We start from the raw sequence: 55,691 nt of genomic DNA, 5'->3' as shown, positions 1-55,691 counted from the left end.
TGAGCACTACAACATCCGCCTGTCGGACATGATCGGCCCGAAGCGCCTGCGCAACATCGCGCGGCCCCGGCAGGTGGCGATGTATCTCTCCAAGCAGCTGACCCCGCGCAGCCTGCCGGAGATCGGTCGCCGCTTCGGGGGCCGGGATCACACCACGATCATGCACGGTGTGCGCAAGATCGAAGAGCTGATGACCATCGACAGTCAGCTTGCCGATGATCTGCAGCTTCTGCGTCGCCTTCTGCAGGGATAAGGCAGGGGCCGGACTTGACGGCCCCCGCAAAGCCTTCCACAGTCCCAACAAATGCTTGTGAACCGGTGTAAACCGGATAAATTCGTCGTCCCTTCAACGGGTCGGCAGGGGGAAGCCAGATGAAACTCTCGATCGAACGCGCCACGCTTCTGAAGGCGCTCGCTCAGGCGCAATCGGTGGTGGAACGCCGAAATACGATCCCGATCCTGGCCAATGTCCTGATCGAGGCCGAGGGTGCGCAGGTCAGCTTCCGTGCCACCGACCTGGATATCGAGGTGGTCGACCGCGCCCCCGCGATGGTGGAACGCGCCGGGTCCACCACCGTTTCGGCCGTCATGCTGCACGAGATCACCCGGAAGCTGCCCGATGGATCGCTGGTGAACCTGACCGAAGACGCTGCTTCGGGCCGCCTGACCATTGCGGCAGGCCGCTCGACCTTCAGCCTGGCGACGCTGCCGAAGGAAGACTTCCCGGTCATGGCCACGTCCGAGTATTCCTCGAACTTTTCCGCCCCCGCGCCGGTGCTGCGGCGGCTTTTCGACAAGGCGAAGTTCGCGATCTCGACCGAGGAAACCCGTTACTATCTGAACGGCGTCTACATGCACGTCTCGACGGGTGAAGGCGGCAAGGTGCTGCGCTGCGTTGCGACCGATGGCCACCGTCTCGCCCGCATCGATGCGCCTCTGCCCGACGACGCCGACGGGATGCCCGGCGTCATCGTCCCCCGCAAGACCGTGGGCGAGCTGCGCAAGCTTCTGGACGATGACGACGCAACAATTGCCGTCTCGGTGTCCGAGACGAAAGTCCGCTTTGCCACGCCGATGATCACCCTGACCTCGAAAGTCATCGACGGCACCTTCCCGGACTACACCCGCGTCATCCCGACCGGCAACACCCGCAAGCTTGAAGTTGACGCCTCGGAATTCGCCAAGGCCGTGGATCGCGTGGCCACCGTCTCGTCGGAACGCTCCCGCGCGGTGAAGCTGTCGCTGGAAGAGGACCGGCTGATCCTGTCGGTCAACTCGCCCGACAGCGGCGCCGCCGAGGAAGAACTGGCCGTGGCCTATGGCGACGAGCGGCTGGAGATCGGCTTCAACGCCAAGTACCTTCTGGAAATCGCCAGCCAGGTGGACCGGGAGAACGCCGTGTTCCTGTTCAACTCTGCCGCTGACCCGACCTTGATGCGTGAAGGCAACGACCTTTCGGCGGTTTACGTCGTTATGCCGATGCGGGTCTGACCGGCCTTAAACACCAGGACTGAAAGGGAATTTCGGTGGGCGGTCTGGCGATCGAAACCCTCGCGCTCACGCATTTCCGCAGCCATCGGGCGACGCGGCTGGCCTTCGATGGCCGCCCGGTCGCCCTTGTCGGACCCAACGGCGCCGGCAAGACCAATATCCTCGAAGCGGTATCCCTGCTGTCTCCCGGTCGCGGCCTGCGACGTGCTGCCGCCGAGGATCTGGCCCGCAAGCCCGAGGCCCTTGGCTGGAAGGTCACCGCCACCGTCCAGGGCCTGTCCGCGGCACATGACCTGGAGACCTGGGCCGAACCCGGCGAGGCGCGGCAGGTCCGCATCGACGGCAAGGCCGCAACGCAGGCCAGCCTGGGCCGCATCCTGCGCGTCCTCTGGCTGGTTCCGGCGATGGACCGCCTCTGGATCGAGGCCGCCGAGGGCCGCCGTCGATTCCTTGATCGCATGACCCTGAGCTTCTTCCCGGAACATGCCGAACACTCGCTCACATACGAAAAGTCGATGCGCGACCGGAACCGGCTGATCAAGGATCAGGTCACCGACGCGCACTGGTATGCGGCCCTGGAATCCCAGATGGCCGAGGCCGGTGGGGCCATAACCCACCACCGCCGTTCGACCATCGCCCGCATCAGTGCCGCCGCCGATCCAAGCAGCGCCTTCCCCTCTGCCGACCTGACGCTGACCGGCCCCGACGGCACCGACGAACCGCTTGACCTCGCCCAGGCCCTTGCCGAGGGCCGCCGTCGCGACATTGCTGCGGGTCGGACCTTGGTCGGCCCGCACCGCGCCGACCTCCTGGCCCGCTATGCCGCCAAGGACGTCCCCGCCGACCAGTGCTCGACCGGCGAGCAGAAGGCCCTTCTCATCAGCCTGATCCTTGCCAACGCCCGCGCGCTGGCGCAGGACCTTGGCCGCGCCCCGATCCTGCTGCTGGACGAGGTCGCCGCGCACCTCGATGAACACCGCCGCGCTGCCCTTTACGACGAAATCTGCGCGCTACAGGCCCAGGCCCTGATGACAGGCACCGAGCCAGAACTTTTCACTGCCCTCGGACCCCGCGGGCGGACCCTTCGCATCCTGGAACAAGACGGTACATCGCAGGTGGAGCAATGACAGTCGAGACAATATCTGAACATATGCTCACAAACGCTGACGAGGCTGCAATTGCCGCCCTGCTGGCGCGCTGCTTCCTCACGGACTTCGGCGGCCGCAGCTTCTTTCAGACCCGCCATAGCTGGCGTCACGTGATCCGGCAGGGCCACGTCACCGCCCACCTCGGCGTGCAGTTGCGCGCCGTCCGGCTGGGCGAACACCTTCGTACCATCGCCGGGATCGCCGATGTCGCCACCGACCCGGACCACCGCGGCAAGGGCCAGGCCGCGACGCTTCTGCAGGCCGCGCTTGCCGCCGCGCGGCAGTCCCCGGCGCAGCATGTTCTCTTGTTCGGCACCGCAAAGCTTTACCCGGCCGCAGGCTTTCGCCCCATCGCGAACCCGCTTACCTACCTTGACCTGACCGGCGCGCGCAGCGGCGGCCTTTACCGCGACCGGCCAGAAGAGCATCTGCAAGTCCTTGATATCGGACCGGAACCCTGGGATGGCACCAAGCCGCTCGACCTTCTCGGCGGTCTGTTCTAAAGCTGCATCATGACCGTTTCGCTTTGGCAGCTGTGGCTTTACGCGCTTGGCATGGCTGCGCTCTGGGCCGTGCCCGGCCCGGTCTGGGTTGCGCTGACCGCCCGCGCGCTGGCCTTTGGTATGCGCGGGGCCTGGCCCTTGGCGATCGGCGTCGCGCTGGGTGACCTGATCTGGCCATTGGCGGCCATCTTCGGTCTTAGCTGGATACTGTCGATGTATGGCGGCTTTCTTGCCGCCCTGCGCTGGGTCGCGGCGGCCGTCTTCCTGATCATGGGCATCCTGCTGATCCGCAAACCCGCCGCCGCCATCGACGCCGACAGCCGTCTGACCCGCCCGGGGGCCTGGGCCGGGTTCGCTGTCGGAGTCGCCGCTGTTGTCGGCAACCCCAAAGCGATCCTGTTCTACATGGGCGTGCTGCCCGGTTTCTTCGACCTGTCGCGCGTGACGGCCCCCGATATCGCCGCGATCCTGCTGATCTCGGCCCTGATTCCGATGCTTGGGAACCTCGCGCTCGCGTGGTTCCTTGACCGCGCCCGCAGACTGCTGTCCAGCCCGCAGGCGATGCGCAGGCTTAACGTCGGGTCAGGCATCCTGCTTATCGGTGTGGGGCTGGTTATCCCCTTTACCTGACCACCAAATCTTGTGGCCAAGGGGTGACATTCCCGGCCCGAAACGCTATAAATCGCGCGTAACGATCAGGGTTCCCCACGCATGGCTGACCAGCCCAAGAACACCGCCGTATACGGCGCCGATTCCATCAAGGTTCTCAAAGGGTTGGAGGCGGTTCGCAAACGCCCCGGCATGTATATCGGCGACACCGACGATGGCTCGGGCCTTCACCACATGGTGTACGAGGTCGTGGACAACGGCATCGACGAGGCGCTGGCCGGTCACGCGACCGAAGTCGCGGTGATCATCCACGCCGACGACAGCGTTTCGGTGCGCGACAATGGCCGAGGCATCCCGGTCGACATCCACCAGGAGGAAGGCGTGTCCGCGGCCGAGGTCATCATGACCCAGCTGCACGCGGGCGGAAAATTCAACAACACGGACGAGGGCGGGAACGCCTACAAGGTCTCGGGCGGGTTGCACGGCGTGGGTGTATCGGTCGTCAACGCGCTGTCGGAATGGCTGGAATTGACGGTCTGGCGCAACGACATGGAATACCGCGCCCGGTTCGAGGATGGCGATTGCACGGTCCACGTGCATGAGGCCGGCCCGGCCCCCGGCAAGAAGGGGACGATGGTCCGCTTCCTGGCCAGCGCCAAGAGCAACCGGCCGGAAGGCACGTTCTCGGACCTGGAATACAGCTTCAAGACGCTGGAACATCGCCTGCGGGAACTGGCCTTCCTGAACTCGGGCGTGCGGATCGTGCTTGAAGACGAACGCCACGCCGAACCGCAGAAGGTCGAGCTGTTCTACGAAGGCGGCGTCCGCGAATTCGTCAAGTACATCGACCGGTCCAAGTCCAGTGTCATGGCCGAACCGATCTATATAGTCGGTGAAAAGAACGGTATCGGCGTCGAAGTCGCAATGTGGTGGAACGACAGCTACCATGAAACCGTACTTCCGTTCACAAACAACATTCCGCAGCGCGACGGCGGCACGCACATGGCCGGCTTCCGCGGTGCTTTGACCCGGACGATCACCGGCTACGCGCAGTCCTCGGGGATCGCCAAGCGTGAAAAGGTGGATTTCACCGGCGACGATGCTCGGGAAGGGCTGACCTGCGTCCTTTCGGTCAAGGTGCCGGACCCAAAGTTCTCATCCCAGACCAAGGACAAGCTTGTCTCGTCCGAGGTTCGCCCGGCAGTCGAGAACCTGGTGAACGAAAAGCTGTCCGAATGGTTCGAGGAAAACCCAGGCCCGGCGCGCATCATCGTCGGCAAGATCATCGAGGCCGCCCTGGCCCGTGAAGCCGCCCGCAAGGCCCGCGAACTGACCCGCCGCAAGACGGCGCTGGACGTGGCCAGCCTTCCCGGAAAGCTCGCCGACTGCCAGGAACGCGATCCCGCCAAGTCCGAGCTTTTCCTGGTCGAGGGCGACTCGGCCGGCGGCTCGGCCAAGCAGGGCCGCTCGCGTTCCAACCAGGCCGTGCTGCCGCTACGGGGCAAGATCTTGAACGTGGAACGCGCCCGTTTCGACCGCATGCTCGGTAGCCAGGAGATCGGCACCCTGATCACCGCGCTTGGCACCGGGATCGGTCGTGACGAATTCGACATCGGCAAGCTGCGCTACCACAAGGTCATCATCATGACCGACGCCGACGTCGACGGCGCGCATATCCGCACGCTGCTGCTGACCTTCTTCTTCCGCCAGATGCCGCAACTGATCGAGGGTGGCTATCTCTACATTGCCCAGCCGCCGCTCTACAAAGTCGCGCGTGGCAAGTCCGAGGTCTACCTCAAGGATCAGGCCGCGCTGGAGGATTACCTGATCGACATGGGCACCGAGGGCGCCGTCCTGCGCCTGACCGACGGCCAGGAAATCGCCGGTAACGACCTCGCCCGCGTGGTCGAAGGTGCCCGTCAGTTCCGCCGCGTTCTGGATGCTTTTCCAACGCACTACCCGCGTCCGATCCTGGAGCAGGCGGCCCTTGCCGGGGCCTTTGATCCGGGCAAGGCGGACGCCGACCTGCAGGCCGTGGCCGACACCGTCGCCCGCCGCCTGAACATGATCGCGCAAGAGTTCGAGCGTGGCTGGTCCGGTCGCATAACCCAGGACCACGGCATCCGGTTAAGCCGCATCCTGCGCGGTGTGGAAGAATTGCGCACGCTTGACGGCGCCGTGCTGCGGTCGGGCGAGGCGCGGCGTCTTAGCCAGGTTGCCGGGCAGACCCGCGACATCTACCGCGACCCGGCCCGCCTTGTCCGCAAGGATCGCGAGCAGGCGATCCACGGCCCCATTGACCTGTTGAAATCCATCCTGGCCGAGGGCGAGAAGGGCCTGACCCTGCAACGCTACAAGGGCTTGGGCGAAATGAACCCCAGCCAGTTGTGGGAGACCACCCTCGACCCCGAGGCGCGGACGCTCCTCCAGGTCAAGGTCGACGACCTGGCCGACGCGGACGACATCTTCTCCAAGCTGATGGGCGATGTCGTCGAACCGCGGCGCGAGTTCATCCAGCAAAACGCCCTTAGCGTCGAGCACCTGGACTTCTAAAGCCAACCCAGCGGATGCGCCGAAAAGCCGTGGCACGCCGACCCGTCGGGAAAGTCGATCGACCAGTTCTCGGGCGTGGTCGGTCGGCCTTCGTCCACCCAGCGGCCCCAGCGGGCTGCGATGATCTGATGGATCGCGGCGCGGCGCCCAAGTCCTTGAAGCGCAAGGAAAACGTAGTGGTGCATGAAGGGGCTGGCAAGCGTCGGCTGGCCCAGGATCGGCCCATCCTCCGCGTTCAACGAGCGGGCGACGATCTGGTCCGCCAAGGCCTCTGCGTCCGGGGCGTCGATGACTTCGGTCAGGATCAGCAAAGCCAGTGCCAGTTGGCTGGCAGGCTCCCCGCCCGGGCTTTCGTGCCAGCCGTCCCGCGCGCGGTGCCCTTGCAACGCCTGCGTCACCTGCTCGGCCTGCTGTGCCCAGTCCACCGTCCGTCCGACCACTTCCGCCATCCCTGCTGCCAGCCGCAGTGCGTGCAGATACCGCAAGTTCAAGGTCAGATTCGGCTCTACCCGGCTTGTCGGTGACCAGTCCAGGAACAGCCGCCGCCCTGTCGGATTGCGCAGCAACCCGTCCGGCCCCCGAAAGGTCGCCATGCGATCCAGCATCCGGGTCAGAGTCGCCCAGTGCCGCTCCCACACCGCCGCCGGCGTCATGATGCCGGGATGCGTCTCGCACCCCGCCAGCAGTTCCACCCAACTGAAGTTGTAGTCTGTCACAGCATAGGCCGGAATTTCTCCGGGCAGGACGCTGGGCAGAAGCCCCTCCACATCCGCCCCTTCTGCCGCCATGTCGATAGCGAACAGCAGCGGGCGCGGATCATCCGAGATTGCCCGAAGCGCCCAGTCCTGCGCCACGGCATCGCCAAGCCAAAGGCTACTCTCTCGCCAGACCCCGTCGACGAACCCGTCCTGCAGGCAGGCCAAGGTGGTGCGGCGACACATCTCTGCCACGCCTTGCAGGACGCCTTCAGCTTTCGGCAATGGCCTCTCCATCACCGGCGTCCTCGGCAGCCGGACGTGAAACCTGGGCGCATGAGATACCCCGCCGCCCTCCAACGAAAAGACCAGAAAGCGCGCGCCCCGCGGGGTGAAGCCTTCCACACGCTGTCGACCGGGACGCAAGGTGAAACGATCGGTCGGGCGCATCCGGCAATACGTCTCGGGGTCGGGAAGCAACAGTTCCCCGTCCCGCAGCTTTTCGGCATAGGAGACCAGCAACCGCTCTCCCCCCGCCGCAGTGAGGTCCACGCCGCCCAGACAGGCCCTGCTTTCACCCAGGTCGAATATCCAGATGGCCAGAGTTCCATGCGGCAGAAGGGCAGGGACGGCGCCTGGCCCGGCCAATGAAAATGCCTTTCGCAGATCGGCATGCGGATCGCCTGTTGCGGCAACCGAGGGCCCGACCCGCACCTGCCAAGGCGCACCAAGTGTCCGCACCTCGTCTACTGCAAGCGCGGTTGCCCTTGGTCGCAGTCGCTGCCAGATCGGCCCCTCGGCACCCTGGACCACCCGCGCCGCATCCCAGCCCGAGGCATCGGCCTCAACCCATGGTTCGCCGCCCCGCAGGTCACGATCCTCGACCCCAGTGCCGTAGATCGAGACCCGCTCAACTCTGTCCGACCAGGACCTGTCCCGTCTCGCGGTCCAGCCCGGTCCGGTGGTCAGCACTATGTCGCCGTCCACCTCCAGCCAGCCGATCAGGCCGCAGGCCCCACGATGGACATAGGCGAAGTGTGAGTGGCCGGGGGAATGGACCTGTATCGCGATCCGGTTCACACCGGGCCGCAGCAGGCTTGTGACAAGCCGTTCATCTACCGCCATCGAGGAAGGCCATGACCGCTCCGGGCCGCGTCCGACGAACTCTCCATTGATCCAGACCCGATAGCGGCTGTCGGCGCTAAGTCGCAAGGTGGCTTCGGACGGCGGGGTCACAAGTGAAATATCCGCACGGAAGTTCACATAGGCATCGCTCAGATCGAACGGATGTGCCGGGCCGATCCAGACCGTACCATCCGGTGCTTTCACTGCAGTGTCCCGTATTGCGCCGCCAGCTTGTTTACCAGACGGTAAGCCCGGACCAGCCGCAGCGGGGGAATGTCCGGCTGGATGAAGTGCCCGCCGTTGAAGATGAACCCCCCACCGGGCGCATAGATGCCGAACCGCTCGGTGATGTACTCGTCCAACTCCTCACCGTCGTACTTCAGAAGCCCGTCGATCACGTCCAAAGACCCGTAGATGGTGATCTTGTCGCCCCACTTTTCCTTGACCTCGCGCGGATTGATCCCCGCGCTTTCCTGTACCGGATGCCACGAGGTATAGCCCATCTCGATGATGTCATCCACCACCTGTAGAATGTAGCCGTCAGAGTGAAGGTTGACCGGCATGCCCCGCGACCGCGCATGCTGCACGACCCGCATCGCATAGGGCTTGATCAGCGCCCGCCAGGATTTGGGCGAAAACAGCATCGTCCCGTTCGACCCCCAGTCGTCCGAGAGGGTCATCATGTCCACCCCCGCCTCGATCATCTGGTCGACCTGGACGCACATCCAGTCGGCGTAACGGTCGAAGAAATTCGCCATCAGCTGCGGATTGCCGCCCAGGTTCATCCAGCAATTCTCGATCCCGAGAAAGCTTGAGGTCCCCTCCACCATCCCCCAGCAATGCGCCAGCACGCAGCGTTTGCCCTTGTGGTCGCGGATCGCGGTGGCAATGTTGGTGCCGCCGAAATCATAGTTCCAGTCGGTGAAGTTCAGCCATTTCGGATGCTTCGGGTCCTCGAGCGGCACATTGGCCAGCTCATGGATGTCGAACTTGCGGCCATGCTGGTTGGGGAAGGGCATCAGGCCGACGAAAACGTCGATCCCGAATTCCTCGATGAACTTCTCGCGCGGGCCGTAATCGGCCTCCAGCCGCTCGAGAAACTGCTTCTGGTAGAGCCAGCAGTCGATGGGCGTGCGGTCCACTGGCTGGTGGTTGATCGTCGCCATCACGCGTTCATAACCGTTCATTCGTATTCCTCCAGAAGCAGCATCCGCCGCCAGTCCTCCAGCCCCACCCCTGCGACGAATTCAGAGTGGAACCCTTCCCAATGCACCTGCTCCCACTGCGGAACGATGCCCCGGATCTCGGCCGGGCATTTGCGGATCAGCTCGGCATAGGCCGACTCCAGCAGGCGGTAGCCCGAGGTTGCCGAAACCTTGTAACGCGGATGCGGCGCGATCAGCCCGTCCTCGACCATCGCCTGATCCAGCACGTCCGACATCTGGTGCAGCAGGTCCAGCTTCCGCTCCCACGGGGTCGTAAGCTTCGGCGCTTCCTCGACAATCGACGCCAGCCGCGCGCCCATCCGGGGCAGACGGTGGAACATCACGGTCAGCCATTTGTCGTAAGGGTAGTATTGCCGGTCAAGCAGGAACGCCATCTGTACCCCCCAGCGCAAGGACCGCGCGAAGGTAGTGTTGGCGTAAAGATCGTTGTCGCGTAGCAGGGCGCGTTTCAGCGCATATACTCCCATGCCGCTGAAATACCGACACCAATGCGCCAGCCGCCGCAGCCGCACTTCCTCGGGATAGTAAGCGTCCAGGGCCGCGCGCACCGCCGAAAAGCGGCCCGACGGATCATGCCAGACCTCCCCCGCCACGACATGCATCATGTCCTCTTCGGGGATCGCCAGCCATTGTGAATGACTGTTCGGAGGCGCGTCCAGCCCGATGGTCGACCGCAGGTGATGCTCCAGTGACGCCAATGCGACGCCCTTGGTCCGGGTATAGCCCTCGCGCAGTTCCCGGCCCCGCCAGGTCGCGGGCAGACCTTCGGCCAGCGCATCCTCGATCACCGTCCCGCGCGCGGCCATCACCGCTTCCGGCAGCAGCACATTCACCCGCAGCCCGAAGTGGTGGTCGGTGGAATATTCATCATCCAGCCGCAACACTTCCGAGCCATAGCCGAAGACCCCCGCGGCCATCTGCGCGGTCTCCTGGGGGAAGCGGGCGGCCAACAGGGGCAGCACCACCTCATCCCAGAAGGCATGGCTTTCGTCGATGATCGAGTGCTTTTCCATCCAACCGGCCTCCCCTCCGGTGCGGACCTACACGATGCCGGACGACGACCCCTTCACCTCCGGCCGCTCGTTCGCCACCCGCTCGCGGTAGCCTGACGCCCGGTAGGCCGCGATGGGATCGTAAGCCCCGCCCTGCCGCATCCGCGCCTCGGCCAGAATCGGCGAGACGTCGGTCAGAAACCCCGCCTTCAGGCAACGATGCGCGGCCATCACGTCATTCGCGTCCTGCGCCTCGGCCAGGGCCTTCCGGTCCACCAGCGACGCCTGCACATAGGCCCGCGCGATCTCCACTGCGCTTCCCATCAGGCTTTCGATCGGATCAGTGACGTTGTGGCTCTGGTCGATCATGTAGCTGGGGTTGAACCCTTTGGCCCCGCGCAGCTCCGCCTCGACCAGTTCGTTGAAGACCAGAAACAGCCGGAACGGATCGACCGAGCCTGCGTCCAGATCGTCATCCCCGTACTTCGAATCGTTGAAATGGAACCCGGCCAGCCGCCCGACATGCACCAGCCGCGCGACGATCTGTTCGATGTTCACGTTGGGGGCGTGGTGACCAAGGTCCACAAGGCATTTCGCCTGTGGCCCAAGGGCTTGCGCGGCCATCAGGGACGACCCCCAGTCCGAGATCACCGTCGAGTAGAACGCCGGCTCGTACATCTTGTGCTCGATGAACATTGCCATCGACGGGGGCAGGGCCGCATAGACCTCCTCCATCGCCGACAGGTAGTTCTCGAACATCTTCGAAAGGCTTTGCTGTCCTGCAAAGTTGGTGCCGTCCCCGATCCAGACCGTCAGCGCAGGGGCCCCCAAAGCCTTACCGATCTCGATGCACTCGATGTTATGCGCCACCGCCTGCGCGCGGATATCCGAACGGGCGTTCGCCAACGATCCGTAGCGATAGGACAGCGCCTGATCCGTCTGGTCCTGGAAGGTGTTCGAATTCACCGCATCGAACCCCAGCCCGTACTGCGCCGCCTCTTGCCGCAGCGCGTTGTAGTCGGAAACCTTGTCCCACGGGATATGCGGGCTGACCGTCCGCGTCCCCCGCGTCAACTGCTGGATCACGCCGCAATCGGCCAGCTTGTCGTGGATGCCCCGAGGCTCCCCACGCCCCGGAAACCGCGCGAACCGGGTGCCCCCGGTGCCCACGCCCCAGGTCGGCACCGCGACCGACCAGGCTATCGCGCGGGCCACAACCGCCTCGATGTCCAGGCCACGCCGTTGAAGCTTCCGCCCCAAAGCGCCAAACTCATCCTCATGCGCAACCCGCGCCGCTTCGTTCAGCGACCCGACCAGATCTTCGGAAATCAGCATCCCCGCCCCCTAGCGCGTGAAGGACACGGCATTGCCCGCGTCCACGTTCAGGAAATTGCCCGTCGATTTCGCCGACAGGTCCGAGGCGAAGAAATAGACCCCCTCGGCGATGTCCTCGGGGAAGACCGACCGCTGCAACAGGCTGCGCTTGCGGTAGTGCTCCTCCAGCTCCGACACGGCGATCTTGTTCGACGCCGCGCGCTGCTCCGACCACTCGCCCTTCCAGATCTTCGACCCGCGCAGGACGGCGTCCGGGTTCACCACGTTGACCCTGATGCCCAGCGGAGCCCCCTCCAGCGCCATGCAGCGCGCAAGGTGGATTTCCGCCGCCTTGGCCGTGCAATAGGCCGACGCGCCGGGCGACGCCGCCACCCCGTTCTTCGACGAGATGAACACCATCGACCCGCCGATTCCCTGAGCCTTCAGAACGCGATAGCCCTCACGCCCCACAAGGAAATAGCCGGTGGACAGGATGTCCATCGTCTTGTTCCACATCGCAAGCGTCGTATCCTCGACCGCCGCGGCACTGGTGATCCCGGCGTTGTTCACCAGCGCATCCAGCCCGCCGTATTCGCTGACCGTGTATTCCACCGCCGCGATGACCGCCGCTTCACTGGTCACGTCCATCACCACGCCCCGCACCATGTCGCGGCCATACCGCTTGGCGAACCCCGCCACGACCTCATCCAGCGCGGTCTGGTCGATGTCGGCCAGCACGACGTTGCAGCCCTCGCGCAGCAAGCGTTCGGCGCTGGCCGACCCGATCCCGCCAGCCCCCCCGGTGATAAAGGCGACCCGGCCCTGCATCGCCTTCGGCTTCGGCATCCGCTGCAGCTTGGCCTCTTCCAGTAGCCAGTATTCGATGTCGAAGGCTTCCTGTTCGGGCAGGCCCTGATAGTGGGAAACGCCCGAAGACCCCCGCATCACGTTTATCGCATTGACGTAGAATTCAGCTGAGACGCGGGCGGTCGCCTTGTCCTTGGCAAAGGACAGCATCCCCACTCCGGGGATCAGATAGATCACCGCGTTGGGGTCCCGCATCGCAGGCGAGTTGGGCCGCTTGCAGCGGTCGTAGTAGGCCGCATAGTCCGCCCGATACCCGGCGATTAGCCCGTCCAGCGCGTCGGTGTCGGCGTCCGCAGGCACCACCAAAGGCTTGATCTTCGTCCGCAGGAAGTGGTCCGGGCAAGAGGTTCCCATCGGTGCCAGTTGCTTAAGCGAATGAGAGTTCACAAACTCCAGCACCTCTGGCGCGTCGGTGAAATGCCCCACCATATGCGCCCCGCCCGAGATGCGCCCCCGGATCAGCGGCATCAGCCGCCGTGCGGTGGCCTTGCGGTCTTCAGCGGGCAATGAGGCCACCTTCTCGCCGCCAAACACCGGCCGCTTCACGTTCGCGTCCAGCCAGACCGCCGCGCGATTGATCATCTCCAGCGTCAAGAGGTAGCAGTCCTTCGCCGTGTCCGCCCAGGTGAACAGCCCATGTTGGCCCAGCACCACGCCTTTCAGCTTCGGGTTCTCCTCGGCCATCCGGCCCAGCTTGATCCCCAGGTCGATCCCCGGCCGTTGCCAGGGCAGATAGCCAAGCTCACCGCCAAAGATCTCCTGCGTCAGCCGCACCTGATCCGCCGAGGCCGCAATCGCGATCACCGCGTCGGAGTGGACGTGATCGACATGGGCAAAGGGCACGAACCCATGCAGCCAGGTGTCAATCGACGGCGCGCGGGGGTTCAGGTTGAAGATCGTGTGCCCCAGCGCCGCGACCATCGCGTCTTCCTGATCCAGCCCCCGGTACTGCGCCCGCAGCTGCATCAGCTTGGTCATGTAAAGCGTGGCGAAGCCGTCCAGCTTCATCGACCCGATGTCCCCGCCCGACCCCTTGACCCACAGGACCTGCACGTCATCCCCCGACAGCGGGTCCTTGTGCGTGACCTTGGCGCTGGTGTTCCCGCCCCCGAAGTTGGTGATTCGAAGGTCCGATCCCAGAAGGTTCGAGCGGTAGAGCAGCTTGCCCGGCTCGTCCAAAGTGGCGGCATAAGCGTCGTCCCACAGGGACTTTAGGGTGATTTCCTGGGTCATCGGTCCGACTTTGGCTGAAAGGAGTTGCGGCCAAGGATAGGGACGAAACGCTCACAGTCAATCACGAAACACCATTCTGCGCCGCAGAGACCTTTCCGCAATGCAGCATTGCGATTGTTTGTTGACGGATATGAGCGATTCTGACAGCCTTCCGTCCATGATGCACGAACGCGAAAGATGGCAGTTGATCCTGACCCGCCTGCGGGATCGCGGCATTGTCCGCGTCGCCGATCTGGTGGGAGTGACCGGGGCTTCGGTCGCCACCCTGCGCCGCGACCTTGCAAAACTGGAAGACTCTGGCCAACTTCGCCGCGTCCACGGTGGCGCGGAATCGGTCGCCTCGGGCCAGACACCTCTGACTGCGCCGTCCTTCGACGCCAGCCAGACGTTGAACGCCGATCTGAAGCGCGCAGTCGCCTGTGGCGCGGCCGACCTCTGCCAGGACGGCGACTCGATCATCCTGAACGCGGGCTCGACCACATGGTTCATGGCGCAATGCCTGCGCCAGCACCGGATGCAGGTTCTGACCAACTCTTTCCCCATCGCGCAGGAGCTTATCAGCCATTCGATGAACCGCGTCGTCCTGCCGGGGGGTGAGCTTTACCGTGAGGCCGGGATCATCCTTTCCCCCTTCGACGAAGACGCGATCCAGCACTTCGCCGCGTCGAAGATGTTCATGTCCTGCTATTCGATCACGCCCTTGGGCATCATTGAAAGCGACCCGCTGGTGGCCCGGGCCGAAGCCAAGCTTCTGACCCGCACCGAAAACCTGATTGTCGTCGCCGACAGCTCCAAGTTCGAGGCGCGCGGCAACATGGTGGTCTGCCCCCTGACCCGCGTCACCACGCTGGTCACCGACACGGGCGCGCCGCCGCACATGCTGGATCACCTGCGACAACTGGGTGTCGAGGTGATCCTGATCGACCCTAAGGAAGCGAAGGTCCTGACCGCGGCCTGAGGAGGGCACGGCAGGCATAACAAAACGGGAGGAGACTACCAATGATGATGAAACTTTCCGGCCTTGCCCTTGCGGCGGGTCTTGCGGCCAGCCTGATGGGCTCGACCGCGTTCGCCGAAGCTGTCACCGCAACGCCGGGGCAAGAGGTCAACGCCGTCCTCCTGCCGAAATTCCTCGGCATCCTGCCCTTCGACCAGGCAAACCGCGGTGCTCAGGAAGCCGCAGCCGAGCTTGGCTCGACCGGCAAGCTGGAATTCATCGGCCCGACCCCGGAAAACTCGGCGGCCGGTCAGATCGAGATGCTCACCACGGCGACCACCCAGAAGCAGCATGTCGTGATGCTGTCGAACAACGCGGGCGACCAGATCGCCCCCGCCGCCGAAGCCGCCGCCGCTGCCGGCACCAGGGTCGTGACCTGGGACAGCCCGATCCCGAACGGCGCGGGCGAGGCCTTCTTCGTCGCCCAGGTCGACTTCGGCTCCATCGGTGTCGTGATGGCCGACATGGCCTTTGACCTGGCCGGTGGTGCGGGTGAAGTCGCGATCCTGTCGGCCTCCCCCGACGCCTCGAACCAGAACGCCTGGATCGAAGCGATGAAGGGCACGATGGCCGCCGATGCCAAGTACAAGGACCTGAAGCTGGTCGACGTCGTCTACGGCAACGACCAGTCCGAGGAATCCTACAACAAGGCCCTCGGCCTCGTGGACAAGTACCCTGACCTCAAGGTCATCATGGCCCCCACCACCGTCGGCATCGTCGCCGCCGCCAAGGCCATGCAGGACGAGGGCCTGTGCGAAAAGGTCAAGGTCTCCGGCCTCGGCCTGCCCGCCGAAATGGTCAGCTACTCTCTCAACGGCTGCGCCCCCGCCTTCGCGCTGTGGAGCTTCGTCGACCTCGGCTATCTGACCTACCAGGCGTCCTACGCCCTCGCGACCGGAGCCATCAAAGGCGAGGTTGGCGAGGAATTCACCGCCGGCCGCATGGGCAGCTTCAAGATCGAGGAAGACCCGGGCCGCGCCGGTGCCAAGCGTATCCTGATGGGGCCGTTCACGGTCTACACCAAGGACAACGTCGAAGCCGCCGCCAACTAAGGCCGCCTTTGCTCCCTGGGGGCCGCCCATGCGCGGCCCCCTTCCCCTTCTCGCATCGGAAAACCCCATGACCCAGCCGGTCCTGGAACTGCAAGGCCTGTCCAAATCCTTCGCCGCCACCCAGGCGCTGAAGGACATGTCCTTGTCGGTCATGCCGGGTGAGGTCCACGCCATCGTCGGCGAAAACGGCGCAGGCAAGTCGACCCTCATCAAGATGATGACCGGCGTCCACCAGCCTGACGCAGGCTTGATCCTGGTCGACGGCCAGCCCGTCACCCTGCGATCCACCCAGGCCGCCCAGGACGCAGGCATCGCCGCGATCTATCAGGAACCGATGGTCTTCCCCGACCTCAACGTCGCCGAGAACATCTTCATCTCGAACCGCGCCAAGGGCCGCATCATGCGCTGGTCCGAAATCTACGCCGAAGCGCAGGCCCTCATCGCCCCCCTAGGCGTCAAACTCGACGTCCGCCGCGCCGCATCGGGCCTCACCTTGGCCGAACAACAGACCGTGGAAATCGCCCGCGCCCTTTCGCTGAAGGTCAAGGTCCTGATCATGGACGAACCGACCGCATCGCTGTCCGCCCACGAAGTCGCCCGCCTCCTCGACATCGCCCGCGCGCTCAAGGCCCAGGGCGTCGCCGTCATCTACATCAGCCACCGCCTGGATGAGATCTTCCGCATCGCCGACCGCGTCACCGTGATCCGCGACGGCCAGCACATCAGCACGAAACCCATCGCCGAGGTCACCGAAGACGGCCTTGTCAAGGACATGGTCGGCCGCGCGCTGGAAAGCTTCGCCGTCAAGACCGCCGCCAACCCGCACGGGGAAACCCTCCTCTCGGTGAAAGACCTCGCCTGCGCAGGTGTCTTCAAGGGCATCACCTTCGACCTCGCAAAGGGTGAGGTCCTCTGCCTCGCCGGCCTCGTCGGCGCGCGGCGCACCGATGTCGCCCTCTCCCTCTTCGGCATCGCCCCGGCGACGACGGGCACCATCACCCTCGCCGGGACCGAAGTCCGCATCACCACACCGCAACAGGCGATGGATCTCGGGATCGCCTATGTGTCCGAAGACCGCCGCAAGCTTGGCCTCGCCATGCCGCTGCCGATCTTCGCCAACATTTCGCTCGCAAGCTTGAAGAAACTCCTCAAACCCTTCGGCCTTATCGATCGCCAGGCGGAATCCGCAATGGCCGAAACCTACCGCAAGCGCCTCGCCATCCGCTCCCCCGACACGACGACCGAGGTCGGCAAACTGTCAGGTGGCAACCAGCAAAAGGTGATGCTGGCCAAATGGCTGGAGACGAAACCCCGCGTCCTGATCTTCGACGAACCCACCCGCGGCATCGACGTCGGCGCCAAGGCCGAGGTTCACGCGATCATCCGCCAACTGGCCGCCGAAGGCGTCGCGATCCTCGTCATCTCCTCCGACCTGCCCGAAGTCCTCGCTCTCGCCGACCGCGTCCTCGTCATGCGCGAAGGCCGCCAGGCCGGCATCCTGCCGATCGAGGACGCCAGCCAGGAACGCGTCATCGCCATGGCTGCCGGGCAAGCCACAGCAGAGCGACCCGCCGCATGACCGCGCGCCACCCTGACACCCATTCATCTGTCTCCAAATATCCCCGCCGGAGGCAAACATCCGAGCCGGTTGCGCGCCCTTCGCGCGCAGAGGCGAGACAAAAGACTTGCGCGTCAGCGCTCCATTTGAAAACCGCCCTCTCCACCGGGGGCCACGCATGACCCTCCTCACCCGCGCCTCGCCGCAAACCCTGCGCCTTCTGGCGCTCGGCCTTGCCCTCATGGCCACGATCCTGTTCTTCGCGACCCAGATCGAGGGCTACCTTTCCCCCCGGATGTTCAACCGGATCAGCACCTCCGCCGCCGTGGTGCTGCCGCTGGCCGTGGGGCAGGCCATCGTCATCATGACCCGCAACATCGACCTGTCGGTCGGGTCGATCATGGGGGTCGTCGCCTACATGGCCGGCCAAAGCCTCAGCGCGATGCCCGATTTGCACCCCATCCTGACGGTCCTCCTCTGCATGGCAATAGGCGCCGGGTTCGGAGCGCTGAACGGCATCATCATCGCCTTCGGCCGCGTGCCCGCGATCATCGTGACCCTTGGCACCCTCGCGCTCTATCGCAGCTTCCTTGTCGAATGGTCCGACGCCAAGACGATCACCACCGCAAGCCTGCCGCAATGGCTGGTCAACCTGCCACAGGCCAATGCCTTCTCCATCGGCGGCCTCGACGTCCGCGTCACTGTCGTCCTCGCCCTGGCCGCCTGCCTGGTGACCGGCCTCGCGCTGACCTTCTACCGCCCGGCCCGCCGCTTCTACGCCGTCGGTTCCAACCCCGACGCCGCCGTCATGGCCGGGATCAACGCCCGCCGCGTGGTCCTGTCGGCCTTCATCATCTCCGGCGCCTTTGCCGGCCTCTCCGGCTTCCTGTTCCTTGCCAAGTTCGGCAACATCACCGTCGTCGCGGGCCTGGGGTTCGAGCTGAAATCCATCGCCGCCGTAGTGGTTGGAGGCGTCTCGATCATGGGCGGCACCGGCTCGATGATCGGCGTCCTCATGGGCGCGCTTCTGGTCGACACCATCGACAACTCCCTTACCCGCTGGGCCGTGGTCTCGGAATTCTGGCGCGACGCGCTTCTGGGCGGCCTCATCATGGCCGCGGTCACCCTCGACACCCTGGCCAGCCGCCAGTTGACCCGGATGCGCAAGGGAGGCACCGAATGACCAGGCTCCTCACCCCCTGGGAAACCGGCCTCCTCGCGGTCTTCGTGGCGACCCTCACCCTGAACGCCAGCTTCGCGCCGGAATTCCTGACGGTCCAGAACCAGATCAACCTCTTCCAGCTTTCCATCGAGAAGATCATCGTCGCCCTGATCATGACCCTCGTCATCATCAACGCCGAGATCGACCTCTCCGTCGCCTCGATCATGGGTCTTTCGGCGGCCCTTTTCGGCTATATGGTCAATGCCGGGATGCCCGGCGGCCTTGCCATCCCGATCTGCCTCGCCGCCGGGCTGCTGGCAGGCCTCGTCAACGCCGTCCTCATCGCCCGCGTCGGCATCCCGTCCCTCGTCGTGACCCTCGCCATGCTGATCGGCTTCCGCGGCCTCGCCCGGGTGCTGGTCACCGACAACTCGCTGGGCAACTTCCCGAAGTGGTTCACCGACCTTGGGCAAAAAGGCCTGATCGGCCCGATCCCGCTGGCGATCCTCCTGTTCTTCGTCCTCCTCGTCCTTCTCGGCATGACCCTCCACCGCTCCAGCTTCGGACGTCAGGTCATCGTGATCGGCACCAACGCCGAGGTCGCCCGTTTCTCCGGCCTGAACGTCGCCCGGGTCAAAACCACCCTCTTTCTCCTCTCCGCTCTGATCTCCGCCCTCTGCGGCCTCCTTTACGCCGCCCGCCTTGGCTCGGTTCGCGGCGACACCGCCTTCGGGTTCGAACTGGACATCATCACCATGGTCCTTCTGGGGGGCGTGAGCATCTTCGGCGGCAAGGGCAGCATGGTGGGCGTCCTGCTGTCGATCCTCATCATCCTGAACCTCAGGAACGGCATGGGGCTGATGAACATCACCGGCCACATGCAGACCGGCGTGATCGGCACCCTGCTGATCGCCTCGGTCCTGCTGCCGAACCTCCTTTCCGACTTCAAAGCCCGCCGCAGAAAGGACGCATGATGCAACGCCACGCCTTCAAGATGCGCCTCAACCCGGGGATGGAGACCGAATACACCCGCCGCCACGACGAGATCTGGCCCGATCTTGTCCAGCTTCTGAAGGACGCAGGCATCTCGAACTACTCGATCCACCTCGACCGCGAGACGATGACCCTCTTCGGCTACCTCGAACGCTTAGACGACCACAGAATGGACGACCTGCCCAACCACCCGGTCATGAAACGCTGGTGGGCCTACATGGGCGACATCATGGCCACGAACCCCGACGGCTCCCCCATCGCGATCCCCCTGATCGAGGCCTTCTACATGCCCTGACCGCTCGTCGTGCGCTTCGCTTCTCCTCGCTTGCGACGAGAAGCCGAAGGCGCACGAGGAGCCTACCGCAGAGCAACCGCCTCCCGCCACGCACTCACATATCCGGTCCACAACGCATCGCTCTCCGGCAATACCTCCACCGCCGAGGCCGCCTTCGCCGTGAGCGCCCCCGCCAGCAGCGCCGCCCCCAGCCCCGTCCCGGCCCCCTGGCCCGAGCCGCGCACGACCCGCCCCGTCGCCGTCGCCAGCATCCGCAGGAAGGCCGCGTTTCCGCCAAACGCCCCCTCCACGATCACCGGCCCCTCGGCCCCGGCCAGATCAAGACATTCCGCCCCCATCAGCGCCGCATAGAACGACGCCGCCGCCATCCGCGCGCCCCCCTCCGGCTCGCCACCGATCCAGCCGAACCGCTTGCCCGGATACGGCCCGGTGTCGGGATGCAACGACGGCATCGCCATCACCCGCCCCGCCAGCACCGCCGCAAGATCATCCGGCGAAGGCTCGACGATCCGCCCCCCCATGATCTCGTCCATCTCGCGCCCGCCCATGAACCGCGCCGTAGGCACCGGCTGCCCCAGCGCATTCACGTTCACCAGTACATCGCGGGCTGCGTCCAGCGTCACCGCACGACCACCCAAAGCCATCACGATCATCCAGGTCCCGGTCGACAGGACCCCACACGGAGCCTCCGCCAGATGCGGCACCAAGGACGCGTTGGAATCATGGATGCCGCACAGCACCGGCGTCCCCACAGGCAACCCCGTCGCCTCGGCCACCGAAGGCAACACCGGCCCCAGCACATCCGCCGCCTTCCGAACCTGGGGGAACAATCCCGCCCACCCCATCCGCGACACCAGCGACGAAAACCGCCCCTGCCACGGGTTCCACAGATCGGTGTGACAGCCCAGCGACGTCGCCTCGCTTGCGGTCACGCCCGACAGCCGGAACGACCAGTATTGCGCCAGCATCAGCACATGCCTGACCCGCGCAAAGGCGTCGGGAAAGGCGCGGGCCTGCCAGAAGACCTGCGCGCCGACGTTCAGGCCCAAAGGCAAACGCGGCGACCCCGTCTCGGCAAACCCCGGGCGCACCGCCTCATACTCGGCGCCAAGCTCATCCGGCCCGTCATGCTCATAATCCAGCATCGGCAGCGCAAGCGCGCCCGCCTCGTCCAACAGCACACAGGCCGCCCCATGCGTCGTGATCGATACCGCATCGACCCCCCGCGCTGCGGCAAGCCCAAGCCCGTCCAGCGCAAAGGCCCACAGCATGTCCATGTCGTGATGCGGATAAAGCCCATCGCGCCGCACCACATTCGGGGTCCGCGCCAGCACCTCCTCGGCCCCCGTTGCAAGGTCGACGACCAGCACCTTGGCATTGGTCTTGCCGATGTCCAGAACCGCAATCCGCCGCATCCACCCGCCCCCCGGAAAACCCGTGGCAAAGCCTATCCGACTGATTTTAGGGAAGGAAGCGTCACGATGGTGACCCCGGATGGATTCGAACCATCGACCTGCCGCTTAGGAGGCGGCCGCTCTATCCCCTGAGCTACGGGGCCACGGATGACGTCATGCGACGAAACGCACCACAATTCAACTGTCGGAAATGAAAAGGGGAGGCAAGTTTTGGCCCACTACCCCCCCTTTGGTCCGTCGTGTCCAGTTTGAGAGCTTGCAGGACGCGGCAGATATGGCCAGCACATGATGGCTGTTAGCGGTAACAGTAGCAGACGAAACCACCTTGGACAAGCCTTCTCTTTGGCGCTAACAAGGGATACCGCCCACAATCGGATCAGCGCCTTGACCAAGCCGACCCCCGACCCGCGCCACACCCTTACTCTTCGCGATGTGTCCGAGGCGTCTGGCGTCTCCGAGATGACGGTCAGCCGGGTCCTGCGCAACCGCGGCGATGTCTCGGCCCCCACGCGGGAAAAGGTGCTCGAGGCCGCGCGTGCCCTTGGCTATGTTCCGAACAAGATCGCCGGGGCGCTGGCCAGCCAAAGGGTCAACCTTGTCGGCGTGGTGATTCCCTCGCTTTCCAACATGGTCTTCCCCGAAGTGATGACCGGCATTTCCGAAGTGCTGGACGGCACCGGACTGCAACCTGTTGTCGGCGTGACCAACTATCTGCCCGACCGCGAGGAATCGGTCATCTACGAGATGCTGTCCTGGCGCCCCTCGGGGATGATCATCGCGGGTCTGGAACATTCTGCCGCCTCGCGCGCCATGCTGGCCCGAGCCGGAATCCCGATCGTCGAGATCATGGACATCGACGGCGACCCGATCAACCACGCCGTCGGCATCTCGCACCGCCGCGCCGGGCGTCAGATGGCCGAAGAAATCATTGCCGCCGGCTACCGCAAGATCGCGTTCCTGGGCACCCAGATGCCGAACGACTTCCGGGCCAAGAAGCGCCTGGAAGGCTTCGAAGAGGCGCTGGCCAAGGCAGGCCTGTCGCTGGTCGACCGCGAATACTATTCTGGTGGCTCTGCCCTCCTGAAAGGCCGCGAGATGACCGCAGCCGTTCTGAACCGGACGCCGGACGTCGATTTTCTTTATTATTCCAACGACATGATTGGGGCAGGGGGTCTGCTTTACTGTCTTGCCCAGGGCATTGACGTCCCGGGCAGGATCGGCCTTGCCGGGTTCAACGGGGTGGAACTGCTGGACGGCCTGCCCCGCAAGCTGGCCACGATGGATGCCTGTCGGCTTGAGATCGGCAAGAAGGCCGCCCGGATCATTGCCGAAGCGCCAGAGGCATCGCAGGTCGAAGAGCTGTTCCCTACGCTTCAACCCGGCGACACGATCCGCCGCGCGTAGGGTGCGCAACAGCGCACCGACAAAGGGCACGCAGCAGCGTGGGTGGCGTCAGATCCAGATCTTAAGAAACGGTTAACGCCCGCGACCAAGATATTGAAATCATTCGGGTATACTCGATTGTCCACCGTGGACACCCTGCAGTTCTTCCCACACGATCCCCGCTCGCCGCTGCATTTCCGGGACCCCCAGCGGATGAGCCAGGAACCCCTTGACAGGCATCAGCTCCCAGCCTTGCCCCTCGTCTCCGAAGCAGACCGAGGCGACTTCATCCCGCGACAGCCGCCCCCCGAAGAAGACCGATGTCCGCCCTGTCTCGAACATCGATGGGAACACGCGGCGCCATACCAGCCGGTCCTCCGAAAGCCGCAGCCCGAACTCCTCCCAAAGCTCGCGCAAGAGACAGTCCTCCGGTCCCTCGGCCCCCTCGCGCCCGCCGCCCGGCAGGTCCCAAAGGCCGGGCCAGCGCAGGCCCGGTTTCTTGTCGCGCAGGTAGACCAGCACCGAGGCCCCACAGAACAGTGCCGCCTTGGCCCCGGTGAACTCGGTCACGGCCCGGTCAGGGGTTGTCGTTGATGTCGCGGTCCCACAGCTTCACCTGACCCTCGCGCACGCCCACGACCCGGCGCAGCACCAGCCAGGCGATCACCGACACGACCGCAAAGATCAGGATCAACGCCGGCACCCCGGCGGTGATGCCAAACCCGACCAGCGCGCCGGTGACGATCGCCCCGATGGCGAAACCAAGGAAGATGTAGCCCGGAGCCAGGATCTCCAGCACGCCCAGGGCGAAGCCCAGGACGACCCAGGCCCACCAGGTTCCGACGAGCGAGGTCAGCATCTCAGCTCCGTCCTTTCAGCATCTTGAACGCATCCCCGAACGCCTCCAGAGCGTTGGCTGGGATGAGGATGGTCTGTTTGCCCTGACCGACCGCGATGGCCTGCATCGCCTCGACCTGCTTCAATGCGACCTGGAACTGCGCGGCCTCCAGGCCGTTTTCCTTGATCGCAACGGCGATGACACCGGTCGCATACGCCTCGGCGTCGGCGGTCACCCGGCGCGCCTTTGCGGCCTGTTCGGCGGCATAGAGATCGGCGTCCGCACCAAGTTCGACCGACCGCTTCTTGCCTTCGGCCTCCATGACCTGCGCCCGCCGCGCCCGTTCGGCGTTCAACTGCTGCAGCATGGCGGCGCGCGTCTGTTCGTCCAGGTTCACGTCCAGGATTTCGGCACGGGTCACCTCTACCCCCCAGTCGTCGACCATCGCCGTGACCTGCTCGCGGACCCGCTCGATCAGCTGGGCGCGGTTCGACTGGACCTGGTCAAGTTCCAGCTTGCCGATCTCGGACCGGACGATCCCGGCTACCGTCGTCGCGATGGCGCCGTCGACGTCCCGGATGCGGTAGACGGTCTTTTCGGGCTCGGTCACGCGGTAGAAGACTGAGGTTTCAACCTTCACCAGCACGTTGTCGGCGGTGATGGCGTCCTGGCTGGCGGTGGGCAGCTGGCGTTCCAGAACGCTGACCTTATGGGCGATCCGGTCCAGAAATGGCACCAGGAAGTTGATCCCCGGCCCAAGCACCGACCGCAGACGGCCAAAGCGTTCCACAACGTGCTTTTCCGACTGGGGAACGATGCGGACCCCCAGGAAGATCGAGATGATGATGAATAGCGCGATAAAGATATAGACCAGCGGCCAGCCGATAAGATCCTGGATGTCCACGTAAAACCCCCTCTTTCAAATCTGGGCGCATGTCGCGTCCGGGCATAATGTTGCCCTTCAGGCCTTGCAACGCAAGACCCCAGTCCGCGAAACGGCCCGCATCTTCCCCCTGACAGGCGAAGCGGATAGGGTCGCGCGCGATCCCATCATACGGAGCCGACCAATGACCCAGCGCCTGCATCTCGTCTTCGGTGGCGAGCTGGTGGACCCCCAGACCAACGTCTTCCGCGATGTGGGCAAGATCCACATCGTCGGGATGTTCCCGAACTATGAGGCCGCCTTTTCCGCCTGGAAGGCCGAGGCGCAGCGCACCGTGGACGACGCCCACATGCGTTACTTCATCGCGCATATCCACCGGTTGCGCGACGAGGCGAAGCCCGGCTCGGCGACCGAGGAGCTGGGCGACTGAACCGATGTCATCCTCGTTGGGACTGACGCTTTACAACCTTGGCCAGCGGCGCGAGCAGGCCGAGAGGCAGGTCCGTCCACCGCGTCCTGCGGGGCGGTTGGTCTGGCTGCATGCGCCGGATGATGGGTCGATCGGCCCGATGCAGGCGCTTGCGCGGAGGTTGGTCGAGGAGGACGGCGTTCCGGTTCTGCTGACTGTTCACCGCGATGTTCCGGTACATTCCGGCGTTGTGGTCCAGCCGCCGCCGCCCGACAATCCGACCGAAGCACGGTCCTTCCTTGATCACTGGCGGCCCGAGATTGCGCTGTTTGCAGGCGGCCAGTTGCGTCCGGCAGTGATGTATGAAGCCTCCGAGCGCAAGATCCCGATGCTGGTGGTGAACGGCCGCGCCCCGGTCTTCCTGCGCGAACGCGACGGCTGGTATCCTGGCCTGATGCGCTCGGCGCTGGCGCGGTTCCGGCTGATCATGGCGGTCGACGAGGCGGCGGCGCGGGCGTTCCGCAAAGGTGGTGCCGTGCTCTCGGCGGTGGCCGTCACCGGCCGGATGGAAGAGGACAGCGTCGCCCTGCCAGCGCCAGAGTCCGAACGATCTGCCTTGGCGAAGCTGCTTGCCGCCAGGCCGGTCTGGTTCGCCGCTGGCGTGATCGAGGCCGAAGAGGCGGCGGTCCTGCAGGCGCATCGCATGGCGCTGCAACATTCGCACCGACTGCTGATGATCCTGATGCCCGAGGACCCGACCCGTGCCGCCCCTCTCAGCCAGCAGCTTGAGGCCGAAGGTTGTGTCGTCGCTCAACGCGCGCTGGAGGAGGAGCCCGAGGCCGACATCGAGGTCTTCATCGTTGATAATCCGACGGAATACGGTTTGTGGTATCGGCTTGCTCCAGTCTGCTTCCTGGGCGGCAGCCTGATGGGCAAGGGCCCGACCCGTGACCCGATGGAGGCCGCAGCCCTGGGTTCCGCCATCCTGCACGGGCCGCGCACGGGTCCGTCGGGACCGATCTTTGGCCGCCTTGGTGCGGCGCGGGCGACGCGGGCCGTGGCCTCGGCGACCGATCTTGGCGACGCCCTTGGCGATCTGCTTGCGCCTGACCGGGCCGCCCGACTGGCGCAGGCGGCCTGGGCTGTGGCAAGCGAGGGTGCCGAGGTGACCGAGACCATCCTGAAGCGTGTTCGCGCCATCATGGACGGGGACGAGTGATGCGCGCGCCCCGCTTCTGGTGGCGTGCGCCTGACCGTCCCGGGCTTCTGCCGCATATCCTTGCCCCGCTTGGCTGGCTTTACGCCGCAGCGACAGCCCGACGGTTGCGCCAGCCGGGTTATCGGCCAAAGGTCCCGGTGATCTGCGTCGGCAACCTGGCTGCCGGGGGTGCGGGCAAAACCCCCACCGTCATTGCCCTGATTGACCGTCTCTTGGCGCGTGGCCACAAGGTCCATGTCGTCAGCCGGGGCTATGGCGGTCGGCTGGAAGGCCCGCTCCGGGTCGACGAAACCCGCCACACTGCCGCAGAGGTCGGCGACGAGCCGCTGCTCCTGTCGGCCTTCGCCCCGGTCTGGGTTGCCCGCAACCGCGCCGCAGGGGTGCGCGCCGCCGAAGCGGCCGGTGCCCAGGTGATCCTGATGGACGACGGGTTTCAGAACCCGTCTGTCAAACCGTCTGTCTCGCTTGTCGTGGTTGATGCCGCGAAGGGTTTCGGCAATGCGCGTTGCATCCCCGCCGGTCCCCTGCGCGAGCCCGTGGCTACAGGCCTGTCCCGCGCTGACCTGGTGCTGACCATCGGCGATGCATCCGCTCAGGCGATGTTCGACGCGACCTGGGGCCGGGTGATACCCGTTCCTCGTCTGACCGGAGCGCTGCTGCCGCTGAAGATGGGCATGGAATGGAAAGGTGAGCGCATGCTCGCATTTGCAGGCATCGCCGACCCCTCCCGCTTCTTCGCCACTCTGCGGGCAGAGGGCGCCGAACTGGTCCGAGGTGAGGCCTTGTCGGACCACGAGATGCTGTCCGAAACCCTTCTGCGCCGTCTGGAGGCCGAGTCTGCTGCCGCGGGGGCGCAGCTGGTCACCACGGAAAAGGACGCCGCCCGCCTGCCCGCGCATTGGCGACCGAAGGTGTTGACGCTTGTGGTCCGCCTGAAGATCGACGATTGGTCCGCGCTGGACGCCCACCTCGACCGGATGGGTCTGTAGCCTGATTTCTTCAAGGAAATCGGCCCCGGAAGTCTTGAGAACCCCGGTGCGCGCTACTGATCCCGCAGCACCTCGTCCTGATGCTGACCCAGCCGTGGTGCAGGCCGGTCCAGCGCCAGTTCCGCGCCCGAGAAGGTCATCGGGCTGCGCACACCCTGCATCCCCTCGGGCGCAATCTGCATCCCTCGCGCGACGACCTGCGGGTCGGCAAAGACTTCGGCCAAGTTGTTGATCGGCCCGGCCGGAACCCCCGCAGCCTCGCAGGCGGCCAGCAGGTCGGCCTTGGCCCAGGTCCGTGTCGCCGCTGTCAGAAGTGCTGTCATCTCCACCCGGTTGGCGATCCGGTCGGCGTTGGTCAGGAACTTCGGGTCCGAGGCCATCGCCTCCAGCCCCAGAAGCTTGCAGAGCCGCTGGTACTGCCCGTCATTCCCGGTGGCCAGGATCAGCCAGCCATCCTTGCAGTCAAAGACGGCATAGGGCGCCAGGTTCGGATGCGCGTTGCCCATCAGACCCGGAGCCTTCCCCGATACCAGATAATTCATCGCCTGGTTCGCCATCACGCTGGTCGCCACGTCCAGCAAGGCCATGTCGATCTGCTGGCCCTCACCCGTCCGTCCACGCTGCACCAGAGCCGCCAGGATCGCGGTGGCGGCATAGACCCCGGTGAAGATATCTGTCACCGCAACGCCCACCTTCTGCGGCTGCCCGTCGGGCGCACCCGTCACCGACATCAACCCCGACATCCCCTGGATGATGAAGTCATACCCGGCCCGATGCGCATAAGGCCCGTCCTGGCCGAAGCCGGTGATGCTGCAATAGACCAGCCGGGGGTTCACCTTGCGCAGGCTTTCCCAGTCCAGACCGTATTTCGCCAGCCCGCCGACCTTGAAGTTCTCGATCACCACGTCCGCGTCCGCCACCAGCCGACGCACGATCTCTTGCCCTTCCGCGGTGCGGAAGTCGCAGACAATCGACCGCTTTCCCCGGTTTGCCGCATGGAAATAGGCGGCAGTCCTCTCGCCCTGGCTTTCGATGAACGGAGGTCCCCAGCGCCGGGTATCATCCCCTTCGGGTGCTTCGACCTTGATCACGTCCGCGCCAAGGTCGGCCAGTGTCTGCCCGGCCCAGGGCCCAGCCAGAATCCGCGCCAGTTCGATGACGCGGACCCCTTCCAGCGGCGCGGACATTTACTCCGCCAGCTCGGCGTCGATCAGAGCCTTCAGGTCCGCATAGGCCATGTTGCCATGCTTGGTCCCGTTGATGAACAGGGTCGGAGTCCCCTGAACCCCATCCGCCTCGAAGTTGGTCTGGAACTGCTTGATCAGCGCCTCGGCATTGGCGGTGTCGTTCAGGCAGGCGTCCATGGCTGCATCCTCAAGCCCCGCCGCACGGCCGATGGTCTTCAGCTTCTCGACCGCCTGCATCGGGTCCTCGGACGCGGCCCATTCCTGCTGCTGATCGAACAGCATGTCGTGGATGCCGAAGTATTTCATCTCGCCGCCACAGCGGGCTATCAGCGCGGCCCACAGGCCATAGCGGTCAAAATAGACCTCGCGCAGGGTGAAGTGCACCTTGCCGGTGTCGATGTAGTCTTTCTTGAGGTCCTTGAAGGTGGTTGCATGGAAGTTCGCACAATGCGGGCAGGTGAAGCTGGCATATTCAACCAGCTTTACCTTCGCGTCGGGCGAGCCAAGCGAGAAATCTCCGGTTGTCATCGTCGACGTGGCGGGCGTGGTTTCCTGCGCCAGTGCCGGGGTCATGGCCGCAGTGGCGGCGGCGGCAAGGGCAATCATGGCCCGGCGGTTCAGTTTCAACATGGGTCAGCGTCCTTTTGCATCCCGCAGATCACGGTCGGCGGCGAGTTAAGATGTTTTCCGCAAGCTGTTCAAGCGCAGCCCGCAATCCTTCGTCGGACACCTCGCCTGTCACCGCCTGCGCCTTGGCGCGGGTGACAGGGTCGGCGGCCTTTGCGACCTTCGGGGCCGGGGTGAACTCGGCTTGCCCCTCGGCAAATCCGGTGGCCGCCGTCTGCGTCAGGTGAATATGGCTGATCGCGGCATAGCCGTAGACCGCGTTCACCCGTTCCTTCAGCACCGGCAGCGCCATCTGCACCATCGGCGCTTCGGCCGCCTTGACCAGCAGCGTCAGCGTCGCCCCCATGCCGCCCTTGCCGTAACCGATCTTCACCGGCCGGGTCTTCCGCGCCATCTCCTCGCCCGCGACCTCGGCCCAATGCGTCAACAGTCGCGCCACCGCAAAGCCCCGCGATTCCCCCGCTGTGCGCACCGCGTCCTTCATCAGGCCGAAGGCGGGTTCGAACCCGCGCATCCGGTGGTCGGCACTGGGAGAGGAAAGCGGTTTGCGGCTCATTTCGCGCGGCAGGGCTCCTGTTGAGTGTATTCTACCGCAAGGGACCGCCCCCGCCAGTGCCAAGGCTGTAGTCGGGAATAAAGAATACGTTATGGAGAACGGGATTTCTCGAAACAATCGGGCCAGGGACACCCCGAACGGGATGGTCCCCAGCGTAGGGTGGGCGATATCGCCCACCTTACCCACCCACGTCCAAGGCCGGCGCGGTGCCCGCCAAGGCAAGTCGCCCGGACCACACCGCCTTTCCCCCAGGCCGGGCACCCTTTCCGAGGATGCAAATGCGCCGTCCTTGCAGCCCGGCGCGGTTCCGACACCGAATCGCCGCAGGTCTTCCGTCGTCTGGCAATGCGCTCACTTGTGGCGCCTGCCGTCAGCCCGTCCCGTCCCGTCTTGCGCGCGCCCGGCGCCAAGGCCCGCGGACCGGCGCCGGTATCGGGCAAGCCGGTCCGACGAGGTCACCTCTGTCCCGCACCGCCAGGCACTTCCCCTCTGGCAGCCCGCGCCTCAACCGCTATCTTGGCGTGGATGGACAGCGCCCCCGACTCTCTTTCCGCCCAGCTGCTTGCCTGGTACGACCGAAATGCCCGGGTGATGCCCTGGCGGGTCTCGCCCCAGGATCGGGCCTCGGGCATCCGACCCGACCCTTATCGCGTCTGGCTGTCCGAAGTGATGCTGCAGCAGACCACCGTTGCCGCCGTGCGGGACTACTTTCACCGATTTACCGCCCGCTGGCCCAGGGTCGCGGACCTCGCCGCCGCACAGGACGCGGACGTTATGGGCGAATGGGCGGGTCTTGGCTACTACGCCCGCGCGCGGAATCTGCTGAAGTGCGCCCGCGTCATCGTCGCCGACCACGGCGGCAGGTTCCCGGCAACGCGCGAGGGCCTTCTGGCCCTGCCCGGCATCGGCCCCTACACCGCATCTGCAATCGCCGCCATTGCCCATGACGAGCCCGCAACCGTCGTCGATGGCAACGTCGAGCGCGTCATCTCGCGCTTGCACCTGGTCGAGACGCCGCTGCCCGCCGCCAAGTCGGAACTCACCCGCCTGGCCTCACGCCTCACGCCCAGGGCGCGTCCGGGAGACTACGCCCAGGCCATCATGGATCTCGGCGCCACGATCTGCACTCCGCGCTCTCCCGCCTGCGGCATCTGCCCCTGGTCACATGCCTGCCGGGCCCGTGCCGAAGGCGTCCAGGCCGATCTTCCCCGCAAGGTGCCCAAGCCCGACAAACCCACTCGCCGCGGCACGCTTTGGCTTGGCCATCGGGACGGGGCCATCCTTCTGGAACGTCGCCCCGACGCGGGCCTATTGGGCGGCATGCTTGGTATCCCCGGCGACGGCTGGGACGGGCAGGGCGGCGGCGCCCCGGCCGAGGCCCGATGGCAAGAGATCGGCGAGGTCCGCCATACCTTCACCCATTTCCACCTGATCCTCACCGTCCACACCGGCCACCTTGACGGCCCACCCAGCCGAGGAGACCTTGTTCCCCGCCACAGTTTCCGCCCTGCCGACCTTCCCACCGTCATGCGCAAGGCCTGGGACCTTGCCCGCCACGGCCTCGAACAGCCCAGCTTGCCCCGGGGCTTGGGGACTGCCTAAAATCGTCGGCGAGAAAGCTTTGACACGAAGCCAAACGCGAAGCACTGAGGACCCGATCCCCTTGACCAGTCAGAGCCGTTCCTCCGTGACGCCACTTCCAAAAGCCTTTCCGTTCTGGCTGTCATTCGCCCTGCCGCCGCTGGCCCTGGTCGGCATCGCCTGGGGCGGCTGGACCATCGCGCTTCTGCCGCTGTCAACCTGGTGGCTCTTCACGATCCTTGATGCGATCACTGGCCACAATACCGCCAACCCCGACCCTCAGACGCCTGACGATGCCCTGACGGCCTACCGCCTTGTCACACTCGCCTGGCCGCCGGTGCAGTTCGCCCTTCTTGTCGTGATGCTCTGGTACGTTCCGCAGGCCCCGCACCTGGACACCGGCGAACGCATCGCCCTTTTCTTCGGAATGGGCGTCGTTTCGGGCACCATCGGCATCAACTACAGCCACGAGCTGATGCACCAGAAGTCGCGACTGGAACGCTGGCTGGCCGACCTTCTCCTCGCCTCGGTCCTTTACTCGCACTTCCGCTCCGAACACCTGCGGGTCCACCATATCCACGTCGGGACCCCACGCGATCCGGTCACCGCCCGCTACAACGAAGGCTTCCACCGCTTCTTCCCCCGCGTCCTGGTCCAATGCCCGCCCTCCGCCTGGCGCGCCGAGGCCGCGATGCTGGCCCGCAAAGGCCTGCCCTGGTGGCACAGGACAAACCCCTTCTGGCGCTACGCCGCGCTGCAACTGGGCTTCGTGGCCCTTGCCCTGACGCTGGGCGGCTGGTTCGGCCTTGGTCTTTTCCTGATCCAGGCCACCACCGCGATCTGGCAGCTGGAGCTGGTGAACTACATCGAACACTACGGCCTGACCCGCCGCCACCTTGGGGGCGGCAAATACGAACATGTCCTGCCACGCCACAGCTGGAACGCCGACCAGCGCGCGTCGAACTGGCTCTTGATCAACCTACAGCGCCATTCGGACCATCATTACAAGCCCGACCGCCGCTTCCCGGTGCTGCAGACCTATTCCAGCGACCAGGCCCCGCAGCTTCCCTTCGGCTATCCGCTGATGACGATGGCGGCGATGGTTCCGCCCCTGTGGAAGCGCATCATGAACCGCCGGGTCAAGGTGTGGCGTCGGAAGCATTACCCCGACATCAAGGACTGGCACGCCTACAACAAGGCGCTGAACCCAGTCTAGAATTGACAAACATACCATTTGGTATGTAATGGCCTCAAAAGGAGGCCGTCATGAGACTTTACTACTCGCAGAACCTGAACCCTCGGGTCGCCGTGGCTGCAGCGCGCTACCTGAAGGCGCCGGTCGACTATATCGCCGCCTCGCCGATGCACCCCGACCATCAGGATGCCTTTCGCAAGATCAACCCCAACACCCGCGTCCCCGTCCTGACCGCCGAAGGTCGCACATACTGGGAAGCCGACGCCATCGCCTGCAAATTGTCCGCCCTCGCGGGGGCGGACTTCTGGCGCACGGACAACAGCCAGCCCGAGATGATCATGTGGATCTCCTGGGCGACGCACCACCTCAACAGCGCCGGAGGGGTGTACTACTTCTGGAACCTGATCGCGCCGCAGTTCATGGATTTCCAGCCCGAGCAGTCTGTCTTTGACGAAGCGATGCGTGACTGGCGGCAGTTCATGGGCATCCTCGACACCCAGCTGCAGGGGCGGGAATGGCTGGTTGACGATCGCCTGTCCTACGCCGATTTCCGCGTCGCCACCTGCTTTCCGTTTGCAAAAGCCGCAGGCCTGCCGCTGGCCGACTTCCCACAGGTGCAAAGGCTTGCCGACCAGCTGAGCCAGCTTGACGCCTGGCGCGATCCCTTCGCTGGCTTGGCTTGAGGGATCGTCCGGGACCAAGTTTCTTAAGTAAGAAATTTGCCAGAATTCTTGCTCGTGAATTTTGCCGCCAAGCGCAGCCGTTCAGCACAGAACCTCAATCAGTCTCGGCCCTCGTTGTCCCATCGCCTCACGGAAGGCCGCGTTGAAGCCGACCATGTCGCTGACCCGCACCGCCTGCACCCCATGCCCTTTCGCCAGCGCGACCCAATCCAGCTGCGGTCCCTCGACATCGAACATCCGCTGCGCGTTGCGGCCGACCTCGTTCACCCCCATCGCCGCCAGCTCCTCGCGCAGGATCTGGTAGCCGCGGTTGGCGAAGATCACTGTGGTCACGTCCAGGCCTTCCCGCGCCATCGTCCACAGGGATTGCAGCGTGTACATGCCGGACCCGTCACCTTCCAGCACCACGACCTTGCGGTCCGGGCAGGCCACCGCTGCACCCACGGCGTTGGGCAGGCCAAAGCCGATCGAGCCGCCGGTGATGGTCAGCACATCATGCGCCGGACCGCGTTTCAGCGCCGGGGCAAGGTGGGCCGAGGCGGTAATCCCCTCGTCCACGATCACGGTGTCCGGGGGCATCAGCGCCGCGATGGACTCGCCCACCTTGGCCATCGTCAGCGGACCCTCCGCCAGAGCCGGACGATCCTCCGGCACGAAATCATCGGGCGTGAGGTCCACCTCGCCCAACTCGTCGGCCAACGCCTGCAAGGTCGAGGCGATGTCCATCTCGCGGCTGCACAGCTCGATCAGCCTGGTGTCTGGATCGTCGGGGGTCGAGGGCAGGCCCGGATAGGCGAAGAAGCCCGCTGGACGCGCCGTCCCGCACAGGACCAGCGCGGGCGCACCGGCCAGAAGTTTCAGGTTGTCCTCGATCCGGTAAGCCATCCGTTCAATCTTTACCGCGCCAGTCCCGCGCCGGAAGCGGCTGACGAAGAAGGGCTGCATCAGCCGGGCGCCGCAGGCCTTGGTCAGCCGCCGGGCCAGCAGACCCAGGTCCGAGTACAGCGCCGGCCCGTCGACCATCAGGATCGCCCCAGGCTGACGCAAGGCACGCGCTGCGGCGGTGATCTCTTTGGCCGACGGACGCCGCAATGCCGGGGCACGGGCGGCAACGGCAACACTCGACGCCTCCTCCCAGGCTGAATTCGCCGGGAGGATCAGGGTCGCGATCTGCCCACCCTTCGCACGCGCCGCCTGCACCGCCTCGGCCGCATCGCTTGCGACTTGCCCCGAAGAAGGGCAGACCCGGGTCCAGTGCGATACCGCCTGAGCCACGCCCACCGTGTCACCTTTCAGCGGGGCCTCGAACCGCAGGTGGTAATCGGCATGGTCGCCCATGATGTTCAGGACCCCGCTTTGCGCTTTCCGCGCGTTGTGCAGGTTGGCGAAGGCATTCCCGAACCCCGGCGCCAGATGCAGCAGCGTGGCCGCAACCTCTCCCGTCATCCGGTAGTATCCATCTGCCGCGCCGGAAACGCCGCCCTCGAACAGGCACAGGATGCAGCGCATCTCGGGGTGCTGGTCCAGTGCTGCGACGAAATGCATCTCGGAGGTGCCGGGATTGGCAAAGCAGACCCGAACCCCCGAAGCCAGAAGTGTCTGCACCAGGCTTTCCGCACCAGTCATTTCGATTCCCCTTCGTCCCTGTGCAAGGCTTTCGCAGCCTGCTTGCGCAACCGAGCTTCGCGTCGTGCGGCCCGCAGCTTGTGATAGCCGTTCAGGGCGGGCAGGCTAAGCCAGTACGACACCAGGGCTGCCAGGAGTCCGGGCCCCAGGCCGCCAACGAAGTAGGGCAGGAACACGCCACGGAAAAATCGCTCCAGCCGGTCCCAGCGCATTTCCTCGGCGCCGAAGATGGCGCGGATGTTGCGGAAGAGCTCGTCCCCAGCCTGACCGAAGGCCGTCATGATCTGCGACATCGGCACGCCATAGGCTTTCGTGTCCAGGATCATGTGGCCCAGGTCGATTGACAGGACCGCTATGAAGGGAAAGGTCAGCGGATTGCCAGCCGCGGTCCCGATCAGCGCGGCGATGACATTGCCTCGGGCGACCCAGGCCAGAAAGACCGCCAGGAAGAAATGCAGCCCGAACAGCGGCGTGAACGAGGCAAAGACGCCGCAGGCTATTCCGCGCGCGATGCGATGCGGTTCGTCAGGCAGGCGGCTGGCGCGGTGGCGCAGATAGCGAAACGCACGACCCCATCCCCCGGGAGGAAGTACGAGGACACGAAGTCTCTGCAGCAGGTTCAGCGGTGTGCGGCGACGAAAGACCATCCGTTCTCCATTCCCTTATGGGACGGGGATAGGAAACATGGGGGCCGGGATCAACCAACTCTACGACCTCAGTGGAAAAAACCCCGCCGAGACATCTCGGCGGGGTGAAGGTGTCCCCCAGGCGGTCCAGGGGACAGGCGTGTTCCGAAATTCAGTGCGTGCGCGACCCGTCGGCTTCCATCTCGGCCCGGATCTGCTGCCGCAGGATGTCGATGGGGACCATCTTGCCGTCCCGCTTGAAGTGCCAGTAGGTCCACCCGTTGCAGGACGGCGCCCCCTCCAGCGCGGCCCCGACCTGGTGGATCGAACCCTTGACGTCGTTTCCGATCAGCGTCCCGTCAGCCCGGACCTTGACCTTGAAGCGGTTGCCCAGGGAGAACAGCTCCTCCCCCGGCCGCAGCATCCCGCGTTCGACGACCTGCCCGAACGGCACCCGAGGCTCGGCCCGCTTTGACCCCGTCACCTCCAGCGCCGAGGCATCGAACCGCCGCACCCGCGCGATCCGGTCGGCGGCCGCTTTCCGGTACGCCGCCTCACGTTCGATCCCGATGAAATCGCGGCCCAGCATCTTGGCCACGGCCCCCGTCGTCCCGGTCCCGAAGAACGGGTCCAGCACTACGTCGCCCGGATTGGTCGTCGCCACGATGACCCGATGCAGCAGCGCCTCGGGTTTCTGGGTGGGATGGGCCTTGTCGCCGTTCTCGTCCTTCAGCCGCTCATGCCCGGTACAGAGCGGGATCACCCAGTCCGACCGCATCTGGATGCCGTCGTTGAGAGCCTTCAGCGCCTCGTAGTTGAAGGTATACTTTGCGGCCTCGTCCCGGCTGGCCCAGATCAGGGTCTCGTGGGCATTGGTCAGGCGCTTGCCCTTGAAGTTCGGCATCGGGTTCGACTTCCGCCACACCACGTCGTTCAGAAGCCAGAACCCCTGGTTCTGCAGCTCGGTCCCCAGCCGGAAGACGTTGTGATAGGACCCGATCACCCAGATCGCCCCGTTCGGCTTCAACAGCCGCTTGGCCGCCGCCAGCCAATCCTTCGTGAAGCTGTCATAGGTGGCAAAGCTGGCGAACTGGTCCCAGTGATCGTCCACCGCATCAACCTTGGAGTTGTCCGGCCGGTGCAGGTCCCCCCGCAGTTGCAAATTATAGGGCGGGTCGGCGAAGATCAGATCAACGCTGCCTGCCGGAAGCGAATTCATCACCTCCACACAGTCGCCGGAAAGGATCTGGTTCAGCGGAAGCACATGCTCCGCCGCGGTATTCCTGGTCGTCATTCTCTGCCTCTGCCCCCGGCATCTGTTGTGTGCCGTTGTTGCAGGAATCATGAGTCAGCGATGATTCGCCGTCAAATTCTTTTTTGAATCAAGTAGTTATAGAAATCGCTTGATACAATATGTTGTGGACTGGCTTGAACGACCGTCTATGCCAAGGGGTTACCCCTAGATTCTGCAAGGCATCGAGATGTGCCTTCGTCGGGTAGCCTGCGTTGGCTTCCCAGCCATAGCCGGGGTGCTGTTGCGCCAAATCCACCATGATCCGGTCGCGCGTCACCTTCGCCACGATCGACGCTGCGGCAATCGACAGGCACAATGCGTCGCCGCCGATGATCGCAGTTCCGCCGCAGCCCAGACCGCGCGGGATCATGTTGCCGTCGATCAGCGCGTGGTCGGCGCCCAAGCCCGCAACTGCCCGTTCCATCGCCAGGTGGCTGGCGCGCAGGATGTTCAGCGCGTCGATCTCTTCAACCGAGGCATGGGCGACCGAAACCTCTGCCGCTGCAAGGATCTCGATATACAGAGCCTCGCGTCGCTCTCGCGTGAGGACTTTGGAATCGCGCAGACCCGAAGGTATGTGGTCGGGGTCCAGCCGAACGGCGCAGGCAGTCACTGGACCGGCAAGGGGGCCGCGCCCGACCTCATCCACCCCGGCAACACGCAGGACGCCCCTGCCAAGGGCCAGCGTCTCGTGCGTGAAGTCGGGAATGATCGCGTCCATGCACCCGGAGTAGCGCGGATCGGATCACAGAAAAAGGGGGCGGGAGCTGCTCACCCTCCCACCCCCCAGACGGAAGCGGGGATTAGGGCGACCCCGCTTCGTTCAAGGCCGCCTCGGCGGCCCGTGTGTCAGCAGCCCCTGTGTCAGCGGCCCGAAACCCGGAACCCCGCATCGCGCAGGCATTGCGCCGAATAGACCCGGTCGCGCTCGCCATAGATCGTCGCGGTGTTCGCACAGCCGCGGGGCAGGCGGGGCTTGAAGCCCTCGGCCCGTAGGCAGCTTTCGGGATAAAGCGTCACCGACCGCTCGGCCCCGTCGATGGAAATCGCGCAGACCGCCGGCACCCGCTTGGACGAGACGGGCTTTGGTTCGGGCAGCGGGACCGGGACCGGGGCGACGGCCGGCTTGTCGTTGTCCTTCAGCTCATGCGCGATCGCGCCGACCACCAGCGCCGCGATCAACGCCTTGGCCAGATCGTTCTTGTTGTCGGCCTTCGCGGGGATTGTCGTCGCCAGCACTACGGCCAGGGCAGCGGCCCCGCCTGTCAGCATGGCAGCGAAACGGCGGGCGGACAGTGTGGTCTCGCTGATCCCCCGCGAGGCGATGCGGTGCGAACGGCTTCTGAACTCGACGGACATGGATGCCTCCTGATGCGATCTTCTTGGTCTTGAGAGGGTCGCGGCATTTGCAGTCGACCCGGTGACCAAGCCTCGCCACGGGGCTGCGGGGTAAGCAATAACGCGGGCCTGCTAGGGCATAGCGGTGTGGGAAAGCCGACTTGCTATCCGATAACAACCCGCCAAAATTCGACGTGATATTGTATATCAACGCAGTCATGCGCATTGTCTGCCAGCAATCGAGCAGCTCCTTCCGGGGACCACAAAAATGAAGACTTTCCTTACCTCAGCGGCACTTGCCCTGGTCCTGGCCGGACCAGTGGCGGCGGAATGCTATGCCGACTACAAGGCCAAGCGTGACGAACCGTTGAAGCTGATCTACGGTGTGGCGCAAGTGTCGGACGGCAACTGTTCGCCCGGGGCCGCTGAAGGCGAGTTGACGCCAAGGCTGGCCGCGGACGGGTGGACGCTTCTGACGGTTTTGTCCACATTCGGGCCCGAGGGCCTTGAGGAAAGGAAAGCGAGTGCCGGAGAACACTTCCTCCGTTACTGAAAGTCTGAAGGCCGGCAACCGTGTCGTTGCCTTCGGAATTGCCGCAATCGTCCTGATCCTGCTGGCCGCAGCGCTGTTCCTGTTCCTGAACCTGCCCGACGCGAACGCCTTCAACGCGCGCGTCGAGCGGCTGTTTGTCGAGAACGACGACCTGAACACCCTGGCCGAGATCAAGCTGCTGGAGATTCTGGCGCAGTCGGGGACGTCGTTCTCCGAGGTGCTGATCAGCTATCGCAGCGTGATCTTCGTACTGCTGCTCTTTTCCACCGCGCTTCTGGTCTCGTCCCTGGTCTTCCTGGTGATGATCATCGCGCTGAACCGCCGAATCTCGGCGATCCAGCGGTCGGGCATCCAGGTCGCCAGCCTGATGATCAGCCGCGAGTCGCGGGCGGTCTACATCAACGATCTGGAATTCGCCTTGACCGAGGCCGCGCTGGAGACGCTTTCAGTCCTGGCCGAAGCCCGGATGGACGACGAAGTCCTGACCGGCGCGCAGATCGAGGCGGTGATTTCCGGCCGGAACGAGGCCGACTGCGACGAGGCCGCCGGGGCGACCCGGGTCAAGCGGCTGCGGGACACCTTGGGCAACCAGCTGGTAAGCGAGCTTCTGGTCAAGACCATTGCCCGCCGGGGCTACATGCTGGCCGTGGGCAAGGACACCATCAAGATGATCTGAAACGCAAAAGGCCCTGATCTTGCGACCCGGGCCTTCTGTGTGGTGGTGAGCCGGACAGGATTCGAACCTGTGACCCGCTGATTAAAAGTCAGCTGCTCTACCAACTGAGCTACCGGCCCCACGAGGCGGCTGATTAGGGAAGCGCGCCCGCAGGGTCAAGGGTAAAAACGTGTGACACTGGCAAATCGTGGGCGGTCGGCGTATATGCCTTCGGATGATGGACAGCCTTGCGCAAACCGGCCTGCCGTTCATGAAAATGCATGGTGCGGGCAATGACTTCGTGGTGATCGACTCGCGTGGGCGCGGGGCGGTGATGACGGCTGGCCTTGCGCGCGCGCTGGGCGACCGGAATCGCGGGGTCGGCTTCGACCAACTGGCCGAGATCACAGATTCCGCCGAGGCTGATTTCGGGCTGGTGTTCTGGAACAGCGATGGCAGCCGGGCCGGTGCCTGCGGCAATGCCACGCGCTGCGTCTCGGATTACATGATGATCGACCTGGGGGTTGATGCAGTGTCGCTGGTCACCGCTCGGGGCCGGCTGCGGGCCGAACGCGCTGCTGATGGCCGGGTCTGGGTCAACATGGGTGAGCCGCAATTGGATTGGTCCTCCATTCCCCTGGCGCATGAGGTCGATCACCTGCACCTGCCGCTTCCGGGCGATCCGGTGGCCGTCGGCATGGGCAACCCGCATTGCGTGCATTTCGTCCAGGATGCGGAAGGCGTCGACCTCGCCGCCTTGGGGCCGAAGATCGAACAGGACCCGCTGTTCCCCGAACGGACCAACGTGGAATTTGCGGAACTGCTGTCGCCTTGCCGGATGCGGATGCGGGTGTGGGAGCGCGGGACAGGGATCACGCTGGCCTGCGGCTCGGGCGCCTGTGCAACGGCGGTGGCAGCGCATCTGCGCGGGATGATCGGACCTCGGGTCGCGCTGGAGGTCGATGGCGGTGTGCTGGAGGTCGACTGGCGCGACGATGGCGTCTGGCTGACCGGCCCGGTGGCGCGGGTCTTCGATGGCGTGCTGACCCCCGACTACATCGCGGCGCACAGATGAACGTTGCCCCGAAGCCCCCGGTCTTCGCGACGCTTGGCTGTCGTCTGAACGCCTACGAGACCGAGGCGATGAAGGAGCTTGCGGCATCGGCGGGCCTGTCTGAAGCGGTGATCGTCAACACCTGCGCGGTGACCGGCGAGGCCGTGCGGAAGGCCAAGCAAGAGATCCGGCGGTTGTCGCGCGAAAACCCCGGTGCTGCGGTCATCGTCACCGGCTGCGCAGCGCAGACCGAGCCCGAGACCTTTGCAGCGATGCCCGAAGTGACGCGGGTCGTCGGCAACCATGAGAAGATGCAGGCATCGACCTGGCAAGGTATTGCGGCGCCGGATTTGATCGGCCAAACCGAACGGGTGCAGGTCGACGACATCATGTCGGTGCGCGAGACGGCGGGGCATCTGATCGACGGCTTCGGGCGGCACCGCGCCTATGTCCAGGTCCAGAACGGCTGCGACCATCGCTGCACCTTCTGCATCATTCCCTATGGCCGGGGAAACTCGCGTTCGGTTCCGGCGGGGGTGGTGGTCGAGCAGATCAACCGGCTGACGGATCGCGGCTTCAACGAGGTGGTGCTAACGGGGGTGGACCTGACTTCGTGGGGGGCGGACCTGCCGGGGGAACCGCGCCTCGGCGATCTGGTGCGGCGGATCCTGAAACTGACGTCCGTGCCCCGCCTGCGGATTTCGTCGATCGACAGTATCGAGGCCGACCCGGCGTTGATCGAGGCGATCGCGACGGAGCCGCGGCTGATGCCGCATCTGCACCTGTCCTTGCAGGCGGGGGATGATCTGATCCTGAAACGGATGAAGCGGCGGCATCTGCGGGACGACGCGATCCGGTTCTGTGAAGAGGTGCGCGCGTCCCGGCCGGAGATGGTCTTCGGGGCGGACATCATCGCGGGCTTTCCGACCGAGACCGAGGCGATGTTCCAGCAGAGCCTTGATCTGGTTCAGGACTGCGGGCTGACATTCCTGCATGTCTTCCCCTTCTCGCCGCGCAAGGGCACCCCGGCGGCGCGGATGCCGCAGGTCCGGGGGCCGGAGATCAGGGAGCGGGCGGCGCGGTTGCGGGCCCTGGGCGACCGGGTTCTGGCCGCGCATCTGGCGGGGCAGGTCGGACGCGTCCACCGGGTGCTGACCGAAGGCGCGCGGATCGGGCGGACCGAGGGGTTCGCGGAAGTGGCTTTCGCAAGCGACCTGCCGGAGGGGGCGATCCTGGAGGTCCGGGTCACGGGTCAGGACGGGAAGCGGTTGCTGGCCTGATCTGTCCACGGTGGACAAACCTGGAAAGACGTTGCAAAACAGTATGTTGCATTTTTTTGTTAGGGATTCTTTAACACCTTGCCCGGCGCGAGGCGGTGGCTCTTGAACCCGGGGTGGGTTCTGAATCGAGCGCTGGCGCGCAAGCCTTTCCTCTCGCCTCTGCGCGTGAAGAACGCGCAACCGGCTCGGCGTTGGGGGCGCTTCGCCCCCCAAACCCCCCGAGGATATTTGGGTCAAGGTGAAAGGACCTGAGGCGCGCGCGACAGGGATTTCCCTGCCCCGCGCCTTGTCCGTGCCCGGCTGCGGGGCGTCTTGCGTCCGAGCGCGGACGCGGGTGTGCCCCAAGGTCCGCCCACGCTTGCCGTGTCTTGCCAGCCCGGTGCTCCTGCGCCGGAATTCGACGCGGCATCCCGGCAGGCAGTCAGGGCAATTCGGCGATCACCGCGCGGGCGGCCGCGGCGGGGTCCTGTGCCTGCCAGATCGGGCGGCCGACGACAATGTGGTCGGCCCCGTCGGCGATGGCCTGATGCGGGGTGGCGATGCGCTTCTGGTCGCCGGTCGCGGCCCCGGCCGGGCGGACGCCCGGGGTGACGATCAGCTTGCCTGTCGCCTCGGGCAGGGCGCGGATCATCGCGGCTTCCTGGGGCGATGCGATGACGCCGTCCGCCCCGGCGCGCAGGGCGCGGGAGGCCCGTTCCAGGGTGATCTGGTGAATGTCGCCCGGCTTGATCAGGTTTGCATCCAGATCAGCGCGGTCGAGCGAGGTGAGGATGGTCACGGCGAGGATCTTGAGGCCGGTGCCGCCCTTGCCGGTTGCAGCGGCGGCAACGACCTGCGGATCGCCGTGCACCGTCAGGAAGTCGAGGTCGTACTGCGCCAGGCCGCGCACGGCGGCCTCGATCGTCGCGCCGATGTCGAAGAGCTTCATGTCCAGAAAGATGCGCTTGCCCTGTTCGTGCTTGAGCTCGTTCGCCAGGGCGAGGCCCCCGCCCGTCAGCATCCCGAGCCCGATCTTGTAGAAGCTGGCGGCGTCGCCGATCCGGGCGACGAGGTCCAGCCCTTGCACCACGTTCGCCACGTCCAAGGCGACGATCAGTCGGTCATCTGCGGTCATGCGGGCCTCCGGGGTTCGCGGCGGTTTGACGGGGCGGGGCAGGGCTGTCAAGACTGGCGCGAAACGGGAACCGGAACGGGGACGGGATGATCCTGGCATTCGACATTGGCGGCAGCCGGATCAAGGCGGCGGTCTGGGACGGGTCGCTACGGCCTTTGGGCGAGATGGCTACCCCACTAACCGATCCAGCGGCGTTCACGGCGGCGGTGGCGGGTTTCCTGACAGGGCAAGAGACGGGGATCGCGATTTCCATCGCCGGCATCGTCGATCCGGCGACAGGCGTGGGGAAGGTGGCGAACATTCCGGCCATTGATGGTCTGGCGCTGGGGCCGCAGCTGCAGGCGGCGACCAGGCTGCCGGTTCTGGTCCTGAATGACGCTGACTGTTTCGCGCTGGCCGAGGCCCATCATGGCGCGGGGCGGGGCCAGGGCTCGGTCTTCGGGGTGATCCTTGGCTCGGGCGTCGGTGGTGGGCTGGTGATCGGCGGCCGTGTCGTGACGGGCGCTGGCGGCTATGCCGGGGAATGGGGGCATGGTCCGGTGATCCGGGGCGAGTTCGCCTTCCAGTGTGGCTGTGGTCAGATCGGCTGCGTGGATACGGTCGGAGGTGCGCGGGGGCTGGAGCGGTTGCACCGCAAGCGCACGGCAGAGCTGCTGGGGGCCGAGGCGATCATTTCGGGCTGGATGGCGGGAGAGGCGGAGCCGGGCGAGACGATGGCGCTTTGGCGCGAGATGGTTGCTGGGCCGCTCGCGATGGTGCTGAACGTCGTTGGTGCGGATGTTGTTCCGGTCGGCGGCGGCTTGTCTCGGGCGCCAGGGCTGGTGCGCTATCTGGACGAAGCCGTTCGAGTGCGCATGTTGCGGCGGACGAAAGCGCAGCTGCTGGTGCCCGCCGAATGTGGCGCGGATGCAGGGCTGCTGGGTGCGGCGATTGCGGGAGCCGTGGCATGGGGGTGACGCTGGAGGTCTGCGTCGACACCGCCGAGGGGTTGGCCGAGGCCGTCGCGGGCGGTGCGGACCGGATCGAACTGTGCGCGGCTTTGGCGTTGGGGGGACTGACGCCTTCGGCGGGGCTGATGGCTCTGGCGGCCGGCTGCGGGGTGCCGGTGGTGGCGATGATCCGGCCGCGGGCGGGGGATTTCGTCTGGTCCGGGCAAGAGGTTGCGATGATGGAGGCCGAGATCGCGGCGGTTCGCGCGGCCGGGCTGTCGGGGGTGGTCCTGGGTGCCTCGCTGCCGGACGGGCGGCTGGATGTGCCGGTGTTGCGACGGCTGGTCGCGGCGGCGCGTGGGGCGGAGGGGGGGCAATCGCTTCGAGGAGATCGGGCCGGAGCGTTTGAAGGCTTTGAACCGGACGTTTCGGAAATTCCGGGGGCCTTTGACCTGGTGTTGCACCGCTGCATCGACCTGGTGCCGGACATGGGTCAGGCGCTGGAAGAGGCGGTGGCACTTGGGTTCGACCGCATCCTGACCTCGGGCGGCGAGCAGACAGCCGAGGCCGGGGCGGCGCGGATCGGGGCGTTGCTCGCGCAGGCGGCGGGGCGGATCACGGTGATGCCGGGGTCCGGGGTGAGCCCCGGGAATGTCGCGATGCTGAAGGGGCTTGGCATCAGTGATGTTCACGCGTCATGTTCGTCGGCGACCCCGGTGACTGGCCGGGTGGTGGACATGGGTTTTGCGCCGCAGGTGCGGCGGCAGACCGATGCGGACGCGGTGCGGGCCTTGCGCAAGGCCCTGGAATAGGAGCGGGCGATGGAGTTGAGGCTGGACTATGACCGCCCGGAGGAGGGGCCGGGATCGGGCCCGCTGACCGTGGGCTGGTTCCTGGCGCAGGACAAGGGCGCGGTGCTGTACGACCCGCCCGAGCGGGTGCAGATCCGGCCGCCGAACAAGGCGCACGCCAAGTCGGCCAGCCGCTGCCCGGCGGTGATCCAGCTGGAAAGCCGGTATTTCCTAGTGAAATGTCCCTTCGATCTGCACATCGGGTTTCAGCGGGACGACAAGGGCAAGCCTGTTCTGGTGAACCGCGCCGGGGCGTCGTCTTCCATCCGGTCCTCGAAGCTGAACGAGGTCTTGACGCTGGTGTCCGAGGCCGAATGGCGCTTTCCCGACCGGCCAACGGTGCAGTTGCACCTGCCCTACTGCTTCATCGCCGACGAAATGGTCTATCTGACCCAGCTTGACACCTTTGCGCATTACCGGTCGAACCCGCTGCCCGGCACGATCTTTGGCGGGCGCTTCCCGATCTCGATCTGGCCGCGCCCGCTGATGTGGGCCTTCGAATGGCATGAGCCGGGAAAGGACCTGATCCTGCGCCGGGGCGAGCCGCTGTTCTATGTCCAGTTCGAAGGTATGGACCCGTCGCGCCCCGTGCAGGTGGTGGAAGCGGAGAAGACGCCGGAGCTGACGGCCTATCTGGACAAGCTGTCCGGCGTGGTGAACTACGTCAGCCAGACGTTCAGCCTGTTCAAGGCGGCAGAGGGGTTGCGGCCGAAGAAGCTGCTGGTCGCCAAGTCCAAGGACTAGGCGCAACTGGCTGACCCCGGAGGGCTTCGCGCCCTCCGGACCTCCCGCGGGATATTTGTGCAAAGATGAAAGCACAATTTTAGTCGAATTGGAGGGACCGCGTGCGCAGCATCATCGAGACCTATGACCTGGCCACCGGCCATGTGCGGGAGGTGCTGGGGGTCGAGGGGCGGATCGAGGCGCCGAACTGGGCGCCCTCGGGCGATTGGCTGCTGGTGAACGGGGGCGGGCGGCTTTACCGGGTGCCGCTGGCGGACCCGGAGCTGGTGGCGCTGGATACCGGCGCGGCGGTGAAGTGCAACAACGACCACGGGATCAGCCCGGATGGGCGGACGATCATCCTGTCCTCGCACCACGAGGGGGCCGGGTCGCAGGTTTATGTGATGCCGGTGGCGGGAGGCGAGCCGGTGAAGGTCTCGCCCGACAGTCCAAGCTGGTGGCATGGGATCTCGCCCGACGGGAAGGTACTGACCTATGTCGCGGCGCGCGGCGGGCGGAAGGTGATCGACGTCTACACGCTGGTGCCGGGGCAGGCGGAGACCCGGCTGACCCTGGGCGAGGGGCATTGCGACGGGCCGGATTTCAGCCCGGACGGCAGTCGCATCTACTACAACTGCGACCGCACGGGCCATGCGCAGATCTGGGTGATGGCCGCGGACGGGTCGGGACAGCAGCAACTGTTTCAGGACGGGTTCGTCAACTGGTTCCCGCATCCCTCGCCCGACGGGCAGCACCTGCTTTACCTCGCCTATCCGCCCGGCACGACGGGGCATCCGGCGGATCTGCCTGTGGCGCTGGTCCTGTGCGACCCTGAAGGCGGCAATCGGCGGCGGGTGCGGGAGTTCACCGGGGGGCAGGGCTCGATCAACGTGCCCTGCTGGGCACCGGACGGTAGCGCCTTCGCCTATGTGCGCTACGAACCCTAGGCGGGACGCAGGCCGTTGAGGCCTTTGGTCGGCTTCGGGCGGGGCTCGGGCGGGGGAAGGTCCACGGTCGCCAGCATCGGCTGCAGGTGGCGCGGATCACCCCAGACCGAGATGTAGACCTCGGGGGGGTAGCCGTTTGCCAAATGCTCGGGCGTCAGATCAATGATCCGCACCCGCAGGTCGTCGCCGTGAGCAAGGCTGGGGGCAATGATCTCTTCAGCGACGGGCCCGAGATGGCCGATCAAACCCTCGCGGTGATGCGGGATCAGGCCCAGGATCGGCTTCCTGAGCCTGGCAAAAACGCCGATCCTGCCGTCGGACAGCCGTTCCAGCCGCGCGTTGTCGCCGATGGACAGGCCGGTGCGCGCGACGTGGATCACAAGGTCCTCCACCGGGGCCTTGTGGATCAGGGGAAGTTTTGCATCGCTCATTGTCGGGCCTTTCCAAAAGTCGAAGGACCAAGGATGGCGGTGGGGGCGGGTATTGCAAGCCACGGAGGCCCCTGAGGCCGCCAGGCTGCCCAAACCCGCCGATCACTTTCAGGGGGATCGGCAAGGAAAGGCCGAAACGCTGAGTTTCGGGGTGCTGTGGATTTTGTGCAGGCGGGGATTGCAAAATTTTCGACCCGCGCCCAGATCAAGGACAAGGCCTTCACGGGGTGTGCTGGATGACCGGGCACCGCAAGCGGGGCGCTTTGCAAGAGGAGACGACCGATGAATTTGGAGAAATTCACGGAACGGTCGCGCGGGTTCCTTCAGGCCGCGCAGACCATCGCGATGCGGGAAAGCCACCAGCGCGTGCTGCCCGACCATCTGCTGAAGGCGCTGATGGATGACGACCAGGGGCTTGCGGCGAACCTGATCCGTAAGGCGGGTGGCTCGCCGGAACAGGTCAACGCGGCAATCAACGCCTCGATCGCCAAGCTGCCCAAGGTCACGGGCGGCGATGCGCAGACCTATGTTGACCCGCAACTTGTCCGCGTCCTGGACGAAGCGGAAACCGTTGCGAAGAAGGCCGGGGACAGCTTCGTTCCGGTTGAACGCCTGCTGACGGCGCTGGCGCTGGTCAACACGCGGGCCAAGGATGCGCTGACGGCGGGGGCGGTGACGGCCCAGGGGCTGAACACGGCGATCAACGAGGTCCGCAAGGGGCGGACGGCGGACAGCGCTTCGTCGGAAGACACGATGGAGGCGCTGAACAAATACGCGCGCGACCTGACCCAGGCGGCGCGGGACGGCAAGATCGACCCGATCATCGGGCGGGATGAAGAGATCAGGCGCGCGATGCAGGTGTTGTCGCGGCGCACGAAGAACAACCCGGTGCTGATTGGCGAGCCGGGCGTCGGCAAGACGGCGATTGCCGAGGGCCTTGCCCTGCGCATCGTCGACGGAGACGTGCCGGAGTCCTTGCGCAACAAGAAGCTTATGGCGCTGGACATGGGGTCGCTGATCGCGGGCGCGAAGTATCGCGGCGAGTTTGAAGAGCGGCTGAAGGCGATCCTGAAGGAAATCGAAGCTGCGGCGGGAGAGGTCATCCTGTTCATCGACGAGATGCATACACTGGTCGGGGCGGGCAAGTCCGAAGGCGCGATGGATGCGGCGAACCTGATCAAGCCGGCGCTGGCGCGGGGCGAACTGCATTGTATCGGTGCGACCACGCTGGACGAGTACCGCAAGCATGTTGAAAAGGACGCGGCTTTGGCCCGCAGGTTCCAGCCGGTCTTCGTCGAGGAGCCGACGGTCGAGGATTCGATCTCCATCCTGCGCGGGATCAAGGAGAAGTACGAGTTGCACCACGGGGTGCGGATCACCGATGCGGCCTTGGTCGCGGCGGCGACCTTGTCGCACCGCTATATCACCGACCGATTCCTGCCCGACAAGGCGATCGACTTGATGGACGAAGCCGCCAGCCGCTTGCGGATGGAGGTGGATTCCAAACCCGAGGAGCTTGATGCCCTCGACCGGCAGGTGCTGCAGTTCCAGATCGAGGCCGAGGCCTTGAAGAAGGAAGACGATGCGGCGTCGAAGGACCGGCTGGAGAAGCTCGAGAAGGAGCTGGCCGATCTGCAGCAGAAGTCGGCAGAGCTGACGGCGAAGTGGCAGAATGAGCGTGCTTCACTGGAGGCGGCGCGGACGCTGAAGGAACAGCTGGACGTGGCGCGGGCCGAACTGGAAGGCGCCAAGCGCGAGGGCAACTTCGCCAAGGCGGGCGAGTTGCAATACGGCCGCATCCCGCAGCTAGAGAAGGACCTTGTCGAGGCGGAAGCCAAGGAGGGTCAGGCCCTGGTGGCCGAGGCCGTGCGTCCCGAGCAGATCGCCGAGGTGGTGGAACGCTGGACCGGCATCCCGACCACGAAGATGCTGGAAGGCGAGAAGGAAAAGCTTCTCAAGATGGAAGAGGAGCTGGGCCGTCGCGTCGTCGGGCAGCAGGCGGCAGTGGGCGCGGTGTCGCGCGCGGTGCGCCGGTCTCGGGCGGGTCTGTCGGATGAAAACCGGCCGCTTGGGTCGTTCCTGTTCCTCGGCCCGACCGGCGTTGGCAAGACGGAACTGACCAAGGCGCTGGCCGAGTATCTGTTTGACGACGACAGCGCGATGGTCCGCATCGACATGTCGGAGTTCATGGAGAAACACTCCGTCAGCCGCCTGATCGGCGCGCCCCCCGGTTATGTGGGCTACGATGAAGGTGGTGTGCTGACCGAAGCGGTGCGGCGGCGGCCCTATCAGGTGGTGCTGTTCGACGAGGTGGAAAAGGCACACCCGGACGTGTTCAACGTGCTCTTGCAGGTGCTGGACGACGGACGGCTGACCGATGGCCAGGGTCGCACGGTCGACTTCAAGCAGACGCTGATCATCCTGACCTCGAACCTTGGGGCGCGGGCGTTGTCCGAGCTGCCGGAAGGCGTGGATGCCAGCGGGGCCAAGGCCGAGGTGATGGAGGCGGTCCGGCAGCATTTCCGGCCCGAATTCCTGAACCGTCTGGACGAGCAGATCATCTTCGACCGGCTGAACCGGGCGGATATGTCGGGGATCGTCGAGATCCAGCTGCACCGGCTGGAGGCGCGCCTTGCAGCGCGGAAGATCGCGCTGGAGCTGGACGCCGGGGCGAAGGCCTGGCTGGCGGATGAGGGCTACGACCCGGTCTTCGGCGCGCGGCCCCTGAAGCGGGTGATCCAGCGCCAGTTGCAGGACCCGTTGTCCGAGATGCTCTTGGCTGGGGATGTGCTGGACGGCACGACGATCCGCGTGACGGCTGGACCGGAAGGCCTGATCATCGGCGACCGCGTGGTGCAAAGCCGCCGCGAACGGCCGCAGTCGGCCGTGGTGCACTGACAAAACGCAGGGTGGGCGATATCGCCCACCCTACGCTTGGCGCATCAACTGGATGGGATATCGAGTTAGATGGACCGTGGCTCGGGCGCGCTGATCGGCGGGAACTGCCCCTCGGGGGTCACTTGATCCACCACCTCGGGCAGAGAGGTGCTGAGCCGCGACAGCAGCTCTTCCCGGCTAAGTCCGGTCTTCGCGCCCAGTTCGGCAAGCGTCTCTTCGTCAAGTGCCGCTTCAAGCTCGTCCGGGGCCAACGGCACATTCGGCCCGCGCTGCACCCAGCTGTCGACTTTGGCCTTTTGCACCGGGTTGGAGAAGCGCTCGAAAAGCTCTGACAAGCCGCCCATGACTCCACCTCCGCCCAGCATCTGGCGAAACCCGTCGAGCGGGCTAGCCTGATCGCCCGGACGGGCAGGGTCCGAGCCGCGTGTGTTCAGCACCTCGGAAAGCTTGTCGCGATTCTGGTAGCCCGCCACGGCCAGAAGACCGAGAAGGGCGATAAGGGAAGGGCTGCCTTTGGCCATGATGAAGTCCTTGCGTTGGAAGGGTCAGAGGGGATCAGGCGCGGCGACGCATGTAGCCGTAGATCATCAGGACGATGATCGCACCCAGGGTTGCCCCGATGAGTCCTGCGCCATCCTCGGGCCCATACCAGCCAAGCGACTGGCCCAGAAAGTTCGCCACGAAGGCGCCGACGATTCCCAGGATTGCGGTCATCACAAAGCCTGCAGGCTCGTTCCGGTCACCCGGCATGATGAACTTGGCGATGATCCCGGCGAGAAAGCCGATGACGATGGTCCAGATGATCCCCATAAGACGCGCTCCCCAATGTTGCTGCATCGGGAAACGCCGGGAATGGGGATTCGTTCCCGTGATTGGCCGCGAAAGAGCGGCGCTGGAGGGGTCAGGCCGAACGCAGGATCACCAGGTTCTCTTCGACCGCCGTGGCGACGTCGGTGTAGGCCTGGGTCCGTCGCGCCGGATCGCCGCCCGATCGGATGATGATCAGCTCGGCCTCCTCGACAACCATCGCGGCCTCGACCGCCGCGGCTTCGGCAAAGGCTTCTTTCACCGGCCGCACTTTCGGCAGGCGCTTGGCACCCGACTTGTGACCTTCGCGTGGACGGAGGATCGGGGCACTCTGGTCCTCGTACTTGGTCACGATGGCATCAAGCTTGTCCGCAGCATCCAGCATGGCCTGCTTGATCGGCAGGTAGTCACCAGTATTCGGCAGGTTCGCCGCGACTTTCAGGTAGTAAAGTCGCAGGCAGTCGATCCGGTATCGCAGCTCGATCCGGCTGCCACAGGTGCTGTTGGCCCCGTTCAGGATCTTGACGATCCCCTTTGTGACGCCGGAGTTGATGCTTTGACCTGGCGTGGGGTCATCACCGTCATGGCAGGAAATGCTGAACAAGCTGAATGTCGAAAAGTCCGGCTCTTCGGATTCTGACTCGTCCTCATGGCAATCTGCCAAAGCGGGAGTGACCGGAATCAAGAAGATAAGGCCCAGGGCCAGCAGAAATGGGGACAGGATCGATCTGATCATCTCAATTCTCCGTTTCAAAAATACCGTAGGCGGCGAGGACAGCCCGCCGCGTACCTGGGCCGAACGAACCGTCGACCGTGCCGTCATAAAGCCCCTTGTCGGCAAGAATCTGCTGCAGACCGGCCCAGGTCTCGCCTGGGAACTTGTCGGCGTTGTTCAGCAGTCCGTCCAGCGCCAGCTCGCTGCCGCCCCGCAGGGCGCGGTACAGAAGATCGGCGGCATCCTGCGGGCCAAGGTCGGGGACGAGGCCATTGGCCGCGAATGACGCCACGTTGAACATCGCCTCGGTATGGCCCTGCGCTGCAGCCTCCTGGAACAGCGTCAGGGCCTTGTCGCGGTCCTTGTCCAGCCCAAGCTCGCCGGTGAAATGGAAATAGCCCATGTCGTTCAGCGCGGCGGGGATCTTCGCTTCTGCGGCTTCTGCATACAAGGTCCGGGCACGGCCCGGGTCGGGATCGACGCCAAGGCCACCCTCCAGCACCTTGGCCAGCCGGTACTTGGCATCCGGGTCGCCTGCAGCGACTGCCTGGTCCAGAAGCTTCAACGCTTCTTGCGGCGCGTAGTCGGTGCTTTGCCGATCCAGCTTGGCCAGCGCCAGCCCCACAAGCGACCGGGAATCCCCGGCGGCGGCCGATCTCTCCAGCGTCTCGCGGTCGGCAGCCACGACGCGCTGCCAAGCGACGGCCAGTTCCTGCACCCCCGGCTCGGCCGAGGCTGTGGCCCCACCCGTCAGGTAGAAGGGCTCGCCCGGCAGGGCACCGTAGGTCGTGGGCTCCTGCTGGTTTGAAGTGGCGGCCAGCACGTCGTCGCGGACCTGGCGGAACAGCAGGCTGATCTCTAGTTCGGGTTTCACGATGTTGTCGCGCAGCGCGATGTTGAAGGGGCTGTTCTGGCCCTGCCCGTCCAGCGCCACCGCCCCGTCGCGGGCCGCGAAGGCGACCAGAGTTCCCCGGTCCGGCGACGGCGCGGCAAGGCCGCCCTTGCCGGTGGTCAGGCCCTTGGCCACCTCGGGGTCGCGCAGGTCGATCACGTCGGGAAAGGGATTGTCGCGGCAGCTGTCCAGGATCAGGATCGACATCCGTCGCGCCCCGTCCACGGCGGCCAGCATCTGGTCCATCGTGACCGAGGCCGCGACGATATCCTTCGCCTGCCGGACCTGGGCGTCGACTGGTATCAGAAAGGTCGTCCCCTGCACCGAGACGCCATGCCCGGCGTAATAGATCAGGGCGATGTCGGCCGTCTCGGCGCGGAAGGCGAAATCTTCAAGCGCGGCCAGCGTCTCTTCACGCGTGGCGTCCATCCGAATATCGACCGCAAAGCCGATATCTTCCAGGGTCGCCGCCAGTGCGCTGGCATCGTTGATCGTGTTCTTCAGGGGCGTGACCGAGATGTAGCTTGCCATCCCAAGGACCAGCGCGACGCGCTCCTCGGCGCGGGTTTCCGCCCGTGCGGGGCCAACCAGGACTGCAATGCTTAAGGTCAGGGCCAGAAGGCGGCGGTACATGGCGGGATTCGGCAGGTATGAGAAATGGATCCTTGCAAAAAAGGCTATGCCGATTGGGGCGCTGGGCAAAGCGCAAAGCGTGTGCCGCGCCCTGGAAACGGGCGATGGGCGGGTCGGGAAGGATGACTTGACGTGAAAAGGGGCTCTCGAACGGAGAGCCCCTTCTATCGGTGACACGTCAGACTGGTTAACCGTCGGTAAACGTCCGCAGCCAGGTGGTTGTTTTCCTTGGATTGCTACTTCCTGTCCTGCGTGGACAGGTCACTTCGGCAGCAGCACCCGGTCGATCACGTGGATCACCCCGTTCGAGGCCATGATGTCCGCCGTGGTCACCCGCGACTTGTTGACCTTGACCCCGTTCCGACCGTCGATGTGGACGGTCTGGCCCTGCACAGTGGCGACATTCATCCGCTTTCCCGCCAGCTGGTCCGAGGTCACTTCGCCGGGCACGACGTGATAGGTCAGGATCTTGATCAGCTGGTCCTTGTTCTCGGGCTTCAGCAGGTTCTCGACGGTCCCCGCAGGCAACGCGGCGAAGGCGGCGTTCGTCGGGGCGAAGACGGTGAAGGGGCCGTCGCCTTTCAGCGTGTCGACGAGGCCCGCGGCGCTGACGGCGGCGACGAGGGTGGAGAAATCTTCATTCGACGACGCGATGTCGACGATATCAGGCTTGGTTTCGGCAGGAACGCAGGCGGCGATCAGTGCGGTGACCGAGACGGCTGCGGCCAGGCGGAAGAGAGTGCGGCGGTTCATCGTGGTGTCCCCTGTTGGTTGAAAAGGAAGGGGGCGCCGAAGCGCCCCCCCTGGTTGATCAGCCTTCCGGCGGCAGGATGACGGAGTCGATCACGTGGATCACGCCGTTCGAGGCCGCAACGTCCGGGGCCGAGATGACCGCGCCGTTGACCTTCGGGCCGCCATCGAGGGTGATGGTCACTTCGGCGCCATTCACGGTGGCGGCCATCATGCCTTCGGTCAGGTCGGTGGACATCACCTTGCCGGGCACGACGTGGTAGGTCAGGATCGCGACCAGCTTGTCCTTGTTTTCGGGCTTCAGCAGGTCCTCGACGGTGCCGGCGGGCAGAGCCGCGAAAGCAGCGTCGGTCGGCGCGAAGACGGTGAACGGGCCTTCGCCCTTCAGCGTCTCGACCAGGCCAGCAGCCGTCAGCGCGGCGGCAAGCGTGTTGAACGAGCCAGCGGCAACGGCGGTGTCGACGATGTCCTTTGAATGGCCGTCAGCCAAGGCGGGCATCGCGAAGGCGGTTGCGGCGGTCAGCGCAAGGAAAGTTCTGCGGATCATAGGGTCACTCCGTTTGATCGGTGTTTGATCGGTCATGCCGTCATTGGCGAGAGTGATAGGGACGGGCTGCGACATTGGATCATGCCGACTTTCGCGTGAGGCCAGCTTGACCCAGAACGATTGCGCGCTAAGCTGCGGTCCTTGGCGATTTCCAGACAAAGGACTGTGAGCAAAGTTCAGAGTGCGTGATCGGATCCGGCAACATTTCAAACCACTGGCAGACATGTGACGCGGTTTGTTTTGCCTTTCATGCCGATTGCGGCATGTTTGGAGGAAGTTGAAACCGGAGCCTCCCATGCGCCTGAACTGGTCCGACGTCACGCCGAAGCCGCTGTGGCTGAACCGCCGCAAGTTGATGGTCGGCGGGGCTGCCTTGCTGGCCACTCCTGCCCTTGCGAAGATCGAGGCCGCGAAAAGCGCCTACTCGACCGACGAAGAGCCGAACAGCTTCGGGGACATCACCTCCTACAACAACTTCTACGAATTTGGCACCGGCAAGGATGACCCCGCCGCTTATGCCGGAGCGATGACGGTCGACCCCTGGTCGATCGTGATCGACGGGATGGTCGACAAGCCCGGCACCTATGACCTTGCCGACGTGGTCAAGGGACAGCCGCTAGAGGAACGCATCTACCGCTTCCGCTGCGTCGAGGCCTGGTCGATGGTCGTGCCCTGGATCGGCTTTCAGCTTTCCGGCCTGCTGGACCGGGTTGGTGTGCAGCCCGGCGCGAAGTTCGTGGCCTTCGAAACGCTGGTGCGGCCGGAAGAGATGCCGGGTGTCGCCTCGCCGTTCATCGACTGGCCCTATCGTGAGGGCCTGCGGCTGGACGAGGCGATGCATCCGCTGACGATCATGGCGACCGGACTTTATGGCGAGGCGATGCCCAAGCAGAACGGCGCGCCGATCCGGCTGGTCGTGCCGTGGAAGTACGGGTTCAAGTCGATCAAGTCGATCGTGAAGATCAGCCTCGTCGACACCATGCCGCAAACGACCTGGAACATGCTGCAGCCGTCCGAATACGGCTTCTATTCCAACGTGAACCCCAAGGTGGACCATCCGCGCTGGAGCCAGGCCTCGGAACGCCGCATCGGCTCGGGTCTTTTCGGGGGGCGGCAGGACACGCTGATGTTCAACGGTTATGAAGCCGAGGTTGCGTCGCTTTACGCCGGACAGGATCTGGCGGTCGACTACTGATGGATTGGCTGAACACCCAGGCGCGCCGGGTTCCGACCTGGGTGGTGTATCTCCTAGGGCTGGTGCCACTGGCCTTTCTGATCTGGGGCGCGGTATTCGGCGGGCTTGGCCCCGATCCCGTGAAGGCAATCGAGCGAGGCTTGGGCGAGCGCGGATTGCAGTTCCTGCTGGCGTCTCTGGCGATCACGCCCCTGCGTCGGTTTGGCTTCAACCTTCTGCGCTTTCGCCGGGCGCTGGGGTTGCTCTCCTTTCTCTATGTAAGTCTGCACCTGGTGGCCTGGGTCTGGCTGGATATGGGCCTGCGCTGGAGCGAGATGCTGGCGGACCTGACCAAGCGGCCCTTCGTGATCCTGGGGATGATCGGGTTCGTGGTGATGATTCCCCTGGCATTGACCTCGTGGAACGGGGCGATCCGACGGATGGGCGCTTTGGCCTGGGGGCGTCTTCATAAGCTGGCCTATGTGGCGATTCTGGCCGGAGCGGCGCATCTGGCGTTGCTATCGAAGGTCTGGACGACCGAAGTGCTGGTCTATCTGGCCCTTGCGCTTGGCCTTGTGGCCCTGCGGCTTCTTCCCAGGGGTGGGATAAGGCTGCGCGCCCAGGCCTGAGCGGTCTTGGGCGATGCTGCGCCCGCAAGAAAATTGCCGCAATGCCGCGCCCGTAGTGGGCTCTATTGCGCCAACCACCAGATTTTGCGAGTGTTTCCCGCTTCTGCAAATTTTTTGCGACAAAGGTGTTTTTTGCTCTTGCGGGCACCGCGGCCTCTCCGTAAATACCGCCTCACCGAAGCGGAAACGTGACGGTGACGGACGGAAGCGACGGCAAGTCGACGCGGAAGACCGGAAAATCTGAAGGCACGGCGCGAAGGGATACGCCAAGGAATTGGCGGATCGCACGTTTTTTGTCTGACGATGGCTCTTTGAATCTTGTTGGTTAATGAAGGGATATGCGGGCGGTTTGGGCGCATCGGCGTCTGATCGCAGCATATCGGCCTAGTAGGGGAAACCCGATGATCTAGGTGTCAGCTTCACTACTTGTGGGTCACGTTACTTCGG

Annotated in this window: 55 protein-coding genes and 2 tRNA genes (1 of these 57 running past the window's edge); 30 read left to right on the top strand and 27 right to left on the bottom strand. The window is 65.1% G+C overall.

The annotated features are described in order from the left end of the window. From dnaA to gyrB, 6 genes are all read left to right on the top strand, one after another. Nucleotides 1–253: the 3' end of a chromosomal replication initiator protein DnaA gene (gene dnaA / locus Q8M85_RS01390; protein WP_305539313.1), read on the top strand. 1,115 nt of this gene lie to the left of the window's left edge; the window shows 253 of its 1,368 coding nt (coding positions 1,116–1,368); its start codon lies beyond the left edge, outside the window; its stop codon occupies nt 251–253. A 119-nt stretch (nt 254–372) separates the two neighbouring features. Then, nucleotides 373–1,491, top strand: coding sequence for a DNA polymerase III subunit beta (gene dnaN / locus Q8M85_RS01385; RefSeq protein WP_305539311.1), 1,119 nt, complete (start codon nt 373–375; stop codon nt 1,489–1,491). Nucleotides 1,492–1,526: 35 nt separating this feature from the next. Further along, nucleotides 1,527–2,618, top strand: a complete 1,092-nt coding sequence (gene recF / locus Q8M85_RS01380) for a DNA replication/repair protein RecF (protein WP_305539309.1) — start codon at nt 1,527–1,529, stop codon at nt 2,616–2,618. After that, nucleotides 2,615–3,142: a GNAT family N-acetyltransferase gene (locus tag Q8M85_RS01375; RefSeq protein ID WP_305539307.1), complete on the top strand. Its 528-nt coding sequence runs from the start codon at nt 2,615–2,617 to the stop codon at nt 3,140–3,142. The genes recF and Q8M85_RS01375 overlap by 4 nt, the downstream gene beginning before the upstream one ends. Before the next feature lie 9 nt (nt 3,143–3,151). Beyond that, nucleotides 3,152–3,772, top strand: a complete 621-nt coding sequence (locus Q8M85_RS01370; protein WP_305539305.1) for a LysE family translocator — start codon at nt 3,152–3,154, stop codon at nt 3,770–3,772. Between the two features lie 81 nt (nt 3,773–3,853). Continuing rightward, nucleotides 3,854–6,304, top strand: a complete 2,451-nt coding sequence (gene gyrB, locus Q8M85_RS01365; protein ID WP_305539303.1) for a DNA topoisomerase (ATP-hydrolyzing) subunit B — start codon at nt 3,854–3,856, stop codon at nt 6,302–6,304. Here gyrB and Q8M85_RS01360 read toward each other — a convergent pair. From Q8M85_RS01360 to Q8M85_RS01340, 5 genes are read right to left on the bottom strand one after another with little or no spacing between them, the layout of a single operon-like run. Beyond that, entirely contained in the window at nt 6,301–8,328 is a 2,028-nt protein-coding gene (locus tag Q8M85_RS01360; protein WP_305539301.1) for a hypothetical protein, read from the bottom strand. The genes gyrB and Q8M85_RS01360 overlap by 4 nt on opposite strands. Then, nucleotides 8,325–9,311: a uroporphyrinogen decarboxylase family protein gene (locus Q8M85_RS01355; protein ID WP_305539299.1), complete on the bottom strand. Its 987-nt coding sequence runs from the start codon at nt 9,309–9,311 to the stop codon at nt 8,325–8,327. The genes Q8M85_RS01360 and Q8M85_RS01355 overlap by 4 nt, the downstream gene beginning before the upstream one ends. Next, nucleotides 9,308–10,363: a DUF4037 domain-containing protein gene (locus tag Q8M85_RS01350; RefSeq protein WP_305539297.1), complete on the bottom strand. Its 1,056-nt coding sequence runs from the start codon at nt 10,361–10,363 to the stop codon at nt 9,308–9,310. Before Q8M85_RS01350 ends, Q8M85_RS01355 begins: the two co-directional genes overlap by 4 nt. 27 nt (nt 10,364–10,390) lie before the next feature. Further along, nucleotides 10,391–11,677, bottom strand: coding sequence for an L-rhamnose catabolism isomerase (gene rhaI / locus Q8M85_RS01345; protein WP_305539294.1), 1,287 nt, complete (start codon nt 11,675–11,677; stop codon nt 10,391–10,393). 9 nt (nt 11,678–11,686) lie between these two features. Further along, complete coding sequence (locus tag Q8M85_RS01340) at nt 11,687–13,756, bottom strand: bifunctional rhamnulose-1-phosphate aldolase/short-chain dehydrogenase (RefSeq protein WP_305539292.1); 2,070 nt, start codon at nt 13,754–13,756, stop codon at nt 11,687–11,689. Between the two features lie 130 nt (nt 13,757–13,886). On the opposite strand from Q8M85_RS01340, the gene Q8M85_RS01335 reads away from it, so the two are divergent. The 6 genes from Q8M85_RS01335 to rhaM all read left to right on the top strand — a co-directional run bounded on the left by Q8M85_RS01335 (nt 13,887) and on the right by rhaM (nt 19,813). Then, nucleotides 13,887–14,714: a DeoR/GlpR family DNA-binding transcription regulator gene (locus tag Q8M85_RS01335; RefSeq protein ID WP_305539290.1), complete on the top strand. Its 828-nt coding sequence runs from the start codon at nt 13,887–13,889 to the stop codon at nt 14,712–14,714. Between the two features lie 41 nt (nt 14,715–14,755). Further along, nucleotides 14,756–15,805, top strand: a complete 1,050-nt coding sequence (locus Q8M85_RS01330; RefSeq protein ID WP_305539288.1) for a substrate-binding domain-containing protein — start codon at nt 14,756–14,758, stop codon at nt 15,803–15,805. A gap of 67 nt (nt 15,806–15,872) precedes the next feature. Further along, complete coding sequence (locus Q8M85_RS01325; RefSeq protein ID WP_305539286.1) at nt 15,873–17,384, top strand: sugar ABC transporter ATP-binding protein; 1,512 nt, start codon at nt 15,873–15,875, stop codon at nt 17,382–17,384. 157 nt (nt 17,385–17,541) lie between these two features. Further along, nucleotides 17,542–18,546, top strand: coding sequence for an ABC transporter permease (locus tag Q8M85_RS01320; RefSeq protein ID WP_305539284.1), 1,005 nt, complete (start codon nt 17,542–17,544; stop codon nt 18,544–18,546). Further along, complete coding sequence (locus Q8M85_RS01315) at nt 18,543–19,499, top strand: ABC transporter permease (RefSeq protein ID WP_305539283.1); 957 nt, start codon at nt 18,543–18,545, stop codon at nt 19,497–19,499. Before Q8M85_RS01320 ends, Q8M85_RS01315 begins: the two co-directional genes overlap by 4 nt. Beyond that, on the top strand, nt 19,496–19,813 hold the full coding sequence (gene rhaM, locus Q8M85_RS01310; protein ID WP_305539282.1) for an L-rhamnose mutarotase: 318 nt from the start codon (nt 19,496–19,498) through the stop codon (nt 19,811–19,813). The genes Q8M85_RS01315 and rhaM overlap by 4 nt, the downstream gene beginning before the upstream one ends. A 62-nt stretch (nt 19,814–19,875) precedes the next feature. On the opposite strand, the gene Q8M85_RS01305 is transcribed toward rhaM, so the two are convergent. Next, nucleotides 19,876–21,228 carry an FGGY-family carbohydrate kinase gene (locus tag Q8M85_RS01305; RefSeq protein ID WP_305539281.1) on the bottom strand — a complete coding sequence of 451 codons (1,353 nt, stop codon included), beginning with the start codon at nt 21,226–21,228 and terminating at the stop codon, nt 19,876–19,878. Nucleotides 21,229–21,295: 67 nt separating this feature from the next. After that, nucleotides 21,296–21,371, bottom strand: a tRNA-Arg gene (locus tag Q8M85_RS01300). 241 nt (nt 21,372–21,612) lie between these two features. Here Q8M85_RS01300 and Q8M85_RS01295 point away from each other — a divergent pair. After that, the gene (locus Q8M85_RS01295) at nt 21,613–22,632 is read left to right on the top strand and encodes a LacI family DNA-binding transcriptional regulator (protein ID WP_305539280.1); all 1,020 of its coding nucleotides are present in this window, start codon (nt 21,613–21,615) and stop codon (nt 22,630–22,632) included. Nucleotides 22,633–22,731: 99 nt separating this feature from the next. Here the strand turns inward: Q8M85_RS01295 and Q8M85_RS01290 are convergent, their stop codons facing one another. The 3 genes from Q8M85_RS01290 to Q8M85_RS01280 are packed head-to-tail and all read right to left on the bottom strand — an operon-like array spanning nt 22,732 to nt 24,353. Then, on the bottom strand, nt 22,732–23,181 hold the full coding sequence (locus tag Q8M85_RS01290) for an NUDIX hydrolase (protein ID WP_305539278.1): 450 nt from the start codon (nt 23,179–23,181) through the stop codon (nt 22,732–22,734). 7 nt (nt 23,182–23,188) lie between these two features. Then, entirely contained in the window at nt 23,189–23,470 is a 282-nt protein-coding gene (locus Q8M85_RS01285; protein ID WP_305539276.1) for an NfeD family protein, read from the bottom strand. Between the two features lies 1 nt (nt 23,471). After that, nucleotides 23,472–24,353 carry an SPFH domain-containing protein gene (locus tag Q8M85_RS01280; RefSeq protein WP_305539274.1) on the bottom strand — a complete coding sequence of 294 codons (882 nt, stop codon included), beginning with the start codon at nt 24,351–24,353 and terminating at the stop codon, nt 23,472–23,474. A gap of 163 nt (nt 24,354–24,516) precedes the next feature. Here Q8M85_RS01280 and Q8M85_RS01275 point away from each other — a divergent pair, with 163 nt between their 5' ends. Genes Q8M85_RS01275 through lpxK form a run of 3 tightly spaced genes read left to right on the top strand, consistent with a single transcriptional unit; the run spans nt 24,517 to nt 26,949 of the window. Beyond that, nucleotides 24,517–24,762: a DUF4170 domain-containing protein gene (locus Q8M85_RS01275; protein ID WP_305539273.1), complete on the top strand. Its 246-nt coding sequence runs from the start codon at nt 24,517–24,519 to the stop codon at nt 24,760–24,762. Between the two features lie 4 nt (nt 24,763–24,766). Beyond that, nucleotides 24,767–25,960: a 3-deoxy-D-manno-octulosonic acid transferase gene (locus Q8M85_RS01270; protein ID WP_305539272.1), complete on the top strand. Its 1,194-nt coding sequence runs from the start codon at nt 24,767–24,769 to the stop codon at nt 25,958–25,960. Continuing rightward, nucleotides 25,960–26,949: a tetraacyldisaccharide 4'-kinase gene (gene lpxK / locus Q8M85_RS01265; RefSeq protein ID WP_305539271.1), complete on the top strand. Its 990-nt coding sequence runs from the start codon at nt 25,960–25,962 to the stop codon at nt 26,947–26,949. The genes Q8M85_RS01270 and lpxK overlap by 1 nt, the downstream gene beginning before the upstream one ends. Before the next feature lie 53 nt (nt 26,950–27,002). On the opposite strand, the gene Q8M85_RS01260 is transcribed toward lpxK, so the two are convergent. Genes Q8M85_RS01260 through Q8M85_RS01250 form a run of 3 tightly spaced genes read right to left on the bottom strand, consistent with a single transcriptional unit; the run spans nt 27,003 to nt 29,319 of the window. After that, entirely contained in the window at nt 27,003–28,136 is a 1,134-nt protein-coding gene (locus Q8M85_RS01260; RefSeq protein ID WP_305539270.1) for a CaiB/BaiF CoA-transferase family protein, read from the bottom strand. Then, on the bottom strand, nt 28,137–28,742 hold the full coding sequence (locus Q8M85_RS01255; RefSeq protein ID WP_371135179.1) for a DsbA family protein: 606 nt from the start codon (nt 28,740–28,742) through the stop codon (nt 28,137–28,139). A 52-nt stretch (nt 28,743–28,794) separates the two neighbouring features. Beyond that, complete coding sequence (locus Q8M85_RS01250) at nt 28,795–29,319, bottom strand: DUF721 domain-containing protein (RefSeq protein ID WP_305539269.1); 525 nt, start codon at nt 29,317–29,319, stop codon at nt 28,795–28,797. Between the two features lie 525 nt (nt 29,320–29,844). Between Q8M85_RS01250 and Q8M85_RS01245 the strand changes: the two genes are divergently transcribed. The 3 genes from Q8M85_RS01245 to Q8M85_RS01235 all read left to right on the top strand — a co-directional run bounded on the left by Q8M85_RS01245 (nt 29,845) and on the right by Q8M85_RS01235 (nt 32,778). Beyond that, complete coding sequence (locus tag Q8M85_RS01245) at nt 29,845–30,921, top strand: A/G-specific adenine glycosylase (RefSeq protein ID WP_305539268.1); 1,077 nt, start codon at nt 29,845–29,847, stop codon at nt 30,919–30,921. Between the two features lie 85 nt (nt 30,922–31,006). Further along, entirely contained in the window at nt 31,007–32,116 is a 1,110-nt protein-coding gene (locus Q8M85_RS01240) for an alkane 1-monooxygenase (protein WP_305539266.1), read from the top strand. 50 nt (nt 32,117–32,166) lie between these two features. Beyond that, complete coding sequence (locus Q8M85_RS01235) at nt 32,167–32,778, top strand: glutathione S-transferase family protein (protein ID WP_305539264.1); 612 nt, start codon at nt 32,167–32,169, stop codon at nt 32,776–32,778. Nucleotides 32,779–32,859: 81 nt separating this feature from the next. Here the strand turns inward: Q8M85_RS01235 and Q8M85_RS01230 are convergent, their stop codons facing one another. The 5 genes from Q8M85_RS01230 to Q8M85_RS01210 form a co-directional block, all read right to left on the bottom strand. Then, a complete protein-coding gene (locus Q8M85_RS01230) occupies nt 32,860–34,404 on the bottom strand; it encodes an acetolactate synthase large subunit (RefSeq protein WP_305539262.1) in 1,545 nt (514 codons plus the stop codon). Continuing rightward, nucleotides 34,401–35,051 (bottom strand): DUF2062 domain-containing protein, encoded by a 651-nt coding sequence (locus Q8M85_RS01225; protein ID WP_305539260.1) that lies wholly within the window; start codon nt 35,049–35,051, stop codon nt 34,401–34,403. The genes Q8M85_RS01230 and Q8M85_RS01225 overlap by 4 nt, the downstream gene beginning before the upstream one ends. Nucleotides 35,052–35,202: 151 nt before the next feature. Further along, nucleotides 35,203–36,324, bottom strand: a complete 1,122-nt coding sequence (locus Q8M85_RS01220) for a site-specific DNA-methyltransferase (RefSeq protein WP_305539258.1) — start codon at nt 36,322–36,324, stop codon at nt 35,203–35,205. A gap of 88 nt (nt 36,325–36,412) precedes the next feature. Then, nucleotides 36,413–37,045, bottom strand: a complete 633-nt coding sequence (locus Q8M85_RS01215) for a ribonuclease HII (RefSeq protein WP_305539256.1) — start codon at nt 37,043–37,045, stop codon at nt 36,413–36,415. 143 nt (nt 37,046–37,188) lie between these two features. Further along, nucleotides 37,189–37,683 carry a hypothetical protein gene (locus Q8M85_RS01210; RefSeq protein WP_305539254.1) on the bottom strand — a complete coding sequence of 165 codons (495 nt, stop codon included), beginning with the start codon at nt 37,681–37,683 and terminating at the stop codon, nt 37,189–37,191. A gap of 247 nt (nt 37,684–37,930) precedes the next feature. Here Q8M85_RS01210 and Q8M85_RS01205 point away from each other — a divergent pair, with 247 nt between their 5' ends. Further along, a complete protein-coding gene (locus tag Q8M85_RS01205; RefSeq protein ID WP_295078446.1) occupies nt 37,931–38,215 on the top strand; it encodes a hypothetical protein in 285 nt (94 codons plus the stop codon). Continuing rightward, complete coding sequence (locus Q8M85_RS01200) at nt 38,187–38,891, top strand: hypothetical protein (RefSeq protein ID WP_305539251.1); 705 nt, start codon at nt 38,187–38,189, stop codon at nt 38,889–38,891. Before Q8M85_RS01205 ends, Q8M85_RS01200 begins: the two co-directional genes overlap by 29 nt. Before the next feature lie 43 nt (nt 38,892–38,934). Here Q8M85_RS01200 and Q8M85_RS01195 read toward each other — a convergent pair. Next, nucleotides 38,935–39,010 (bottom strand) — tRNA-Lys (locus tag Q8M85_RS01195). Between the two features lie 95 nt (nt 39,011–39,105). On the opposite strand from Q8M85_RS01195, the gene dapF reads away from it, so the two are divergent. Beyond that, nucleotides 39,106–39,945, top strand: coding sequence for a diaminopimelate epimerase (gene dapF, locus Q8M85_RS01190; RefSeq protein ID WP_305539249.1), 840 nt, complete (start codon nt 39,106–39,108; stop codon nt 39,943–39,945). Next, nucleotides 39,942–41,204, top strand: coding sequence for a tRNA (N(6)-L-threonylcarbamoyladenosine(37)-C(2))-methylthiotransferase MtaB (gene mtaB / locus Q8M85_RS01185; RefSeq protein ID WP_305539247.1), 1,263 nt, complete (start codon nt 39,942–39,944; stop codon nt 41,202–41,204). The genes dapF and mtaB overlap by 4 nt, the downstream gene beginning before the upstream one ends. 421 nt (nt 41,205–41,625) lie before the next feature. Here mtaB and pyrF read toward each other — a convergent pair whose 3' ends face one another. Beyond that, nucleotides 41,626–42,318 (bottom strand): orotidine-5'-phosphate decarboxylase, encoded by a 693-nt coding sequence (gene pyrF / locus Q8M85_RS01180; RefSeq protein WP_305539245.1) that lies wholly within the window; start codon nt 42,316–42,318, stop codon nt 41,626–41,628. 86 nt (nt 42,319–42,404) lie between these two features. On the opposite strand from pyrF, the gene Q8M85_RS01175 reads away from it, so the two are divergent. From Q8M85_RS01175 to Q8M85_RS01160, 4 genes are all read left to right on the top strand, one after another. Then, the gene (locus Q8M85_RS01175) at nt 42,405–43,274 is read left to right on the top strand and encodes an ROK family protein (RefSeq protein ID WP_305539243.1); all 870 of its coding nucleotides are present in this window, start codon (nt 42,405–42,407) and stop codon (nt 43,272–43,274) included. Next, entirely contained in the window at nt 43,265–44,059 is a 795-nt protein-coding gene (locus tag Q8M85_RS01170; RefSeq protein WP_305539241.1) for a copper homeostasis protein CutC, read from the top strand. The genes Q8M85_RS01175 and Q8M85_RS01170 overlap by 10 nt, the downstream gene beginning before the upstream one ends. Before the next feature lie 9 nt (nt 44,060–44,068). Next, nucleotides 44,069–44,842, top strand: a complete 774-nt coding sequence (locus Q8M85_RS01165; protein WP_305539239.1) for a hypothetical protein — start codon at nt 44,069–44,071, stop codon at nt 44,840–44,842. 101 nt (nt 44,843–44,943) lie between these two features. Beyond that, a complete protein-coding gene (locus tag Q8M85_RS01160) occupies nt 44,944–45,768 on the top strand; it encodes a hypothetical protein (protein ID WP_305539237.1) in 825 nt (274 codons plus the stop codon). Here the strand turns inward: Q8M85_RS01160 and Q8M85_RS01155 are convergent. Continuing rightward, nucleotides 45,765–46,199, bottom strand: coding sequence for a hypothetical protein (locus tag Q8M85_RS01155; protein ID WP_305539235.1), 435 nt, complete (start codon nt 46,197–46,199; stop codon nt 45,765–45,767). The two genes, Q8M85_RS01160 and Q8M85_RS01155, sit on opposite strands and share 4 nt — an antisense overlap. 282 nt (nt 46,200–46,481) lie before the next feature. On the opposite strand from Q8M85_RS01155, the gene clpB reads away from it, so the two are divergent. Beyond that, nucleotides 46,482–49,097, top strand: coding sequence for an ATP-dependent chaperone ClpB (gene clpB / locus Q8M85_RS01150; protein WP_305539233.1), 2,616 nt, complete (start codon nt 46,482–46,484; stop codon nt 49,095–49,097). A 65-nt stretch (nt 49,098–49,162) separates the two neighbouring features. Here the strand turns inward: clpB and Q8M85_RS01145 are convergent, their stop codons facing one another. The 6 genes from Q8M85_RS01145 to Q8M85_RS01120 form a co-directional block, all read right to left on the bottom strand. Continuing rightward, nucleotides 49,163–49,618 (bottom strand): YidB family protein, encoded by a 456-nt coding sequence (locus Q8M85_RS01145; protein ID WP_305539231.1) that lies wholly within the window; start codon nt 49,616–49,618, stop codon nt 49,163–49,165. A gap of 34 nt (nt 49,619–49,652) precedes the next feature. Beyond that, nucleotides 49,653–49,907, bottom strand: coding sequence for a GlsB/YeaQ/YmgE family stress response membrane protein (locus Q8M85_RS01140; protein ID WP_305539229.1), 255 nt, complete (start codon nt 49,905–49,907; stop codon nt 49,653–49,655). 91 nt (nt 49,908–49,998) lie between these two features. Beyond that, complete coding sequence (locus Q8M85_RS01135) at nt 49,999–50,640, bottom strand: hypothetical protein (protein WP_305539227.1); 642 nt, start codon at nt 50,638–50,640, stop codon at nt 49,999–50,001. A 1-nt stretch (nt 50,641) separates the two neighbouring features. Then, nucleotides 50,642–52,144 carry a caspase family protein gene (locus tag Q8M85_RS01130; protein ID WP_305539225.1) on the bottom strand — a complete coding sequence of 501 codons (1,503 nt, stop codon included), beginning with the start codon at nt 52,142–52,144 and terminating at the stop codon, nt 50,642–50,644. A gap of 261 nt (nt 52,145–52,405) precedes the next feature. Further along, nucleotides 52,406–52,897: a fasciclin domain-containing protein gene (locus tag Q8M85_RS01125; RefSeq protein WP_305539223.1), complete on the bottom strand. Its 492-nt coding sequence runs from the start codon at nt 52,895–52,897 to the stop codon at nt 52,406–52,408. 58 nt (nt 52,898–52,955) lie between these two features. Then, nucleotides 52,956–53,441 carry a fasciclin domain-containing protein gene (locus tag Q8M85_RS01120; protein ID WP_305539221.1) on the bottom strand — a complete coding sequence of 162 codons (486 nt, stop codon included), beginning with the start codon at nt 53,439–53,441 and terminating at the stop codon, nt 52,956–52,958. A gap of 295 nt (nt 53,442–53,736) precedes the next feature. Here Q8M85_RS01120 and msrP point away from each other — a divergent pair, with 295 nt between their 5' ends. Both msrP and msrQ read left to right on the top strand, forming a co-directional pair. Further along, nucleotides 53,737–54,636 (top strand): protein-methionine-sulfoxide reductase catalytic subunit MsrP, encoded by a 900-nt coding sequence (msrP, locus tag Q8M85_RS01115; protein ID WP_305539219.1) that lies wholly within the window; start codon nt 53,737–53,739, stop codon nt 54,634–54,636. Continuing rightward, nucleotides 54,636–55,244 carry a protein-methionine-sulfoxide reductase heme-binding subunit MsrQ gene (gene msrQ, locus Q8M85_RS01110; RefSeq protein ID WP_305539217.1) on the top strand — a complete coding sequence of 203 codons (609 nt, stop codon included), beginning with the start codon at nt 54,636–54,638 and terminating at the stop codon, nt 55,242–55,244. The genes msrP and msrQ overlap by 1 nt, the downstream gene beginning before the upstream one ends. The last annotated feature ends 447 nt before the right edge of the window (nt 55,245–55,691 follow it).

The organism is Tabrizicola sp. (genome assembly GCF_030694085.1).
Lineage (GTDB): Bacteria > Pseudomonadota > Alphaproteobacteria > Rhodobacterales > Rhodobacteraceae > Tabrizicola.
Note: the sequence above shows the minus strand (reverse complement) of the source record. Positions and strands in the feature narration are given on the sequence as shown.

Bases quoted from the DNA above. Each gene is read 5' to 3' on its own strand.
- clpB (WP_305539233.1), top strand. From the start codon at position 46,482: ATGAATTTGGAGAAATTCACGGAACGGTCGCGCGGGTTCCTTCAGGCC.
- rhaM (WP_305539282.1), top strand. From the start codon at position 19,496: ATGATGCAACGCCACGCCTTCAAGATGCGCCTCAACCCGGGGATGGAG.
- Q8M85_RS01205 (WP_295078446.1), top strand. From the start codon at position 37,931: ATGAAGACTTTCCTTACCTCAGCGGCACTTGCCCTGGTCCTGGCCGGA.
- Q8M85_RS01220 (WP_305539258.1), bottom strand. From the start codon at position 36,324: ATGACGACCAGGAATACCGCGGCGGAGCATGTGCTTCCGCTGAACCAG.
- Q8M85_RS01210 (WP_305539254.1), bottom strand. From the start codon at position 37,683: ATGTCCGTCGAGTTCAGAAGCCGTTCGCACCGCATCGCCTCGCGGGGG.
- Q8M85_RS01120 (WP_305539221.1), bottom strand. From the start codon at position 53,441: ATGATCCGCAGAACTTTCCTTGCGCTGACCGCCGCAACCGCCTTCGCG.
- gyrB (WP_305539303.1), top strand. From the start codon at position 3,854: ATGGCTGACCAGCCCAAGAACACCGCCGTATACGGCGCCGATTCCATC.
- Q8M85_RS01375 (WP_305539307.1), top strand. From the start codon at position 2,615: ATGACAGTCGAGACAATATCTGAACATATGCTCACAAACGCTGACGAG.
- dapF (WP_305539249.1), top strand. From the start codon at position 39,106: ATGATGGACAGCCTTGCGCAAACCGGCCTGCCGTTCATGAAAATGCAT.
- Q8M85_RS01315 (WP_305539283.1), top strand. From the start codon at position 18,543: ATGACCAGGCTCCTCACCCCCTGGGAAACCGGCCTCCTCGCGGTCTTC.
- Q8M85_RS01335 (WP_305539290.1), top strand. From the start codon at position 13,887: ATGAGCGATTCTGACAGCCTTCCGTCCATGATGCACGAACGCGAAAGA.
- Q8M85_RS01325 (WP_305539286.1), top strand. From the start codon at position 15,873: ATGACCCAGCCGGTCCTGGAACTGCAAGGCCTGTCCAAATCCTTCGCC.
- pyrF (WP_305539245.1), bottom strand. From the start codon at position 42,318: ATGACCGCAGATGACCGACTGATCGTCGCCTTGGACGTGGCGAACGTG.
- Q8M85_RS01250 (WP_305539269.1), bottom strand. From the start codon at position 29,319: ATGAGCCGCAAACCGCTTTCCTCTCCCAGTGCCGACCACCGGATGCGC.
- mtaB (WP_305539247.1), top strand. From the start codon at position 39,942: ATGAACGTTGCCCCGAAGCCCCCGGTCTTCGCGACGCTTGGCTGTCGT.
- Q8M85_RS01145 (WP_305539231.1), bottom strand. From the start codon at position 49,618: ATGGCCAAAGGCAGCCCTTCCCTTATCGCCCTTCTCGGTCTTCTGGCC.
- Q8M85_RS01215 (WP_305539256.1), bottom strand. From the start codon at position 37,045: ATGGACGCGATCATTCCCGACTTCACGCACGAGACGCTGGCCCTTGGC.
- lpxK (WP_305539271.1), top strand. From the start codon at position 25,960: ATGCGCGCGCCCCGCTTCTGGTGGCGTGCGCCTGACCGTCCCGGGCTT.
- Q8M85_RS01140 (WP_305539229.1), bottom strand. From the start codon at position 49,907: ATGGGGATCATCTGGACCATCGTCATCGGCTTTCTCGCCGGGATCATC.
- Q8M85_RS01370 (WP_305539305.1), top strand. From the start codon at position 3,152: ATGACCGTTTCGCTTTGGCAGCTGTGGCTTTACGCGCTTGGCATGGCT.
- Q8M85_RS01285 (WP_305539276.1), bottom strand. From the start codon at position 23,470: ATGCTGACCTCGCTCGTCGGAACCTGGTGGGCCTGGGTCGTCCTGGGC.
- Q8M85_RS01305 (WP_305539281.1), bottom strand. From the start codon at position 21,228: ATGCGGCGGATTGCGGTTCTGGACATCGGCAAGACCAATGCCAAGGTG.
- Q8M85_RS01340 (WP_305539292.1), bottom strand. From the start codon at position 13,756: ATGACCCAGGAAATCACCCTAAAGTCCCTGTGGGACGACGCTTATGCC.
- Q8M85_RS01230 (WP_305539262.1), bottom strand. From the start codon at position 34,404: ATGACTGGTGCGGAAAGCCTGGTGCAGACACTTCTGGCTTCGGGGGTT.
- Q8M85_RS01135 (WP_305539227.1), bottom strand. From the start codon at position 50,640: ATGATCAGATCGATCCTGTCCCCATTTCTGCTGGCCCTGGGCCTTATC.
- Q8M85_RS01270 (WP_305539272.1), top strand. From the start codon at position 24,767: ATGTCATCCTCGTTGGGACTGACGCTTTACAACCTTGGCCAGCGGCGC.
- Q8M85_RS01330 (WP_305539288.1), top strand. From the start codon at position 14,756: ATGATGATGAAACTTTCCGGCCTTGCCCTTGCGGCGGGTCTTGCGGCC.
- rhaI (WP_305539294.1), bottom strand. From the start codon at position 11,677: ATGCTGATTTCCGAAGATCTGGTCGGGTCGCTGAACGAAGCGGCGCGG.
- Q8M85_RS01275 (WP_305539273.1), top strand. From the start codon at position 24,517: ATGACCCAGCGCCTGCATCTCGTCTTCGGTGGCGAGCTGGTGGACCCC.
- msrQ (WP_305539217.1), top strand. From the start codon at position 54,636: ATGGATTGGCTGAACACCCAGGCGCGCCGGGTTCCGACCTGGGTGGTG.
- Q8M85_RS01175 (WP_305539243.1), top strand. From the start codon at position 42,405: ATGATCCTGGCATTCGACATTGGCGGCAGCCGGATCAAGGCGGCGGTC.
- Q8M85_RS01245 (WP_305539268.1), top strand. From the start codon at position 29,845: ATGGACAGCGCCCCCGACTCTCTTTCCGCCCAGCTGCTTGCCTGGTAC.
- Q8M85_RS01255 (WP_371135179.1), bottom strand. From the start codon at position 28,742: ATGATTGCCCTTGCCGCCGCCGCCACTGCGGCCATGACCCCGGCACTG.
- Q8M85_RS01130 (WP_305539225.1), bottom strand. From the start codon at position 52,144: ATGTACCGCCGCCTTCTGGCCCTGACCTTAAGCATTGCAGTCCTGGTT.
- Q8M85_RS01350 (WP_305539297.1), bottom strand. From the start codon at position 10,363: ATGGAAAAGCACTCGATCATCGACGAAAGCCATGCCTTCTGGGATGAG.
- msrP (WP_305539219.1), top strand. From the start codon at position 53,737: ATGCGCCTGAACTGGTCCGACGTCACGCCGAAGCCGCTGTGGCTGAAC.
- Q8M85_RS01225 (WP_305539260.1), bottom strand. From the start codon at position 35,051: ATGGTCTTTCGTCGCCGCACACCGCTGAACCTGCTGCAGAGACTTCGT.
- Q8M85_RS01235 (WP_305539264.1), top strand. From the start codon at position 32,167: ATGAGACTTTACTACTCGCAGAACCTGAACCCTCGGGTCGCCGTGGCT.
- Q8M85_RS01125 (WP_305539223.1), bottom strand. From the start codon at position 52,897: ATGAACCGCCGCACTCTCTTCCGCCTGGCCGCAGCCGTCTCGGTCACC.
- Q8M85_RS01260 (WP_305539270.1), bottom strand. From the start codon at position 28,136: ATGTCCGCGCCGCTGGAAGGGGTCCGCGTCATCGAACTGGCGCGGATT.
- Q8M85_RS01355 (WP_305539299.1), bottom strand. From the start codon at position 9,311: ATGAACGGTTATGAACGCGTGATGGCGACGATCAACCACCAGCCAGTG.
- Q8M85_RS01320 (WP_305539284.1), top strand. From the start codon at position 17,542: ATGACCCTCCTCACCCGCGCCTCGCCGCAAACCCTGCGCCTTCTGGCG.
- Q8M85_RS01165 (WP_305539239.1), top strand. From the start codon at position 44,069: ATGGAGTTGAGGCTGGACTATGACCGCCCGGAGGAGGGGCCGGGATCG.
- Q8M85_RS01155 (WP_305539235.1), bottom strand. From the start codon at position 46,199: ATGAGCGATGCAAAACTTCCCCTGATCCACAAGGCCCCGGTGGAGGAC.
- dnaN (WP_305539311.1), top strand. From the start codon at position 373: ATGAAACTCTCGATCGAACGCGCCACGCTTCTGAAGGCGCTCGCTCAG.
- Q8M85_RS01170 (WP_305539241.1), top strand. From the start codon at position 43,265: ATGGGGGTGACGCTGGAGGTCTGCGTCGACACCGCCGAGGGGTTGGCC.